The organism is Lysobacter sp. 22409 (assembly GCF_052045105.1).
Taxonomy (GTDB): domain Bacteria; phylum Pseudomonadota; class Gammaproteobacteria; order Xanthomonadales; family Xanthomonadaceae; genus Lysobacter; species Lysobacter antibioticus_B.
Map to the genome: position 1 here is coordinate 70,434 of NZ_JBQEOE010000004.1, position 57,671 is coordinate 128,104.

Annotated in this window: 38 protein-coding genes; 14 read left to right on the plus strand and 24 right to left on the minus strand. The window is 66.7% G+C overall.

Features of this window, described 5'->3' with window-relative positions; translation table 11 throughout:
* Nucleotides 1-330: 330 nt before the first annotated feature.
* The 5 genes from ACTJJK_RS03300 to ACTJJK_RS03320 all read right to left on the minus strand — a co-directional run bounded on the left by ACTJJK_RS03300 (nt 331) and on the right by ACTJJK_RS03320 (nt 12,186).
* Nucleotides 331-861, minus strand: coding sequence for a hypothetical protein (locus tag ACTJJK_RS03300; RefSeq protein ID WP_440729461.1), 531 nt, complete (start codon nt 859-861; stop codon nt 331-333).
* 216 nt (nt 862-1,077) lie between these two features.
* A complete protein-coding gene (locus ACTJJK_RS03305; RefSeq protein ID WP_031371226.1) occupies nt 1,078-1,890 on the minus strand; it encodes a C2 family cysteine protease in 813 nt (270 codons plus the stop codon).
* A 342-nt stretch (nt 1,891-2,232) separates the two neighbouring features.
* Nucleotides 2,233-10,518, minus strand: coding sequence for an RHS repeat domain-containing protein (locus ACTJJK_RS03310; protein WP_440729462.1), 8,286 nt, complete (start codon nt 10,516-10,518; stop codon nt 2,233-2,235).
* A 194-nt stretch (nt 10,519-10,712) separates the two neighbouring features.
* Nucleotides 10,713-11,594: a hypothetical protein gene (locus ACTJJK_RS03315; RefSeq protein ID WP_152566134.1), complete on the minus strand. Its 882-nt coding sequence runs from the start codon at nt 11,592-11,594 to the stop codon at nt 10,713-10,715.
* A gap of 289 nt (nt 11,595-11,883) precedes the next feature.
* A complete protein-coding gene (locus tag ACTJJK_RS03320; protein ID WP_440729463.1) occupies nt 11,884-12,186 on the minus strand; it encodes a hypothetical protein in 303 nt (100 codons plus the stop codon).
* A gap of 320 nt (nt 12,187-12,506) precedes the next feature.
* Between ACTJJK_RS03320 and ACTJJK_RS03325 the strand changes: the two genes are divergently transcribed.
* Nucleotides 12,507-13,961 carry an XVIPCD domain-containing protein gene (locus ACTJJK_RS03325; RefSeq protein ID WP_440729464.1) on the plus strand — a complete coding sequence of 485 codons (1,455 nt, stop codon included), beginning with the start codon at nt 12,507-12,509 and terminating at the stop codon, nt 13,959-13,961.
* Between the two features lie 355 nt (nt 13,962-14,316).
* Nucleotides 14,317-14,811: a nuclear transport factor 2 family protein gene (locus ACTJJK_RS03330; RefSeq protein ID WP_223620830.1), complete on the plus strand. Its 495-nt coding sequence runs from the start codon at nt 14,317-14,319 to the stop codon at nt 14,809-14,811.
* 183 nt (nt 14,812-14,994) lie between these two features.
* On the opposite strand, the gene ACTJJK_RS03335 is transcribed toward ACTJJK_RS03330, so the two are convergent.
* From ACTJJK_RS03335 to ACTJJK_RS03390, 12 genes are all read right to left on the minus strand, one after another.
* Nucleotides 14,995-15,714 carry a TenA family transcriptional regulator gene (locus ACTJJK_RS03335; RefSeq protein ID WP_440729465.1) on the minus strand — a complete coding sequence of 240 codons (720 nt, stop codon included), beginning with the start codon at nt 15,712-15,714 and terminating at the stop codon, nt 14,995-14,997.
* A gap of 9 nt (nt 15,715-15,723) precedes the next feature.
* Nucleotides 15,724-16,632, minus strand: coding sequence for an aminotransferase class IV (locus tag ACTJJK_RS03340; RefSeq protein WP_440729466.1), 909 nt, complete (start codon nt 16,630-16,632; stop codon nt 15,724-15,726).
* The gene (locus ACTJJK_RS03345) at nt 16,629-17,930 is read right to left on the minus strand and encodes a DUF1302 family protein (RefSeq protein ID WP_440729467.1); all 1,302 of its coding nucleotides are present in this window, start codon (nt 17,928-17,930) and stop codon (nt 16,629-16,631) included. The genes ACTJJK_RS03340 and ACTJJK_RS03345 overlap by 4 nt, the downstream gene beginning before the upstream one ends.
* Before the next feature lie 8 nt (nt 17,931-17,938).
* A complete protein-coding gene (locus ACTJJK_RS03350) occupies nt 17,939-18,757 on the minus strand; it encodes an outer membrane lipoprotein-sorting protein (RefSeq protein ID WP_440729468.1) in 819 nt (272 codons plus the stop codon).
* A complete protein-coding gene (locus ACTJJK_RS03355; protein WP_440729469.1) occupies nt 18,754-21,120 on the minus strand; it encodes an efflux RND transporter permease subunit in 2,367 nt (788 codons plus the stop codon). The genes ACTJJK_RS03350 and ACTJJK_RS03355 overlap by 4 nt, the downstream gene beginning before the upstream one ends.
* Before the next feature lie 6 nt (nt 21,121-21,126).
* A complete protein-coding gene (locus tag ACTJJK_RS03360; RefSeq protein WP_440729470.1) occupies nt 21,127-22,497 on the minus strand; it encodes a hypothetical protein in 1,371 nt (456 codons plus the stop codon).
* 4 nt (nt 22,498-22,501) lie between these two features.
* Nucleotides 22,502-23,314 (minus strand): Phenylacetic acid catabolic protein, encoded by an 813-nt coding sequence (locus ACTJJK_RS03365; RefSeq protein ID WP_031371215.1) that lies wholly within the window; start codon nt 23,312-23,314, stop codon nt 22,502-22,504.
* A gap of 33 nt (nt 23,315-23,347) precedes the next feature.
* Nucleotides 23,348-25,024, minus strand: a complete 1,677-nt coding sequence (locus ACTJJK_RS03370; RefSeq protein ID WP_440729471.1) for a class I adenylate-forming enzyme family protein — start codon at nt 25,022-25,024, stop codon at nt 23,348-23,350.
* 10 nt (nt 25,025-25,034) lie between these two features.
* Nucleotides 25,035-27,755 carry an AMP-binding protein gene (locus ACTJJK_RS03375; protein WP_440729472.1) on the minus strand — a complete coding sequence of 907 codons (2,721 nt, stop codon included), beginning with the start codon at nt 27,753-27,755 and terminating at the stop codon, nt 25,035-25,037.
* Nucleotides 27,756-27,757: 2 nt separating this feature from the next.
* Nucleotides 27,758-29,899 carry an aminodeoxychorismate synthase component I gene (gene pabB, locus ACTJJK_RS03380; RefSeq protein ID WP_440729473.1) on the minus strand — a complete coding sequence of 714 codons (2,142 nt, stop codon included), beginning with the start codon at nt 29,897-29,899 and terminating at the stop codon, nt 27,758-27,760.
* Nucleotides 29,900-31,116: 1,217 nt separating this feature from the next.
* Entirely contained in the window at nt 31,117-31,908 is a 792-nt protein-coding gene (locus ACTJJK_RS03385) for an aldolase (protein WP_031371211.1), read from the minus strand.
* Between the two features lie 108 nt (nt 31,909-32,016).
* Complete coding sequence (locus ACTJJK_RS03390) at nt 32,017-32,379, minus strand: gamma-glutamylcyclotransferase family protein (protein ID WP_223620821.1); 363 nt, start codon at nt 32,377-32,379, stop codon at nt 32,017-32,019.
* A gap of 181 nt (nt 32,380-32,560) precedes the next feature.
* Between ACTJJK_RS03390 and ACTJJK_RS03395 the strand changes: the two genes are divergently transcribed.
* Together ACTJJK_RS03395 and ACTJJK_RS03400 are read left to right on the plus strand one after the other, a co-directional pair.
* Complete coding sequence (locus tag ACTJJK_RS03395; RefSeq protein ID WP_440729474.1) at nt 32,561-33,625, plus strand: type 1 glutamine amidotransferase domain-containing protein; 1,065 nt, start codon at nt 32,561-32,563, stop codon at nt 33,623-33,625.
* A gap of 250 nt (nt 33,626-33,875) precedes the next feature.
* The gene (locus ACTJJK_RS03400) at nt 33,876-35,519 is read left to right on the plus strand and encodes a hypothetical protein (RefSeq protein ID WP_440729475.1); all 1,644 of its coding nucleotides are present in this window, start codon (nt 33,876-33,878) and stop codon (nt 35,517-35,519) included.
* A gap of 152 nt (nt 35,520-35,671) precedes the next feature.
* Here the strand turns inward: ACTJJK_RS03400 and ACTJJK_RS03405 are convergent, their stop codons facing one another.
* A complete protein-coding gene (locus tag ACTJJK_RS03405) occupies nt 35,672-36,739 on the minus strand; it encodes a DUF5694 domain-containing protein (protein WP_051884633.1) in 1,068 nt (355 codons plus the stop codon).
* Between the two features lie 223 nt (nt 36,740-36,962).
* Between ACTJJK_RS03405 and ACTJJK_RS03410 the strand changes: the two genes are divergently transcribed.
* The 3 genes from ACTJJK_RS03410 to ACTJJK_RS03420 all read left to right on the plus strand — a co-directional run bounded on the left by ACTJJK_RS03410 (nt 36,963) and on the right by ACTJJK_RS03420 (nt 40,912).
* Nucleotides 36,963-38,174: an OmpA family protein gene (locus ACTJJK_RS03410; RefSeq protein ID WP_440729476.1), complete on the plus strand. Its 1,212-nt coding sequence runs from the start codon at nt 36,963-36,965 to the stop codon at nt 38,172-38,174.
* 86 nt (nt 38,175-38,260) lie between these two features.
* A complete protein-coding gene (locus tag ACTJJK_RS03415) occupies nt 38,261-38,467 on the plus strand; it encodes a hypothetical protein (protein WP_144436486.1) in 207 nt (68 codons plus the stop codon).
* Between the two features lie 318 nt (nt 38,468-38,785).
* Nucleotides 38,786-40,912 carry a hypothetical protein gene (locus tag ACTJJK_RS03420; RefSeq protein WP_440729477.1) on the plus strand — a complete coding sequence of 709 codons (2,127 nt, stop codon included), beginning with the start codon at nt 38,786-38,788 and terminating at the stop codon, nt 40,910-40,912.
* A 76-nt stretch (nt 40,913-40,988) separates the two neighbouring features.
* Here the strand turns inward: ACTJJK_RS03420 and ACTJJK_RS03425 are convergent, their stop codons facing one another.
* Complete coding sequence (locus ACTJJK_RS03425; protein ID WP_440729478.1) at nt 40,989-42,890, minus strand: TonB-dependent siderophore receptor; 1,902 nt, start codon at nt 42,888-42,890, stop codon at nt 40,989-40,991.
* 166 nt (nt 42,891-43,056) lie between these two features.
* Here ACTJJK_RS03425 and ACTJJK_RS03430 point away from each other — a divergent pair, with 166 nt between their 5' ends.
* Nucleotides 43,057-43,953 (plus strand): LysR substrate-binding domain-containing protein, encoded by an 897-nt coding sequence (locus tag ACTJJK_RS03430; RefSeq protein ID WP_081930674.1) that lies wholly within the window; start codon nt 43,057-43,059, stop codon nt 43,951-43,953.
* A 14-nt stretch (nt 43,954-43,967) separates the two neighbouring features.
* Here ACTJJK_RS03430 and ACTJJK_RS03435 read toward each other — a convergent pair whose 3' ends face one another.
* On the minus strand, nt 43,968-44,501 hold the full coding sequence (locus tag ACTJJK_RS03435) for a hypothetical protein (RefSeq protein WP_223620814.1): 534 nt from the start codon (nt 44,499-44,501) through the stop codon (nt 43,968-43,970).
* Between the two features lie 307 nt (nt 44,502-44,808).
* Here ACTJJK_RS03435 and ACTJJK_RS03440 point away from each other — a divergent pair, with 307 nt between their 5' ends.
* Nucleotides 44,809-44,967: a DUF1328 domain-containing protein gene (locus tag ACTJJK_RS03440; RefSeq protein ID WP_031371200.1), complete on the plus strand. Its 159-nt coding sequence runs from the start codon at nt 44,809-44,811 to the stop codon at nt 44,965-44,967.
* Nucleotides 44,968-44,995: 28 nt separating this feature from the next.
* On the opposite strand, the gene ACTJJK_RS03445 is transcribed toward ACTJJK_RS03440, so the two are convergent.
* On the minus strand, nt 44,996-45,715 hold the full coding sequence (locus ACTJJK_RS03445; protein ID WP_440729479.1) for a 3-keto-disaccharide hydrolase: 720 nt from the start codon (nt 45,713-45,715) through the stop codon (nt 44,996-44,998).
* 111 nt (nt 45,716-45,826) lie between these two features.
* Nucleotides 45,827-46,663 (minus strand): AraC family transcriptional regulator, encoded by an 837-nt coding sequence (locus ACTJJK_RS03450; protein WP_031371198.1) that lies wholly within the window; start codon nt 46,661-46,663, stop codon nt 45,827-45,829.
* A gap of 110 nt (nt 46,664-46,773) precedes the next feature.
* On the opposite strand from ACTJJK_RS03450, the gene ACTJJK_RS03455 reads away from it, so the two are divergent.
* Complete coding sequence (locus tag ACTJJK_RS03455; protein ID WP_440729480.1) at nt 46,774-47,736, plus strand: alpha/beta fold hydrolase; 963 nt, start codon at nt 46,774-46,776, stop codon at nt 47,734-47,736.
* 292 nt (nt 47,737-48,028) lie between these two features.
* On the opposite strand, the gene ACTJJK_RS03460 is transcribed toward ACTJJK_RS03455, so the two are convergent.
* Nucleotides 48,029-48,247 (minus strand): hypothetical protein, encoded by a 219-nt coding sequence (locus ACTJJK_RS03460; protein WP_031371196.1) that lies wholly within the window; start codon nt 48,245-48,247, stop codon nt 48,029-48,031.
* Nucleotides 48,248-48,467: 220 nt separating this feature from the next.
* Between ACTJJK_RS03460 and ACTJJK_RS03465 the strand changes: the two genes are divergently transcribed.
* The 3 genes from ACTJJK_RS03465 (at nt 48,468) to ACTJJK_RS03475 (ending at nt 52,224) form a co-directional block, all read left to right on the plus strand.
* Nucleotides 48,468-50,069: a hypothetical protein gene (locus ACTJJK_RS03465; RefSeq protein WP_223620811.1), complete on the plus strand. Its 1,602-nt coding sequence runs from the start codon at nt 48,468-48,470 to the stop codon at nt 50,067-50,069.
* 208 nt (nt 50,070-50,277) lie between these two features.
* Entirely contained in the window at nt 50,278-50,751 is a 474-nt protein-coding gene (locus ACTJJK_RS03470; protein WP_152566129.1) for a hypothetical protein, read from the plus strand.
* A 270-nt stretch (nt 50,752-51,021) separates the two neighbouring features.
* A complete protein-coding gene (locus ACTJJK_RS03475) occupies nt 51,022-52,224 on the plus strand; it encodes a hypothetical protein (RefSeq protein ID WP_440729481.1) in 1,203 nt (400 codons plus the stop codon).
* 107 nt (nt 52,225-52,331) lie between these two features.
* Here the strand turns inward: ACTJJK_RS03475 and ACTJJK_RS03480 are convergent, their stop codons facing one another.
* The gene (locus ACTJJK_RS03480) at nt 52,332-53,093 is read right to left on the minus strand and encodes a DUF3472 domain-containing protein (protein WP_081930673.1); all 762 of its coding nucleotides are present in this window, start codon (nt 53,091-53,093) and stop codon (nt 52,332-52,334) included.
* Between the two features lie 608 nt (nt 53,094-53,701).
* Here ACTJJK_RS03480 and ACTJJK_RS03485 point away from each other — a divergent pair.
* Nucleotides 53,702-56,332: an excinuclease ABC subunit UvrA gene (locus tag ACTJJK_RS03485; RefSeq protein ID WP_031371191.1), complete on the plus strand. Its 2,631-nt coding sequence runs from the start codon at nt 53,702-53,704 to the stop codon at nt 56,330-56,332.
* Nucleotides 56,333-57,671: the final 1,339 nt, after the last annotated feature.

Here is a 57,671-nt window from a genome sequence, read left to right on the forward strand (position 1 = left end):
GGCGGGTTACTTTCTTTTGTCATAAGCAACAAAAGAAAGCTAACCAAAGAAAAATGCTTTTCTTTGAATCAAGGGCCCGCACGAGCGATGCATACGCAGGGCTCTACATACGGGACATCCATGTCCCGATGAAAAACGGCCCGTATCCTTGCGGGCCGCCCTCCGGGTCTTCGTCTACCTTCGCGAGTCTTAAGCTACGCACAGCAACAGCAACAGCAACAGCAACAGCAACAGCGACAGCGACAGCCAAAGAAAAGGCCCGGGCCGAAGGCTCGGGCCTTTGCAGGCAGCTCACTGGCGACCGCAAGCGCGGTCGCCTACGGCTTCGAATCAGGGCTGGACGAGTTCGACGAAGCCCAGCATCTCGCCGGCGCGCGGTTGCAGGCGCACGACGCGCAGCGAACCGGTGTCGAGCTTCAGCTCGCCATCGCGGGCGATGTCGTGGCGGTGGACCTTGACGGCATCGACCACGTCGCGCGGATGCAGCTTTGGCCAGGTCTCGACGCTGACGCTGTCGCGATCGAGGGCGACGATGCGCAGGGCCTGCTCGCCGATGACCAGTTCGCCGCCTTCGACGAGCACCAGGGACTTGTCCGCGGGTGCGTCGATGCCCGGCGCGCTGAATTCGACCAGCGACACGTTGTCGCGCTGGCCGTCGTTGCCCACGTCCTGCACGCGCAGGAAACCGCCGGCCACCGGGAATACGTCCGAACGATTGAGCTTGAGTTTGCCGAGCCAGCGCTTGTCCTCGCTCCATACGTCCAGGCGCACGTCATGGCGGTCGAAGACGTTGACCAGGCCGAGTCGCGTAGTGCTGTGCGAGGCGGTGCGGCCCTGGATGATCTGGATGCTGTCGCTCATGCTGGCTCCTGCCTTCTTGGCGGCGTGTGGATACTCGTGCGCGTCGACGCGGGATAACAGCGCAAGACCCAGTATCGCGGCCGTGACGGCCAGGAAAAGTCTGTTGTTCATCTGCGTGATCGCCTGGATGGGAACGGCAACGGCATGTAAGCACTTGGCCCAGGAACGCGCAAGCCGCACGGGTGTGCGGCTTGCGCGCGGATTCAGCAGGGGTGCTTACTTGGTCGGCGTCGAATTCACTTCGTGGTACAGCTTCTGGTAATCGCTGTACGGCATGTCGACGTCGCTGTGTCCCCAGGGATTGTCGAGCTTGATGCGGGTGTTGCCGTCGGCGTCGGTGTAGACGTCCTCGACCCGGTAAGCGTGACCGCCGACCGCGCCGTAGTCGGCGGCCAGCTTCTTCTGTTCGTCGTTCCAGCCGTCCGAGCCGGCGGTCCAGGCGACCACGGCATCGCCGTTCTTCAGCTTGTCGCTGAGCTCGCTGGAGTCGTACTCGGACGGGCTTTCGGTGCTCGAGTCGCGGCCCAGGATGGCTTCCTGCACGTCGGCCGGGCTCTCGCCGTCGTCGTAGGTCTTGTAGCCGCCATCGGCATACTGCGCGTAGGCCTTCTCGATGATCGCCGGCCACACTTCGCCCTGACCGTCCTTGCCCATGTCGCCGATGTCGGCGGCCTTGCCGTCGAACGGGCCGGCGACGGTCACTTCCTTCTTATCCCAACCGGAGCCGATGCCGAAGAAGCCGTTGTCGTATTCCTTGAAGGTGACGGTATAGGTGCCGTCGCCGTTGTCGCGGATCATGTTCTTGAGCACGTCCGGGTTCTGCGCCGCGATCGACTTGATCGTCGACAACACCGCGCAGCTGCCGTAGCCGTCCTGATTGACGTCGTTGGGATCGATGGCGTTGCTGTCGCCCTCGCCTTGCACGAACGGCGTTTCGGTGGCGTTGGCCTTGGCGGCCTTCTCGTGATCGATTTCGGCCGGCAGGTTGACCGGCTGGTAGGCGTAGAAATTGGCGTTGCTCAGTTCCATGAGTCTGCTCCGGGGGAAGCTGTCGAGGATTCCGGCGCAGGTTACGTAATGATGAAGGCTCGCAAAACTAGGGCCTACCCCAGTAGGGATTGCCCCAGGATGCGTTGCCGACGCGCGCCGGATCGACGATGAGTCGGTGCGCCGTGCAGCGCTCGTTTCTGCCGCGAATCGCCCGCGGTGCTTGCGATTCGGCGACGCGGGCCAGAGGCCGCGCGACTGCGAAAAACATCGATGCGATGGATAGGGAGCGCCGCATCGGCGAACGCCCGCGGCGCCGATGCCCGCGATGGAGACTGTCGCCGAACAGGGAGTATCGCCGGTCCCTGTTCGGCGCGGCCGAGATCAGCCGCCGCCCGATTGGCCGCGGCCCTTGGTGGCGGTGGCGACACCCCACACGGCGTAGCCCGATGCCAACAGCCAGCCGCCGGCGATGTAGCCGACCACGGCTTCTTGCGTCGTGGCGAGTTTCTGCGCGCTCTGCAGCAGGTTGTTCCAGGAGTTGCTGGCCTTGACCAGACGGCTGGACTCGCTGGTGATCGCGCTGTTGGCGGGGCTGAGGCTGGTGAAGCCGTTGTACATGCTCACCGCGGCGCCTTCGACCATGCCCTCGGCCGCGCTCAGCAGCACGTCGCTGGCGGTGATCTTCTTGCCGGTGACGGCATCGGTGATGACCTCCGAAACCGCCGAGCCGACGAAGCCGGTCGCGGCGCGGGTCAGGGTGCGGAAGGCGATCGTCTTGGCCGTGCCCCAGGCGGCGGCATCGCCCATCGCCGCCGGCATCGACGCCAGGCCGTTGAACCCGCCGGTGACCGCGCCGCTGAGCGCGCCGACGCCCATCGCCGAGAAAAAGCCTTTGGCGGTGAAGTCGCGCCCGTGCATGGCGTCGTACTCCAGCCCCTGCATGCCGGCGCCGGAGATGGCGCTGGACGCGGAATTGACGACCACGCTGAGCGCGTTGCGGGCCACCGCGGTGGCGGTCTTGAGCGGGACCGAGGCATCGACGGCATCGGCGCCGGCGCCCGCGGCGACATCGGTGGCGCCGCCGGCGCCGGCCAGGTCGATCTCGGCATCGATCGCCTCCGGCGCGGCGGCGCCGTCGGTCACCACGCTGAGCGCCAGTCCGCCCACGGCGACGGCGACCATGGCCACGCCGATGCCGACCTGGGCCCACAGCGAGATGTTGCCGGTCGGGTCGACGTAGTTGAGCGGGTTGTCGCTGGCGAACAGGTAGGGGCTGGCGAACTGGCGCGCCGCATCCGGGGCGAGGAAACGCATCAGCGACGGGTCGTACAGGCGTGCGCCGAAGTCGTAGAGACCGCTGTCGGAGTCGTATTGCTTGCCGGCGAACAACAGGTTCCACTCACTCGCAGCGGAGCTCGCACTGGACAACACCGCGCCGAACGGCGCGTAGTCGAATGCGTGCTGTGCGTTGCCGGCGGCGTCGAATACTGCCCAGACGCTTTGCTGATAATCGTTGACCGGATAGCGCAGGGCGCCGTCGTGCACCGCGACCAGTCCGCCCGGACCCCAGACGCAGACCTGCAGCGCGTCGCCGTTCCAGACCATCAGCGGGGCCGAGCCGGCGCCGTAGAAGCAGATCTGGCGCGTGGCGCCTTGTTGCCGCAGCGCGCAATGGTTGTTCATGCCGCGTGCGTAGCGGATGGTGTCGAAACCCGGCGAGGCGACGGTTGCGGTCGAGAACAAGCAGGGGTCGTAGCCGATGTCCAGGCCGCGCCATTGCGAGGGCGCGCCGTCGGCGTGGTACTGGAAGGCCGCGGCGGGGCCGCTGCCGAAAGTCGCCGCGGCCAGCCGGTTGTTGCCGGGGGTGCACGGTGTCGACAGCGTTACCCCATCGGCGGTGGAGGCCCAGATGTTGCCGTTCGCGTCGATGCTGTCGATGCTCAGGTTGCCGGTGTCGCCCGACACCACCGTGGCCGTCGCCAGGCGTTGCTGGCCGTCGTAGACGTAGTTGGTCTGGCGCGTGCCCGTAGCGATCGCGGTGGCCAACTGGGTGGTGCGCTGTTGCACCAGGCGGTCGGGGGTGTAGCTGAAGGATTGCGCGAATGCGACCGCGCCGCCGACGCTGGCCTGGTGCAGGGTCACGCAGCCGGGCGAATCGTAGTTCCACAGTTCCGACAGCGCGCCGCGGACCGCCGTCTGCAACTGGCCGTTGGCGGTCCAGGTGTAGCGGGCGATGGCATCGGGCGCGTCGGGGGTGCCGATCGAGACGATGCAGCCGAGGTCGTCGTAGACGTAGACGATGGCCGGCAGCGGCGCGCCGTCGGGCAGGTCGATGCGCACCACTTCGTTGAGGTTGTTGTAGGCGAAGCCCACCGTCGCATCCTGGCTCGCGGCGCCGTCGATCTGCAGGCGCGCGGTGATCGCGCGACCGAGCCCGTCGTAGCTCCAGGACTCGACCACGGTGCAGGCGCCCAGGCCATCGCCGGGATCCGGGTTATAGGTGGTCGTTTCCACCAACTGCCCGAGTGCATTGGGGTCGCTGCCATCGCCGTCATAACGATAGACGCGTCCGGGCACGGCACCGTCGGCCGCGGCGGGCCAGGCGGGGTCATCGAGGTAGGGGCTCAACGCGGCCGGATCCCAGGCCGCTTCGAGCACGCCTTCTTCGAGCACGCGGCCGAGCGAGTCGTAGCGGCGATACAGCAAATACTGTTGACCGGAATCGAGCGCAGGCTGGACGAACCGCAGTTGGCCCTTGCCGTTGTAGAGCACCTGGGTCTGGCCAGTGTCGGAGTCCTGATAGCTCGCCACTTGTCCGAGCGGATCGACCACGGTGGTGCGCACATACGCGCTCGGGTCCGATTGCGGCGCCGTGGTGAATGCGTTCGGCAGTTGCAGCGAGATCGTCGTCGCCGCGGCGCCGGCATCGGCATAGCCGGGCAAGGCGAGGCTCTGTCCGGCCTGCTGGCCCGACTGCCCCGATTGCACCATCGCGGTCGCGCGCTGGCTGGTGTCGACCAATTGCCGCGCGCTGTATCCGCCGGGCGAGAGGCTGGTGGTCGCGTAGAAACTTCCCGGCGGAACCGGATCGGTCACAGTGCTGGCGCCGTAGGCGGTGCGTATGGTCTGGCGCTGCGATTCCGGAATGCTGAGGAGGTCGTGGATGGCCAGTTGCAATCCCGGTTGGCCGCCCTCCACCGCGCGCGAGGTCGCCGCCGTTTCGTAGCGCGAGCCGTAGTACGGATAGCCTTGATCGTTCGAGCGCGTGCCGCCGTTGTCGCTTTGCCCGGCGTAATAATCGGCCACGTCGCCTTGCATGAGCCAGCTGTCCGAGGTTGCCGCAAGGAAGGCCGCGACATCCAGGAAGGCGGGCCGGTAGGTCAGCATCGGCGCCTGCGCGCCGCTGCCGAAGCTGCCCGGTGCCGCCTTGGTGCCGGCGAGCAGACGGTCCAGCCCGTCGTACACGGAGGCGGCGACGAGGCTGTCGCCGCCGTTGCGCTGCTGGGTCTGGCGCAGCCGCGCGGCGCCGTCGTTGTAGGTCAGCAGCGTGCGTGGATCGGCGCCGAATCCGAGTTGGCTGATGCGCAGTGCGTTGGGGCCGGTGTCGAACGCGAACCCTTGCGCGGGCGTGGTGGCGGCGGCCGCGCTGAACACCACTTGGCCGTCGACGAAGAACAGGGATTGGCCGCCGCCGAGCAGCAGCAACCATTGCCGGCCCAGGCCCGGCGCCGATGCCAGCGGCGCGGGCCCCGCGCTGCCGTCGGCCAGCGTCCAGGTCCAGCCCGCGGCGGCGCTCCAGGCGATGCGTTCGCCGCCGCCGAATTGCAGCGCCAGGGTGCCGGCGGGCGCGGCCAGGGGCTTGAGTTCGATGAAGAAGGCCACCGAGTCGGGCTGGTTTCCGCCCTGCCAGGTCAGGGTCGCGGGCGCGGTGTTTTGTTTCAGCAGGGTGCCGCTGCTGCATTGCCAGTCGGCGGCATCGCTGGGCGCCCAACGGGTCTGCCAATCGTTGCCGTTGCGGAAGGTTTCGGTGTTGCCGCCCTGGGCGAACTGCAAGGTGAGTTCGCAATTGGGGCTGGCGTCGTCGAAAACGTCCTCGGCATTGCCCAGGCGCGACAGGAAACGCAGGTCCAATTCCTGCCATTGGCCGTCGGCACCGACCGCGCCGAGGGTCTGGGCGAAGCGGTCGTAACGGATGAAATCGCAGGCGCCGGCGAGGTTCATGCTCGCGAGCAACAGCCGCGTGGAGGCCTGCCAGGATTGCACGGTGATATCGCAGCCCACCGGAATCAGCAGCACGCCGTCGAGCAGTACCGCGCCGTTGCCTGGATTGGCGATCGCCAAGCCGACGCTGTCGCAGCCCTGGGGCAAAGCGACGATGTCGCTGAGGTAGCTCCATTCGCCCTGGGTGTCGAGCAAATCGAAGGAAGACGAAGTCGCGCCCGCGGTGACGGTGATCGCGCCGCTGCCGCCGTCGTAACCGGGTGCGGTCAGATAGCGCAGCGCGAACCGGTAAGCGGTTCGGCCAGCGCTCGGCGTCACCGTGGTGGAGACGCTGCCGGCGACCGCCAGCGACAGGCTTTGTTCGCCGAGCCAGGCTTGTTGCGGATCGGCCTGCGTGCCGCTCAACTGCCAGCCATCGGTGCTTTCGTACGTCTGGAAGCCGCACCAGGCGCACTCGCCGGCGACGGCGCCACGGAACACGGCGATCGGCAGGCCGCCGCCATCGGCGGAATAGGTGGTGGCACTGGTGACGCCTGCACCGTCGGCGTTCTGCAACACCGTGCCGTCGGCCGCGCGCGTCTGGATCAGGCTCAGCGACTGCCAACCCGCCGGTATCTGTCCCGGCGTCCAATCGGCGAACGGAAACGCATCGCTGCCGGCGGTCCAGCCGAAATCGGCGGCTTCGGCGAGCGTGCTCACGCCATCCCACAGCGTCGGCCAGGTCGACAACGCCATCGCCGAGACCGAGGTGGTGACGCCTGCCTGGGTGGTGCGTTGTTCGATCTTGGAGGTCAGATCGTTGAGCGTGCAGCTGACCGCATAGGCGTCGCAGGCATAACGGTAGTCGATGGTGTCGACCTCGCTGTTGCCGGAGCCGTCGACGACGCTGGACTGGACGCTGACCGGTTGGCCGGAATAGGGCGCGGACAGGCCCGCGGGGACATAGGAGGTGGTCCGGCTGGAGGCCACGCCGTCGGCCAGTTTCTGCTGCGCGGTCTGCACCACGTAGGCGCCGTACAGCGTTCGCACCGGCACCCCCGGATCGGTCGGGTCGCCGGCGCGTTGCACATAGGCGGTCCATTGATTGGTGATCGAGCCGACCTCGCTGCCGCTCGCGTCGAGCGCGGTCACGCTGTAGAGCAGGCCGTCGAGCATGCCGTACCAGTCGTCGCCGGTGACGATCTGGTTGCCGTTCAAGTAACGGCTGACAACGCAGCCGTTGGCGCTGTCGGCCGCGTCGCCATCGGGATAGACCGTGGATTGGTAGTACTTGACGATGCTGCCGGTGGCGTCGCAGGCGGCGCTGCTCGCATCGAACACGTAGGCCGTGGTCGAAGACTCCGACAGGCCGTCGTCGAGGGCGATGCTGCCGACCGGCCAATCCTGGATCGGGCCGAGAATGCCGTTGCCGGCATAGCGATTGAGGTTGACGCTGGTGGCGGCGTCGAGGCTGCCGGCGCTGCCCGGATAAGTGAAGAACGCCATCGGCCCGCCGGGCCAGGTGCCGGCGCCCTCGCCCTGCTGTTGCGCGGTCCACATCGCCTGTTCGCCGAGCACCTGGGCACCGCCGAAGACGGCGCCGTTGCGCAACACGAAGGCCGAGGTGGCGCTTGCGGTGCCGCCCGGAACGCCCTGGTCGTAGAGCGAGCAGGCGATGAAGGTCGGTCCCTGGTTGAGCAGCGAGGCCGAATTGAGCACATACGGGCCCTGCCCCGGCGCCGCGGTGTCGATCAGGGTTTGCAGGTCGGCGATGCTGGTGGCGACGGCGTCGCCCCAATCGGTGGCGACGCCGCGGAAGAACAGCTGGGTGCCGATCGCCAGATAGTCCGGACTGCCGGCGCCGACCCAGTTGGCGGTCGCGGCATGGCTGTTCGGAATGCTGAGTCCGCCGACGCTGGCGGGTGCGCCGAAGGCGTCGGCGGTGGGGTCGTAGCCGAGCACCTGCGCCGAGGGCATGCCATTGCTCTGCACCAGCACCTGCACGACGTAGTCGGGGCCGTAGCCGTAGCGCTGTTCGGCGTTGGTGGTGCCCACCGGCACCATCGCGCTGTTGATCGACCAACTGGCGCCGTCGAAGCGGGCCACGTTCGCGGCCACGCAGACCATCGAATTGGCGACGGTGGTCGGTGCCCACGAGGTCGGGTGCTGGGCGGAAAAATTATCCGTGCACGAGAACTTCGTCGCCGGCTGGGCGAACTGGTATTGATCGTTCCACTGCACCAGCCACAGGTCGTAGTTGTTGCGGTTGGTGCCGGCGACCAACAGATGCGAGATCGCCAGCAGGGAGGCGTCGCCGGCCAGCGCGATCGAATCGATGCTGGAGATGGAGAAGCCGAGTGCCAGCGGCGTTGCCGAGTGCCACTGGCCGCTGGCGTCGAGCCAATCCAGATTGACGTTGGCGCCGATGTCCACGCTGGCGACGTAGTCGTGGCCGCTGGCGAACCAGCGGTAGCTCAAGCCGGACTGCTGCTGGTAGTTCCAGTTCTGCCCCGGCCAGTACCAGCTGAACCTCACCGTATCGCAGGTCTGTTTGGCGGAGTTGGACTGCACCGCGAAGGCGAAGGAATCGCCGGCCAGGATCTGCACGCTGCCGTTGCTGTTGTTCCAGCTCCAGGTCGGCGAGTTGAGGCCGCCCGAGCCCTGGCCGCCCGAAGCGGCGATCCATCGGCCGGGGCTCGCCATGTCCTGGCGGAACAAATGCAGATTGGTGGTGGTGCTGGTCAGATACGAAACGGCGATGAAGTCCTGGCTCGCCTGCACCGACAATCGGTTCGAGGTGGTCTGCCCCTGGCTACCGTCGAGCAGCAGCGGCGAGTTGCCCTCCGGCGGCCACACCGTCCATTGGCCGTTCCAGGTGTAGACCTGCATCGACAGACTGCCTTGGCCGTCGTTGCACCACAGCACCACGGCGTAGTCGGGGCCGAACCACACCCGCGCGTTGGAACCGTTCGGCATCTGCGGCGGCGGGCCGGCGGGCAGGGTGCGGTCGCAGATCGCCAGCGCTTGCTGGGTGTACTCGTAGCTCGCGCTGCCGCCGCTGGGCCAGACGATGCGGTTGAGCGCGCCGAGATTGCCGTCCGACCCGCCGTCGAGCACGTAGCCGTAGCGATAGCCCGGCAAGGAGTCGCCGTCGGCGTTGCTGAGCGTCATCGAAGTGAGCAGGCGCTTGCAGGTATCTCCGGAGGTGCCTGCGACATTGGCCACCGGCGAGCCGGGCAAGGGCTGGTACTCGAACTCGACCGCGAACAACGGCGCGCCGCTCGGCTGCAACACGTCGATGGATGCCAGATACAAGGTCTCGTAGCAGTCCTGGAAACCGTTAGGGTCGGTATTGGGGACGGCCTTGTGCGGGTCGTCGTACTCGCGGGGGCTGGAAGGCGTGGCATCGCTCCACAGTTTTTGCCCGTAGTTGAACACCACGCTGCGGCCGAACACGTCGTTGATCAGGCCGAGGTAGCAGGCCTTGGTGTAGGGCTTGCCGCCCTCGGCCACCAGTTGTTCGACCTGGTCGAGCAAGCCCGCGGCGTTGCGCTCGAAACAGTTGTACGCGTAGGTCACCGACTCGCCGAAGATGCTGTAGACGCGCTGCAGGTGCCAGGCGCGGGCGAACTGACGCTGGCCTTGGGCGAGGCTGCTGTTGCCCTGCCACAGCGCGCGACCGTTGGCGTCGGTCCACTGCACGCCCCATTCGATGCTGTTGCCGGCGCTGGTCGCGTAGCCGGCGTCGGTCGCGGCGACGCCGCCGCCGAACGACATGCGCTGGCCCGAATCGTTGGTGACGCACCAGCGCTCGTAGCGAGGGTAATACAGCACCTTCCAGAATCGGTAGCTGGCCAGTTGGTAGGCCTCGCCGCCGTCGGCGGCGACCAGGGCATCGCCCAGGCTGAGCGCGAACTCCTGCTCCAGCGCATCGTCCTGCAAGGTCCACGCATCGTTGCCGTCGACGACGACCACGGCCGTGGCGGACAAGGGCAATCCGCGCGAGACGAACTCGTTGCGGATCGCCGCCGGCACGGCCTGGCCGCCCTGGAGCTGGGAGGCCAGGGTCGGGTCCATGGAGAACAACGGCGGTGCGGTCGGGTCGAACACGATCGCGCTGGCGTTGCCGCTCACCGACAAGGTGTAATTGCGCTGGCCCGGGGTGGGGCAGTTGCCGTCGTCCATGCGGATCTGCGCCAACGGCAGCGTCCAACCCATGCCGAGCACGCCGGTGGGCTGGTCGCGGTTCCAGGTCATCGCCTGTTGATTGACGTTGCTCTGGTACTGCATCGTCAGCTGGATCTGCAGGCCGTCGTTGTTGCTGCGCCCCGGCAGCGAGAACAGGTCCTGGGTGTAGTTCACGTCGCCGCGAAACAGGTTGACGCTGTTCTTGAGCACGCCGACGCTGCTGGCGTCCATCTGGAAGGTGCGAATGCTCGGTGCGCTGGTGCCGGACGGACTGGCCATGGTGTTCTCCCTGAAGGTGCGCGCGGCCAGCGTTCGCGGCGTGGCGCGAGACGGTTTCGGTTAGTGCGTGGCGGGCGAGGCGACGGCCGGTGTGCTGTCCGCAGACGCCCTGCAGTGAGTAGGGCGTCTGCGGCGGGCCGTACGAGCTGTCGTCGCGAACGGCCGCTCGGCGCGCGCGTGGCGCGCCGCGGATCTTACGAGATGGTGCTGGTGTAACCGATGATGATGCCGCTGGCGTAGCTGTTGCCGTCGCTCTGGTGATTGCCGCTGTTGTCCTGCATCCAGGCCGAACCGTTGACCTCGGCATAGCCCTGGCCGGAGTTGCCCAGGATCAAGCCGGCGCCGAACGAGCGGACGTTGTGATCGGTGCTGCCATTGAACTGCACCTGGAAGCCGGTGAGCAGCAACAGGAAGCTGTTGTAGTTATTGTTGAATGAAATCCGCGTATCGCTGGAATCGTTCTGCAGGTTCGGCAGGGTGACCGCTTGGATGTTCAGCGAGGAATCGCAATTGACGATCAGGCCGCCGTCGACGGTCGCGGTGGATACGTTGTTGCCGTGACCGTCGTACATCGAGGCGGCGGAGGTCACCGCTACGCCGTTGGAGGATGTCGATACGCCGGCGCGCGCGGCGATGTGCAGGATCTGGTGATTCGAGTTGCCGTACGACAGATCGAAGCCGGCCAGCGCCGCGGTGTCGATCAGTGTGGTCGTGCCCGGGATCGGATAGGACTGGCTGCTGCTGCCGTTGGACACGCCGTCGACGTTGGTGAACAACAGTTGCGAATCGGCCGCGCCGGTCCAGGCCAGCGCCACCAGTTCGATATAGGAATCGTCGACGTCCATGCTGTTGCCGCTGGAGTCGACCAAGGTCGCGTCGACGTTGACCGACAGCTGTTGCCCGCTGGCGCTCGGCGACAGGCTGATGCTGGCGGTGCGGATCCAGTGATCGCTGCTGGTGCCGTAGCTGAGGTTGAACGAGCGGATGCCCACCACGTAGGCGGCGATGTTGTTGGCGAACTGGTGGGCGAAGGTCTTGCCGGGGCGCACGGTTCCGGAAGCGATCTCTAAAGCCATGGGACTCTCCTTGGCAGGGGCGGCCCTCGGCGAGGGCCGCGTTCACGCTGTGTGAAAAACAAGCGATTACCGCACCGGGATCGGACGCTGCTCGGGCGGTAGGAGACAGGCGCAATCTCCATGCATCGGGGATCGGCGCCGGACGACGGTTGCAACGGCGGTTGGCTGTCGGGTCCTCCGCGGGCCGGCGATTGTCAAGGTGAAACGCCGCCGCAACGGCGAGGCGGCCATGGTCGCGCCAGCGGGATTCGAAACTGCAGGCGATTCACCGGAACGAACTTGCGTTCGGTCAAATATCGGGCGAATCGGTGGGCCGCGAAGCGACGTAATCCGCGTTTGCGGCAGGCGACGAGCGGTCGAGTAATCGCAAACGCTCGCATCGATTCTGGTCGATGCGCTCGACGACAGCGACGAAAAATCCGATGGCGGTGAGCCGGGAAAGCGATTCGCTATCGTTGTCTCGTGCGCTCGTTTCCGCGGTGCCGGCGTGTGCTCGAAACGATGGCCATTCGACCGGGTGAAGGTCGACGCCGCGAAATGACGGCCGTGATTGAGGCACTGATGGATGCCGATGGTCTACGTTGTCGCGCAAGCAAATCCCTCGCGCTGACGAAGCGGTCGACCTCGTGCTTGCGTCGGGCGCTTGCCCCTTCTTCAAAGGGGGCAATGGATTGCGCGCTCGTTGTTGAATACGCTTTTGCAGGCGTAGCCGCACGCGGCGGCCGCTGCCCATTCAGAAACGCCGGACCGCGAGTGCCGAGACCTGCGGCCAGCAAGCGCTTACCGCGTCGATGGCGGACGTTGGCCGGCCTGCGCTCGGTTTTGCGTAATTGAGGTCGTTCAGCTGTGGCCGGGGCCTGCGCCCGGTTCGCGGCGCGGGCGCTGGGGCGCCCCCCGACCAGGAGAGGCGAGATGGGCTTTCGATTAGAAGAAAAGACCTTGAGCAGCGGCGAAAAGGTCACGCTCGTGCATTGGGAAAACGAGTCGCCGACCAAACACGGGGACACCTTGCAGAACCGGACCTGGAAGGACAGCGATACGCGCTCCGGCCTCGGTTTCTACGACTCGACCTCGGAGTACATGCACAACGACTGGGCGCAGAAAAACATGTCGCCGCAGGGCGTGACCGTGCCCGACGCCGGTTCGTTGCTGCTGTACCACCATGCCGAGACCGACACCTGGCACAGCGCGGATGCCTTGGATATCGACCATGTCGATCAATGGAAGGACCACTTCGATACCTTGAAAGTGGCCAGCCACGCCGACGCGCACATGGCCTACAACGACACCAGCAACCTGCGCCTGCTGCCGGCGCCGGTCAACCGTGCGCGCGAGGCCGCGTTCCGGATCCTCGAAGAACACGGCGCCGATTCGCCGCAGTGGCAGGGCTGGGTCGAGAAGCGCTTCGGTTTCGATGCCGACGCCGACCGCCCCGGTTTCGATCCCGACAACGACGGCGCCAAGCGCAAGCGCACGACCCTGGAGCAGCCGTGGTCGGCCGACGACGGCCGCAAGGGCCTGAGTTTCGACGCTGCGGTGTTGGGCAAGTGGTATGAGTCGAAACTGGAGGAGTCGCATGTCGACACGGTGACCTTGAAGAGCCCGACCAGCGGCAAGATGGTCCCGGTGCCGCTGTTCTACTGCGCCGCCTCCGGACAGTTGTGCACCCGCGACGCGCTGGATATCGACCACGAGATTCCGTTCGAGCTGCTTGCCAGGAAGATGGAAGAGCACGGCGGACCCGACGGGCTCAGCAAGGCCGACGCGCTGGACGGCTACAACGAGACCAGCAACCTGCGTCTGGTCGGCCGCAGCGTCAACAGCTCGCACGAATACGAGATGGGCGAGGATGGCGGCTACCGCGACGACGAAGAGCCCGAGCAGCCGGGAGAGTTCGACGGTCTGATCGCCAGCGACGACGAAGACGAGGAGCTGTCGGCCGAGACGATCGGCGAGTTGCAGTCGCTGGGTCGGAACTATCGGGTGCCGGAGACGCGGGTGGACCAACCGGGCCATCGCGACAACGATCTGTACCAGCAAGCCTTGGGCTGCCTGGAGAACTCGAACGTGGGCCAGGGCATGAGCGAATCCGAACGCAAGAACGCCGCCGGCACGCTGACCTTGGCGGCGAAGAATTTCAATCTTGCCTGCATCGACGCGGTAGCGACCGACAACCAGGACAGGTCCAAGCTGTTCGCGATCGAAGGCGATCCCCGAAACGCCAACTACGTCTGGGTGCCGGTCGAAGGCGCGAAACAGCAGAGCCTGGAGCAGAGCACCGTGGGCTTGAACCAGTTGGCCTACGAGCGCGAGCAGCAGGGCCAGCAGCAGACCCAGCAGCGGACTCAGAACGCGATGACGATGTGATAGTGCGAGGATAAGGCGGCCCGGCAAGCCTCGGTGCGGTCGCATCGAGGCCGCGATGCCCCGGCATGCCCTGGCAGGCCGCCCGGCGATGTCCTGTGATCCTGGGTTCGTCCCTTCCCACCCCGCTTTCGTCGCCAAGGGCCCGGTTTCGTCGCATCGGCCGATCCGGACCCGGCGATAGCTCCTATGCTCCACCGCATCGACGATGACGGGTCCGGCAAACGCCCGCGACCGCGTGCGGGTCCGGCCGGGGAGGCCGGGTCATCGAGGCGAATGCCAGCGATCTTCCTGGACGGAGCGGCTACGGCCCAGCCCGCTCGAATGCCCAGGCCGTCAACCTACTGCAAGGACTTGCGTGAGAATTATCGGAAAACTGATCGGCGCCTTCATGGTCGCCGCGACGATGACGCTGTCGGCGCCTGCGGCTTCGAGCGACGCGCAGCCTGCGGACAGTCGCTTGCTCGGCACGATCATGGCTTTGGACTGGGCCGTATTCGACGCCTTCAATCACTGCAGTGCGCCCGATAAGCTGCAGAAGCACGCCGACTATTTCTCGCAGGACGTCGAGTTCTATCACGACACCGGAGGCGTGACTTGGTCCCGGCAGGAGATGCTGGCAAATACCGAGAAGTACGTCTGCGGAAAATTCCGGCGCGAACTCATTCCCGGTTCGGTGACGGTCTATCCGATCAAGGATTTCGGCGCCATCGAAATGGGCTCGCACCGGTTCTGCCAGTTTTCCAGCGGCAACTGCGACGGCCTGGCCGATTTCACCATCGTCTGGAGCAAGCAGGGCGGCGACTGGAAGATCACCCGCGTCCTCAGCTACGGCCATCGGTCCAGCAAGTAAGTCGCTTCCGCTCCGGCGTGTATCGGGGCGGAACGACAGCGTGTTGTGCCCGCGGCGATCGGGTTCGCGGCTCCCCTATTTTGTAGGCGGCGGCCACCGCGTTGTTGGGAGCCGACGCGGACGGGTTCGTCGTCGAGTCGGCGCCGAGCAGGGGAGACCTGCGGGCATCTCCCCGTTCGCCCCTCAACCATGCACCGCCGGATGCCTTGCCAGCACGGCATCGAGCAGGCTCATGCGCAGGCGGATCATGTCTTCGCCGACGGCGACGACCTTGGCGCGGCGGTGCGGGTGGTCCTGCAGCAGGCGGTTGATGATGTCGCGCATGACCAGGGCGTGGTCTTCGTCCTCGCTGACGTGCAGGACGAAGAAGTGCAGTTGCTCGTTGCTGTAGCCGGCCGCGCGCAGGCCGTCGAGGATGCCGCCGTATAAGGTCGGCACGATCGCTTCGGCGCCCAGGCACAGGGCCGCCAGGCCGTCGAGCGGGTCGGGCGAGCGGCAATAGTGGAACATGCTTTCGATCAGCGCCGTGGTTTCGGCCAGGATCGGCGCACTGCGCGGCTGCACGCCGATCTCGCCCAGGCAGCGGCGGTACAACTCGGCGTGGGTGACCGCATGGGGCCGGTCGAGGCCGGTTTCCTCGACCAGGTTCATCGCCAGCGCGCGCACGTCCTCGTTGCTCGGCATGCGCGACATCAGCGCGCACAGATAGCGGGTGAAGTTTTCCGAGTAATAGCTGTGCTGGACCAGGAACGCGCGCAGCATTTCCAGTGCGCGTTCGCCTTCGCGGCAACGGCGCAGAAAGGGATGGCGCTCCAGTTCGAGCAGCAGGCCCGGCGGGAACAGGTCGTCCCACAGCGCGGGCGGCGCGTCCGGGCGGGCATGGATGTCTTCGATGACGTGCATGGCGTTCCTTTAGGATCGTTGCGTTGTGTGGGAAGGACCGTGGACGGGCGGCCAGGCCGCACCGGTGCGTTTGCGGACGAGTTCGGCATAGGCCATGCCGAGGCGGCGCGTGATCGGGCCGGGGGCCCATTCGGCCACCGTGCCGCGCGCGTCGACGACGCGGCGGATCGGCGCCAGGCCGATCAGGGAATTGGTCATGAAGGCTTCTTCGGCTTCGCCGAGCCGCGCGTAGGCCAGCGGATGTTCGGCATGGCGCAGGCCCAGCGCCGCGGCGAGCGACAGCACGCAGGCGCGGGCGATGCCGGCGAGCGGGCCCTCGCTCAAGGGCGGGGTGATCAGTTCGCCGTCGAGCACGAAGAACAGGTTGCTGTAGGCGCCTTCGCAGACCTGACCGCGCGCGTTGCACAGCAGGGCTTCGTCGGCGGCGTGGGTCTGCGCCTCGTCGAAGGCCAGGATCGAGCCGAGGTAGTTCGCGTGCTTGCAGGCGGTCGGCGCCTGATCCGGCAGGAGGTGAATGCGCTCGCTCGCGAACAGGGTCGTGCCCTGCTCGTGGATGTGCGGCTCGTAGTAACGCGCCGGCAGGCAGGCGGCGACCCAGGTCGGCCGATGCGCGCCGCTGCAGGACAGGCCGGCGCTGCGGCCGCGGCTCATCCACAGACGCAGGGTCGAGGACGGCTCCTTGCAGGCGCCGATCACCGCGGCCGCGGCCGCGCGCCAGTGCTGTTCGGGCGGAGGATCGACGTAGCGCAAGCTGCGCGCGCCGTCCTGCAGCCGCCGCAGATGTTCGTCGAGCAGGAACGGCATGCCGTCGTAGACCGGCAAGGTTTCGAACAAGCCGTCGCCATAGAGAAAGCCGCGGTCGAACACCGAGACCTTGGCGTGCTCGGCATCCACCAGATGGCCGTCGAGCCAGATCATCGTTGCCAACCCCAGGTGCGGCGCAGTTCCAGCAGCACCAGGCGGTCCTTGCGCAGCGCGCCGAGATCGGAGTCGGCCGGGCCGGTGAAGTGTTGCCAGCGCGCGAGCAGGCTCCAGCGATCGTCGAGTCGGTATTCGAGATTGGCGAACCAGGCGCGGCCGCGACCGTGGGTGGTCTGCAGCAAGCCGATGTCGCCGCTGAGGTCGCCTTCCAGCGGCGCGCGGGTCAGGCCGAGGTAGAGCGCATCGCTGTCGGCGTGGTTCTGGAACCAGACTGCGCGATTGGCGCGCAGTACGAAGTCCGGCTGCGCGACGGGCGAACGGGTTCGCTCGGCGCGCCGGTGTACGTACTGGGCCAGGCCGAGCCAGCCGCCGTCGAAATGGCGCTCGAGGCCGAGCACGGCATAGAAATGATCGCCGAGGCCCGGCGGCGGTGGCCCCTCGAAGCGGGTGTCGGCCAGTTCGCCGCGCAGCCCCCAATGCTCGCCGAGCGAAGCGCTGAAGTCGGCGCCGAGCACGCGCACTTCCGCCTGCGCTAACTGCGGGCCGGCGGCATAGGCGAAGGCGGGCAGGATGGAGTAACCGCGCACGACGCTGAGCGAGGCATCGAGGCCGTTGCCGGCGTAGTCCAGGCGCAGCGCATCGGTCGACCCCGGCGCGCGGATGCGGTCGCCATGCAACGAAGGGACCGGCTTCCACAGTGAGGCCGGCAGGATGCTGGCGCGCAACTTCGGTATGTGCAGCGCCGCCAGCGACCAGCGTTCGTGCAACTGCAGACGTGCCGAGAGCAGATCGATGCCGATACGGTCTTCGTCGATGTCGCTGACCAGCGCGCGCATATTGCGTGGGGAAATATTGTCGGTCGGGTTGAGGCGGTCGGCGCGGCCCCAGACCACAATTTGCCGCCCTGCGCGTAGTTGCAGCGGGCCGTGGGTGTATTCGACGAAGCCCTGGCGCAGCACCGGCGCGTCGTCATAAGCGAGCTGACGGGTGCCGCCCACGGCTTCGATCAAGCCGCGCCAGGCCTCGCCGCGCAGTTCGCTGCGCAGCCGCGCCGCCAGGCCGAGGCGCGAGCCGACATCGTCGAGGTCGCGGCTGCCGCTGGCGGCCAGCGCGGCGCCGGAGGCGGTGCCGGTCCAGCGCACGCCGTCGACAGCATTCTCGGGAACGTCTTCGGTGGCGGCTTGCTCTGGCGCGGACTCTGCGGCCTCGGCCGGCGCGACGACGTCCACGCCGGCCTGCGCCATCGCCGGCAGCGAAGCGCAGTACGCAGCGGCGACGGCGGCGGCGAGGGTCATACGGCGCATCACTGGCCCAGGCGCGATTCGATGAAGAGGTCTTCGCGCAGGGCGCGGTTGCTGTTGACGTTCTTGAGGGTCAACACCGAGCTGCGGCCGCCCTTGGCCGCGACCATCTCGCGGCGGGTGGCGATGAGCTTGCCGGGCTGGTTGGCGACGGCGACATGGCCGGAGATGGTCTGGCGCTTGAACTCCTGCCCGGACTTGTCGAAGTAACGTACCGATACCGCGGCGAAATCGTTTTTGCGCACGGCCGCGACGAGCTTGGAATAGCCGAGCGAGGCCGCGGTCTTGGCATCGCGCGGCACCGACTGCACCACGTAGCAGGTCGCGTTGGCGCAGGGCTCGTCGGCGAGCAGGGTATGGGTGAAATCGGCGCTATCCTGGGCCATCAGGTCGGCGTAGGCGAAGTCCGAGCCCATGAAGCTGTCTTTCTTGTTCGAGGCCAGGATGCGCCGGGTCTTGCCCATGCTGGGGAAATAGATCCACAGGTCGTCCTGGCTGGCGGCGTTCTCGTGCACCAGCACCGCGGTGCCGGCGACGTCGGCCGGCGTGGCGAAGCGGAACAGGCGATGGCTGTCGACCGCGTCGGTTTGCAGCTTGTTGTAGACCACGCCGCCGCGGTTGCGCACGCGTTCGCCCTGGCGGATGCCGAGCTGGCTGTCGGCCTGCCAGTCGGCGACTTTCTCGGTCGCGCTGCTGCGTTCGAAGATCTGTTGCGCGCTCGGTTTGGCGCCGTCCTGGGCCGGCGCGGCCAAGGAAATAATTGCAGCAGCGACGCCCGCGAGCGCCGCGCCGGCAAGGCGCAGGGTAAGGGGACGGATCATGGGGTCTCCTGGATCGTGTGGGTCGACGAGGCGCCGTCGGCTTCGCGCGGCAACAGGTGGCGCAACAGGCCGACGCGCTCCAGGCCCATCAGCACCGCGGGCGTGAACAGGAACTCGCACAGCGCGCCGACGCCGATCGCCAGCGCGGTGACGCCGCCGAACTTGGCCAGGCTTTGCACTTCCGACAGCATGTAGATGACGAAGCCGAGCACCAGCACGCTCGACAGCAGCAGCATCGCCAGGCCGGTGCTGGCGAAGGTATCGCGCAAGGCCGCGGCCATGTCGTGCTTGCGCCGGTAGTGGTCGACGACGGTTTTGACGAAATGCAGGGTGTCGTCGTCGAGGATGCCGATCGCGATCGCCGACACCAGCAGGGTGAACGGGTCCAGGAACACGCCGCCGAAGCCCATCACCGCCAGGGCGATGGCCACCGGCACCAGGTTGCACAAGGCCATGGTCAGGCCGAGCGTGGCCGAGCGGAACACCAGCACCATCACCGTCAGCACCACGAAGAACGACAGGCCGATGCTGCGTATCTCGTTGCTGGCCAGGTAGTTGGTCAGGCGCGACCACAGCGGCACCACGCCGGTGGTTTCGATCGATCTGATCTGCGGCGTCTCGCGCAGGATCCGTTCGGCTTCGGCCTGGATGTCGCGGAACAGCGGCTGGTACTGCGAATCGGGCCGGTACTTCATGCGCAGGTTGATGCGCGCCTTGGCGTAGTCGCCGGTGACCAGACGGGTCAGCTCGTCGGTGCCGGAGGACTCGAACAGGATCAGCGACTCGGCCACCTCGGCGCGCGAGTCCGGGATGCGGTAGGCGGCCTTGTCGCCTTCGTGCAGGGCCTGGCTGATCTCCATCACCACGTCGGCGATGCTGTAAGTCTTCAGGCCGAGGGCGCCGTAGCGCGCTTCCAGCCGGTCCTGCAGCTCGCGCATGCGCTTGAGCACCGCCGGGTCCTTGATCGACTCGCCGCCGACGCCGACGCCGGCGCTGTCGACGATCAGCTCCATCGAGGCGGCGCCGCGCAGGGTCTGGTCGACGTAAGTGTAGGAGCGGTAGATGTCGGTGTGGGGCTTGAACAGGCCGACGTAGTAGTAGTCGGTGGTGACGCGGGCGACGCCGAAGCCGGCGACCGCGATCAGCCCGGCCAGCACCAGCAACAGCAGGCGCCAGTGCCGGGTGACGAAGTCGGCGAGCCAGTGCATGCCGCGCACGCGGCCGTCGAGCAAACGCGCCGCGCGCTGCGCATCCGGCAATAAACGAAAACGGCTCAGCGCCAGCGGGATCAGCAGCCAGCCGATCAGCAAGGACGCGACCAACCCCGCCGCCATCGAGATGCCGATGCCCTGCACCGGCCGGATCTCCGACCACGAGAACGACAGCAGTGCGCCGGCAGTGGTCAGCACCGACAAGGCGCTGGCGCCTGCCGAGTGGCTGAAGCCTTCGACGATGGCCGCGCGCAGGTCGCCGCCGGCGGCGTACTGGCGATAGACCTCGGCGAGCAGGAAGATGCTGGAACCGACTCCGACCGAGATCAGGAACGAGGGAATGATCGCGGTGAGCATGCCGATCGGCGCGCCGATCACGGCGCTGACTGCCATCGCCACCACGATCGACAAGGACGCGACCACCAGCGGCAGCAAGGCGACCGCCCAGGAGCGGAAGATCAGCCAGAACCCGACCGAGACCAGGATGAAGGACAGCGTGCCGAAGATCGCGCTTTCGCGGTTGATGATGGTGAACACGTCGGCGTCGATGATCGGCGCGCCGACCACGCGCATGTTCAAGCGCTTGAACTCCGGCGCCTGGGCCAGGGCGCGGATCTTCTTGGCCAGCTCGATCTTGTAGACGATTTCGCCCGGTCGGACCCCGGTCTCGGCCAGGATGCCGAGGTGACGGCCGTCGCCGCTGATTAGGAAGTTGCGGTAGTAGGGATGGGCCAGGGCCTCGCTGCGCTTGGCCGCCAGAGCCGCCGCGTCGAGGTCTTCGCCGAGGAAGGGGCCGACGTCGAGGCCGCCGCCGTCGACGCTGGCGATGTGGCGCACGTTGGCGAGGGTGGTGACCTTGTTGACGTTGTCCATCGCCTCGATGCGCGCGCCGAGGTCGCGCACGTTGGCGATGAAGGCCGGCGTCCACTGCACCGGCGCATCGAGCACCAGGAAGCTGTATTCGTCGCTGCCGAAGTCCGCCTTGTACTGGGTGTACTTGATCAGCGCCGGGTCGTCTTGCATGAAGAACGAGTCGGGCGTGTTGTCGAAGCGCAGCTGGGTCAGGGCCAGGCCGGACAACGCCAGCAACGCCAGCAACAGGATCAGGCAGGTGCGCGGGTAGGCGAGGATGCGGAGGATCAGGGGGCGCATGGGGGCTCAGCCGTGGGCGGCGATGTGTTCGGGAAGGGAGCTCGCACCGGTGATCCGGCTCAGCTCGGCGATCAGCGGATAGACGAAGCGCTCGCGCATCTGCGCCTCGTTCATCTGGCCCTTGTCGTAGAGGTAGACCAGGCGCAGATGGCCGCGGAAGGCGCTGACCTGCACCATCACCTCGCCCGGCGGGAACAACTGCGGGAACGAGTAATAGGTGCGCACCGGGATCGGGCCGAAGTGCTCCAGGCGGGTGTCGATCGGGCCGACGTTGGTGCAGATCAGGTTGGCCCGGGTCAGCACGTTGGCGGCGAAGCGGATCGTCGCCGCCTTCGGCAGCAGCAGCGAGCTTTGGAACAGCAGGCGGAAGCGGTACAGCTCGGACAGGATCTCGCCGTTCTTGAGTGCGTCCAGGCGTGCGTTGGCGCGCTGGATCACCGCCTCGTCGTCTTCGTTGGGGTCCAGTTCCAGCGTATACGGCACGGCCACGCAGTCGTACAGCTTGTGCACGCGCGGGTCGTCGACGAAGCGGCGCAGGCTGAAGTTGTCGACGATGCGCAGGCCGTGCTTGAGGCGTTTGCCCTGGCGGCCGGCATCGGCCTGCGCGGTGCGCAGCAGGGCGAGCAGCAGCAGCGGATGGATGGTGCTGCCGCGGCGCGCGCCAGCGGCCTTGAGCGCTTCCAGCATCGGCGCCGGCAACTCGATCATCAGCACGTCGGTCTCGCCGCTGCGCTTGCCGGAGATGAGCAGACGCCCTGCCGGCATGACCAGGTCGTGGAAGAAACCGGCCACACCCTTCCAGGCCAGGCGCAGCGCCTCGGCGCCGCGCAGCTTGGCCAGGAACAGGCGGTCGTGGTTGTGCTCGGGCAGGTCGATCACTTCCGGGTCGAGCGGCAGCCCCGCCGAGAGGCGGCCATAGGCCTCGGCGATGTCGCCGGAGAACAACTGCGCGGCCTTGCCATCGGTGAAGGTGTGGCTGGTGAGGAACTGCAGGATGTGTTTCTCGGGCGTGCGGGTGTAGATGAAGCGGAACGGGTGGCCGCCGCGGGTCGGCACGCGTTCGTTCCAGGCATTGCCGAGCAACTCGGCGCGCAAACGCGCCGGGTCGACGTTGATGCTGCTGCGCTGTTCGATTTCGATCGGCAACCGCTGGGCCAGATGACGCCAGCCCAGGATCACGCCGCGCTGGTACTGGACCGAGCGCGCGCGCGGATGACGGTCGATGGTGTGCTCGATCGCCCGCTTCAGCAGGGCAAGGTCGGGCGCCGAGTCCAGCTCGATCCAGTCGCAGGAATTGGCGTTGCAGATCAGGTTGAGGTGGGCGTAGATCTGATTGAAACGTCCAAGGCGAAAGTCGCGAGAGGTCGTCGGCGCCATGAGCTCAGCCCTCGTTGCCGGAGCGGTAGGGAAAGTCGTTCTTCTCCAGCTCGATCAGGTCCTGGCGGCCGAGTTCGTTGAACACGTCCTCGACTTCGGCGCGGAACTCGTTGCGCAGGGTCTCGTTGTCCTTACGCTTGAGGCCGTAGGCGCTGAGCCGCGCGCCGCGCGAGGTCGACGGCGGGCCGAAGAAGTTCAGGCCCTTGGCGTACCAGTTGGAGATCTTGATCCGCGCTTCGTTGGTCTCGCCCTTTTCGGCCAGGTAGGTGCGCAGCTCGGCGAAGCCGAAGCCGATGTGGCCGCGCTCCTCGCGCAGGATGGTCTGGTTGGCTTCGGCCCAGGGCTTGAAGCTGGCTTCGCAGAAGTTGCCGACCATGAACTTGCCGGCGCGGTCGAGGAACATGTGGTTCAACATGATGTCGATCCACTCGTTGCTCTCGTCGCCGACGCTGAGCGGGCCCTCCAGCGAGGCGTCGTGCATCGGCCGGTGGGCGCGGCCTTCGGCGATGGCGATGGCCTGCTTTTCCGGAACGCCCATGCGCTCGAGCAGGTTATAGATCAGATAACTATGGCGCGCTTCCTCGGCGATGATCTTGGCGAACACGCGGCGACGCTTGTAGTCGGGCGCGTTGGCGATCCACTCGATGCCTTCGGTGGCGGCCTTTTCTTCGGAATAGGCCTGGATCGCCATCAGCCGGATCAGCTCGTGGCGATACTCTTCCGGCACGTTGGGCAGGTCGGGGAAGTCGATCGAGCCGGGGGCGTAGTCGAACGGCGCGGCGTGGGCGTCGGCGATGGCGGTAACGGTGCTGCTCATGCGGAAGTCCTTGTCGGTGAAGTGATGGGAAGGTCAGATCGAGGCGGGGGCTGTGGCGGGCGTTACGGCGGGCGCCGTGGCAGGCAGGGACGCGTAGCGTTCGCGGACGTGGCGCTTGAGCACCTTGCCGGTGAGCCCGCGCGGCAGTTGCTCGCCGGGCGGCAGCACTTCGATACGCAGGCCGTCGTAGCCGGGCACCTGTTGGCGCAGCCAGGCCTCGAAGGCGCCGGCGTCGGTCGGCTGGCCGGGGCGGCATTCGATGACCGCGCCGGCGCCGGTGCTGCGGTCGGCACGGCTCAGCTCGACCACCGCCACGTCGGCCACCGCCGGGTGCTTGAGGATGCGTTCCTCCCACTGCAGCGAATAGACGCGGCCGTCGCCGACGCGGATCGAATCCACTTCGCGGTCGAGGTGGTAGTAACCGCCGCCGCGGGTCTTGACCGCGACGTCGCCGGTCCACCACCAGCCGTCGAAATGCACGCCGTGCAAACGGTCGTGGGCGTTCCAATAGCCCTTGAACAGGGTCGGGCCCTTGACCATCAGGCGGCCCGGTTGGCCGACCGGCAGCGCGCGGCCGTCTTCGTCGGCGATCTTGACCTTGGGGCTGACCATGGTCGGCTTGCCGACATAACGGTCGAAGCGCTTGGTGAAGGAAAAGCTGACCTTCATCAAGGCGGCGAAGCCGACCTCGGAGGTGCCGAAGAACTCCAGGTACATCGAGCTCAGCAGGCGCTTGCCGAACACCCGCGCCATCGCGCCGTGCGCGGTGAGCTGGCGGATGTGCACTTCGTGGCTGGAGTCGCCGCCGGCCATCCAGGCCTTGACGTGGGACAGGTCGAAGCGCGACAGGCCGGCGTCGCACATGCCCTGGTAGACGTCGGGGAAGGACAGGATCAGCGAGCAGCGCTCGCGTTCGATGATCGACAGCAGTTGCTCGGGGGTTTCCTTCGCCGGCACGTAACCGGGCACGCCGGCGGCGAGGCAGCTGACGATGCTGGCCTGGGTGATGTGGTGGTTGGTCGGCGAGGCCAGCAGGATGCGGTTGTTGCGGGTGATCGGCTGGATCATCAGCTGGCCCTTGGTGGCGCGGACCAGGCTGTAGGAACCGTGCAGCACGCCCTTGGGGAAGCCGGTGGTGCCGGAGGTGTGGACGATCATCACATCGTCGTGCTGATGCATTCGCACCGGCGCGAAGCCGTCGGCGCGCGGCGCCAGGCATTCGCTGAGGGCCACGCTGCCGGCGTCACCGGCTTGCACCGCGTCGGTGACGATGGCGACGCGGCGGCCCTGCGCCAGTGCGCCCGCGTCCAGTCGCGGCAGCCGCTCGCGGTCGATGAAGACCAGGCGCGCGCCGGTGTAGTCGAGGTAGGCGTTGAGGTCTTCGGCGCGCATGCCGCCGTTGATCGGCACGGTGATCGCGCCGGCGCGCATGATCGCCAGCGAATAGATCAGGTACTCGACGCCGTTGTCGAGATAGATCGCGACCCGGTCGTAGCGTTTCAGGCCCAGGTCGAGCAGGGTCTGCGACAGCCGGTCCGACAGCCGGCGCAGCTGTCCGGCGGTGATGGCCCGTCCGCCGACGCCGAAACGCTCCAGCGAGCCGGAGAAACGCAGCACTTCGAAATCTTCGCCATACACGGCGATCGACTTCTCCAGCGCATTGGCGACGGTCAGGCCGCCATCGAAGATGAACTTCAATCGGGACAGCATGGGGTCTACCTCAGGCGGGGATGGTTTCGGCGGCGTGCGCGGCGGCCGACTGTTCCTCGGCGCGTCTGCGCAGCGGAGCGCGCTGCAGCTTTCCGGTGCTGGTGCGCGGCAGCGCATCGACGAACTCGACCAGGTGCGGATAGCGCCGCGCATCCAGGCGGGTCTTGCACAGGGTGCGCAATTCTTCGGCGAGGTCCGGCGAGGCCTGGTCGGACACCACCCAGGCCTTGGTGCGCAGGGTGCTGGAGTCCTCGGTGGCGACGCCGTCGGCGCTGGAGGTGATCGCCGCCTCGCGCACCAGCGGATGGCTCAGCAGCACTTCCTCCAGGTCGAGCGGCGACACCCATTGCCCGGCGACCTTGAACATCTCGTCGTGGCGGCCGCAGAAGTGGAAGTAGCCGTCGCCGTCGCGCCAGAACACGTCGTTGGTGCAGTACCAACCGCCGTGGAATCGGCTGCCGGCGTTGCGGTCCTGGCGCGATACCGACAGCGACGGCCCGCGCAGCCACATCACCCCGCGTTCGCCCTTGCGGCAGGGACGGCCGTCGTGGTGGCGCAGCACCGCATCGAAGCCGGGCACGAGCTTGCCGGTCGAACCCTGGTAGTCGCCGTCGGCGACATTGCTGAGGTAGGTCGAGAAGGCTTCGGTGGAGCCGAGACTGTCGAGCAGGCGGATGCCGTGGCGCTGCAACCAGCGCGTCGCCACCGCCTGCGGCAGGCGTTCGCCGGCGGCGATGCACAGACGCAGGCTGTTGCGGCCCTCGATCCGGTTCGACAGCGCCTCGTCGTCGAGCAGGTATTGATAGACGGTAGGCACCGCGAACATGACGGTCGGGCGCGCGGCGACGATCAGCTCGGCGACCACCGCGGCCGAGATCTTCTGTGGTGCGATCACCGCGGTCGCGCCCTTGAGCAGGGCGATCAACAGGTTCTGCAGGCCGAAGGCGAAGCTGGTGCGCGAGGCCGAGAACAGCACGTCGCTGACGCGCAGATCGAGCAGGTGGGCGGCATAGCGCTCGGTGGCGACGATCGGATCCAGGTGCCGGTGCTCGATCAGCTTGGGCTGGCCGACCGAGCCGGAAGTGAATACCGCGAAGGCATGGTCCAGCGGCCCGGTCGGCGAGGCCAACAGCGGCTCGCGTTCGGGGCCGCTCGGTGCGGCGCAGACCGCTTCCAGCGGCAGCAGCGGCGCGCCGGCATCGATCTCGTTCAGGCGCTGGCGGGCCGTGACGTCGGCGACCACCAGGCTCACCTCGGCCTGTTCGAGCAAGGCGGCGATGTCGCGCGCCGGCAGCAGCGGGTTGATCAGCGTGCAGACCGCGCCGAGATGCATCACCGCGAGCAAGGCAGCGACATGCTCGATGCCGTCGTGCGAGATCAGCGCGACCCGCTGTTGGTAATGCACGCCGGCCGCCGACAAACGCCGTGCGCAGGCGGCGATGCGTTCGGCGAGCTCGGCGTAGCGGATCTCGCCGCCTTCGTGGCGGATGGCGATCTTGTCCGGGTAGGCGCGCGCCGCACCCTGCAGCAGATGCTCGGTGACGTTGAAGTGCGCCGGTAACGCACGCTGCTGGGTGAACAGCCGCGCTTCCGGCGAAGCGTCGCTATGCACCCGGCTGCGCTTGAGGAAGGCCTGCAGCCACGACAGCACCGCTTGGCGATCGATACGACGCGCGGTTTGCAGGTCGCTGCCGCACGCACGCACGCTGGCGGCGCGCTCGAAGCGCTTGTCGCCATACAGATAGGGGCGGTAATGGGCGACACGGCGCGCGAACTCGACTTCGCGCCGCGACAGCGGTTGTTCGGCCAGCTCCTGCGCGCTTGCCATCGTCAGCGGGATGCCGGTGGCCGCGGCGACGCTGGACAGGAAGTCGGCGGTCGGCACCGTGCTGGCCGAGACCAGGTGATAGATGCCCTTGCGGCTGTGCGTATTGGCGTCGATGGCGAGCATTTCGGCCACGCACACGTCGACCGGCACCAAGTTAAGGTGCGCGTTCTCCGGTGCGGCGAAGCGCAGGCTGCGCGGCGCCGCCGCGCCGCGCTGCGACGACCAGAACTCTTCCAGCAGTTCGCAGAACTTGTAGAGGCCGCTGTCGCTGGCGCTGAGCCAGGTGCGCGAATGGCCGACGATGATGCTCGGGCGCAGGATCCGCCAGGCCAGGCCGGCGGCCTCGGCGCGCGCGACGATGCGGCGCTCGGCTTCGAACTTGCTGCGCTCATAGGGGTTGGAGAAGTTGGCCGGCGCCTGCGGCTCGAGCTGTTCTGCGATCTCGCCGCTGCGGTCGCCGCAGACGTAGGCGGTGCTGACGTAGTTGTAGTCCGAGCAGCCTGCGGCGATCGCCAGTTCCAGCGCGTGGGTCGCGCCCTGGGTGTTGATGCGTTCGAGCTCGCCGGCTTCGGATTCGGTGAAGCGCACGGTCGCGGCGACGTGCCAGAAGGTGGCGTCGCCGCGGCCGGCGACGGCCTGGGCGATGCGTTCGGCGAGACCGGCCTCGGGCCGCAAGGGATTGCCGCTCACCACCTGCAGGCGCGCCAGTGCTTCGGCCTGCAAGGCCTGGCCGCAGGTCTGCGCGGCCAGGCGCACGGCGGTGACGACCCGCTGCCGCGCGTCGCCGCCATCGCTGCGGGCGATGCAGACGACCTGCGCTTCGGGCTGGCCGAGCAACAGTTCGAGCACGAGGTGGGAGCCCAGGTAGCCATTGGCCCCGGTGACGATATGGCTGCGTTGCATGCTTAAGTCCCTAGCTGCGCGACGGGAACGGCGGGTGCGTCGGTGTGCGGCGAGAGTTCGCCGGGAATTCGCCAGGCCTCGGCGTCGCCGCTGGCGCAGCGCGCTACCGCACGCATCGGCGCGCGTGCCTTGACCAGGAGTTCCTCGAATTCGCCGTCGGCATCCGACAGCGCGATCACCGCGCCGCCGACGCCGAGCTCCAGACTGCCGTCCTGGTGGACCAGGGTGCGGATCACCATGCTCAGGTCGGCGGCGCCGTTGAGCGACAGATAGCCGATCGCGCCGGAATAGATGCCGCGCGCCGAGGCTTCGAGGGTGTCGATGATTTCCAGGGTGCGGCGCTTCGGCGCGCCGGTCATCGAACCGCCGGGGAAGGTGGCCTGGAGCAGGTCGATCACGTCCAACCCGGCGCGCAGCTGCGCGCGCACCGTCGACACCAGTTGATGCACCGAGGCATAGCTCTCGACCTGCATCAGCTTGGGCACCCAGACCGAGCCGACCTCGCACACGCGGGCCAGGTCGTTGCGGGTCAGGTCGACGATCATCAGGTTCTCGGCGCGGTCCTTCTCGCAGTGCTTGAGTTCGGCCAGGACCGCGCGGTCGTCCTCGTCGCGGGCCGAGCGCGGGCGAGTGCCCTTGATCGGCTTGATCTCGACCACGCCGTTCGGGCTCAGGCGCAGGAAGCGCTCCGGCGAAGAACTCAGCACGTCGAAACCGTCGTGGCGCAGCAAGGCGGAATAGGGCGCGGGGTTGATCTGGCGCAGGTGGCGATACAGCTCGACCGGGTCCAGGTCGACCTGTGCGCGCAGGCGATTGGTCAGGCAGACCTCGTAGGTTTCGCCGTCGCCGATCTGCTCGAAACAGCGGCCGATGCGCTCGCTGTAAGTGGCGCGGTCGAGTTCGAGGTGGAACTCCACCGGCGTTGCGCGCTCGCCGTGGCGCAACGGCGGCGCGGCCGGCACTGTGTCCAGGCGCACGGCCATGCGTTCGAGCCAGGCCGCGTCTTCGCTTGCGCGCTCGGCCGGACCGGTGGCGACCGCATGCCAGCAGCGTTCCAGATGATCGTAGGCGAGGAAACGATTGATGAAGCGCAGGAACAGGTCCGGCTGGCGCGAGCGATGCGGGCCGCCGACTTCGGTCAAGGCCTTGAGCTCGTAGCCGAAGTAGCCGACCCAGCCGCCGACGAAATCGAACGGCAGGGTTTCGCCGCCGTGCAGCGCGACCGCCAGGCCGTCGCGGATCCGGCCGAACAAGCGCTCGCCTTCGCCGGCGTCGCCGCTGCCCTGGCCGACCCGATGCACCAGGCTGTGCGCGCCCGGCTCGTTGCCGTCGCCCATGAAGCTGAAACGCGAATAGCCCGGACGCACCGCGCTGGAGTCGAGCCAGAACGCGGCATCGCTGGCGGCGAAGCACTCCAGGAACACCGACTGCGGATCGGCTTCGGCGCCGATGCGGCGCGACTGGATGCGCCAGGCTTGCGTCGGTGCCGGCCGTGCCGTCTCCGGCTCGCTGCCGGCGGCGCTGTCGCCACTGCGGCGTCTGCGCTTGCGCAAGGTGTGGCTGCGCGCCAATTCGATGAAGTTGTCGATGATCTGGTGGCCGAATTCGGTGTGGATCGACTCGGGATGGAACTGAACGCCCCACAGGGGGCGGCTGACGTGCTCGAGCGCCATCACCAGGCCGTCGGCGGTGCGCGCGGTCACGCGCAACCCTTCCGGCAGAGGCTCGGCCGCCATCAACGAGTGATAGCGCACGACGTCGAACGGCGAGGGAATGTGGGCGAACAGCGCGCTGCCGTCGTGCTCGACCGCGCTCAGGCGCCCGTGCATCGGCTCCGGCGCGTGCACGATGCTGCCGCCGAAGGCATGCACCAGCGCCTGGTGGCCCAGGCAGATGCCGAGCACCGGCACGGCGGCCATGGCGAGCACGTCGTTGCTCACACCCATGTCGCCGGCGCGTTCCGGGCGGCCCGGGCCCGGGGAAATCACGATCGCGTCGTAATCGGCGGCGTCGATCTGCGCCCATTCGATGCGATCGTTGGCGACCACCGTGGGCGGCGTGCCGTTGGCCTCGCCCAGGTAGTGCGCGATGTTGTGGGTGAAGCTGTCGTAGTTATCGACCAGAAGCACTCTCAACTTTTCCACTGCGCTTGGCTCCTTGCTGATCGGCTGGGGCGGATGTTCGTAGAGAGTCGGTCGATGCGCGCTTGCGCACGGCGGCGCGACGCGCTGTCGAGTCGATGAAAACGGTCGGTTCGATGAAAGCTTGGGCAAAAACTCACCCGGACCGCATTCACATGCGGCGACAGGTCTGCTGCGTTTGTCCCCTGAAGCCAGCGGCTGCGCAGAGGCGAAGCCTTCGGTGGCCGCTATCGGCGGCATGCCGTCGGCTTCGCGCATTGATGCGCGAGATCGTGGAGAAGGGTGGCGTTACAGAAGCACTTTCGATCTATCCCTGTGCGTTGCACTCCATGTCGATTCACTATCGATTATCCAAAGCAACAACGTCAACATGCGTTGTTCGATGCAGTTGACTAAATTTTGTGATCCGAACTGAGGAAACGAATCTACGCAAAAAAATGACTATTCGCGTGTTTCATAACTGATCGATCGCTTGTGCGAAAGCCGTGAAAAATACGGATTTTCATTAGTCGAAGGTCGATATAAGACTTTCGGCGTAAGGCCCGCGTGTGACTGTCGTCTTGCGCGTTCGGAGATCGCCGAGCACGAAGAAACGTGAGGGCGGCGTGTTCAAAAGTGATCGATTGCAGGCTTCTCGGCAAGCGTTCGAAAGATAGAAGCGTCGATGTTTCAACTTGATGTGGGTTGCCTTTTGCATCGCGAATCTGTGATTGCATTCATCGACGATGGATAACGCCGATCATGTTTACGATGCGCGCGCCGAGTGCGCCCGGCGGCTTCGAGAGCCGGATGCAGGGTGCGTTCGAAGCGACGTGCCCGTTCCATGCGCGCAGATATACGAAAGCCCCGTCGCAGCGGACGACATCGCGTCTTGTTATCGGTGTCGATGTGATGGGGTCGGCATCGCATCGCCGGTGCAGTGCGGAAACCACAGGCTCGGCACAGGTTTCCGTACGCCAAAGTTCGGAATCGGCACCGATGGCGATACGCGATCGAAGCGTCCGCTATGCGCGGCGCCAGCGATTTCGACCGAGCCGTAAGGCAGCCACGTCACTCGCGTCTCGCGAAGCGGCGAACCGCCGGTCTATGCCGTCAGCGTGCACGCCCTTGTGGCGAGTGTTGGATACGCGATCGAATGGACGGAGCAATGGACGAAGCGACGCCATGCGTCCTCCGGCCGACGCGTGCGGCATCGGCCGGAGCCGGATCGGTAGGCTGGATCAGCCGGCGGCGTCGAGACAGTCGCCGTGCTGCTTGAGCGCGCGACGGGCGTAGTAGGCGAAGGCGACCTGGCTGCGCTTCGGGGTGGAGATCCAGTCGTGGGCTTCGCGTGCCAGCGCCGGCGGCAGCGGCTTGATCTCGCCGGCCGCCATCGCCAGCAACTGCATCTTGGCGGCGCGCTCGAACAGCGCGGCTAGCACGCAGGCTTCTTCCACGCTGGCGCAGGCGACGAGTTGGCCGTGGTGGGCGAGCAGGATCGAGCGCTTGTCGCCGAGGGCTTGGGAGATGATCTCGCCTTCTTCGTTGCCGACCGGGATGCCCGGCCAGTCCTTGAGGAAGGCGCAGTCGTCGAACAACGGACAGATGTCCATGTGCGAGACCATCAGCGGCACCTCCAGCATCGACAGGGCCGCGATGTGCAGCGGATGGGTATGGATGATGCAGTTGACGTCCGGACGCGCGCGGTAGATCCAACTGTGGAAACGGTTGGCCGGGTTGGCCATGCCGTCGCCTTCGAGCACGTTCAAGTCCTCGTCGACCAGCAGCAGGTTGCGCTCGCTGATCTCGTCGAAGCCCAGACCGAGCCGCTGGGTGTAGTAGGTGCCCGGGACTTCGGCGCGGGCGGTGATCTGGCCGGCCAGGCCGGAGTCGTGACCGGCGTCGAACAGGATCCGGCAGGTCAGGGCGAGCTTCTGGCGGGTGGTCCAGCTGTTGTCCGGCAGCAGGTGTTGCATGCTGCGCAGCGCTTTCGCGACCAGTTCGTCCTTGCCTAACTGCAGGGTGGTGGCCATGGGCTTCCTTTGCGTGCTGCCGTTCGCGTCGCTTCGTGCGACAGATGAGCTGGCGTGTTCGAACAAGCGCCGTCGAATGCCAGGGCGCAGAACATACCGAGTGCGGCCTCAGCTGTCACCCGACGGGCCGGGCGGCGTGCCCTGTGCGCTGAGTTTGTATATATAGGCGTCGACCGAACGGCCGTCCTTGCGCTTTGCCGCGGTCAGCACGCGCTCGTAGCCTTCGCCCTCGAAGGCATCCAGGCGCGCCCAATGTTCGGGCAGGCGCTCCGATTCGAACAGCAGGCCATCGACCTCGGCGCCGTCCGAGTCGAGGACGATGCCGGGATAGCCGACTGCCGCGCCCCAGCCTTCCTGCAACAAGGTGCCGGTGACGCTGGCCGGCTCCCACGTACCGGGGATGCCGGCAAGGACGTGCTCGTTCGGCCGTCCCGGCGCGAGCGTTCCATAAACGAAAAGTCGGTGGGTCATGGTTCGGTCGGGTCTTGGGGAGCGCCAAGCTTCGCACGCCTGCGCCGGCCGGTCGCGTCGGCCTCGATGCCTCAGGCGTTCGCACGCGTCGCGACCGACGTCGTCGAGGCGGCCGGGGTTTGAAGTTCGTTTCACATCGGCCGCCTAAGGTGCCTGCGACGGCAATCATGAGATGGCGGCGATGCGCACCGGCTATTGGAAGAAACTGAAGACCGCACTGTTGGCGACGTTGTGCACGCTGTCGCTGCTGGCCCTCGCCGGCTATTGGTATGCCGACGGCTTCCGCCTGGACGAGCAACCGCTGGCCGATCCCGCCAGCCGGTCGACCGATCTGGCTTTCATGCGGGCCGGCGTCGGCGAATCGCGTGGCCGCATCCTGGCCGTGCTGACCAGCACCGCCGCCATCGGCGCCTCGGGCAAGAAGGCCGGGTTCGAACTGACCGAGTTGTCGCGCGCCTATTACGTGTTCGTCGCGAACGGATTCGAGGTCGACATCGCCAGTCCGCTAGGCGGCAAGCCGCCGATGCGGCTCGACGACGAACTGGTCGCCGCCGACTACGCCTTTCTCAACGATGCGCAGGCCATCGCCAAGCTGGATCGCTCCGTGCCGTTGGCGCAGGTCGACCCGTCCCGTTACGCCGCGGTGTACTTCGTCGGCGGCAAGGGCGCGATGTTCGACTTCCCCGGCCATCGCGAGATACAGCGCATCGTCGGCGCGGTGTACGGCCGTGGCGGCATCGTCGGCGCGGTCTGTCACGGCCCTGCCGCGCTGTTGGAGGTGCGCCTCGGCAACGGCCGACGCCTGATCGAGGGCAAGCGCATGACCGGGTTCAGCAACGACGAAGAACTGTTCCTGCTGAAGGATGCGCGCCGTCTGTTTCCGTTCCTGCTGCAGGAGCGCATCGCCGGCTACGGCGCCCGCTACGTCGAAGGCCCGATCTATCTCGACAACACCGTCGTCGATGGTCGTCTCGTCACCGGGCAGAACCCGTGGTCGACCTGGTCGGTGGCCGAGTCGATGGTCGCCGCGCTGGGCCGCGCGCCGGTACCGCGCGAGCGCACCAGCGAAGAAGTCGGCGTACGACTGTTGAGCGTCTATTACCGGGACGGCCGAGATGCGGCCGATCGCGCCAAGGCCCAGGGCGCGCAGGCGGATCGCAGGATCCTGTTGATGCATGCGCTGGTCGCCGCCATGCAGCACCGATGGCGCGATGCCGTCCATATCCAGCGCCTGGCCCGGCCGTGATGCTTGCCTGACGCGATGCAGGCGGTCGCGAATGATCGATGCGCCGGGCTCGCCATGCAGTTTGTGATGCGGTTTGCAATGAAGTTTGCGGATTCCCGCCGTTCGGCGCCATCGTCCACATGCGATGGCCGTTGCGCTTACGCTCTTGCGTTGTTATAGGACTGCTGTCGAAGCCCGCCGCCGAAGCCCAACCGCATGGCGCCGGAACCGATGACGGTGCAAATCGAACAGCGCAAAGGAGATCGAACACGTGAGCACGGGCGCGCAACTGAAAGTTCTGTTGGACGGGTCGAGTGGGTTTTACTTCAGCGATAAGAAAGTCGTCAGCGACATCAATAATTACTTGAAGAAGAACGACCCCGATCTGCTCAAGCAACTGCTGCCGGACAGGGACAAGGATCTGAAGATAGGCAGGAACTATCCTGCGGCCCTGCTCGACGGCGCCAGTGAAGCCGACCGCGATGCCAGACAGGTGAAGCTGGCGAAGCTGTCCGAGCGGCTGTCCGGCATGGTCGAGGCCAAGGCGCATGGAGGGGAAGCGCTGGCCAAGAACCTCTTCGCGGCCGCTCGTTTCCCGGATGGCGACTCCGATGGCAAGCTGACGCGCGGCCAGGTCGAGTCCAAGCTGTACGCGGCCTACGCGCCCGCGCACAACCCGGATACGGATGCGGCCACCCTGGTCGCCAGCCCGATGCTGAAAGGCCATCCGGCAACGCGTGAGCCGGGGTTCAAGAAGTTGGGGGCGCAGGAGCAACTCACTGCGATTTCCGCGAAGAACCTGGAAGGGCTCGCCTCCGAACTCGACAAGTATCAGAAGCTGTTCGCCGCCGATCCCAAGTTGGCCACCTACGACAAATTGGTCGGTGCCGCGTCGGAGGATGTCTGGAAGCGTTACGGCGGCGGTCTGGCCACGCATGCGACCAACGGCGATATCGCCAGCCATATCCTGCCCACCGCCGACCGTCATGCGATCCAGGGTTTCGCCAAGGGCCTGACCGGCGATACGAGTCGCGCGGCGAAGGTCACCCACACCTCGGACACCAATACCCAGCATCTGGCGACGCACGATTACGCATTCTTCAATGTCTATCCGCAGACCAACGATGCCTTGAAGCGCGAGATGCTCGGGGCCACCCGCTATCTGCGCGAGACGCCGGAAGTGGCGTCCTCGGCGATGGCGGCCAAGGCGCAGTCCTTCACCTTCGGGCTGGGCGATTTCACCGCGCCGGAACGGCTAAGCGTGATGACGCTGCGCGACCCGGTATATCCCGCCGGCGGCACGACCGCAGCGGATGCGAGAAAGCGCATGGAGGGCGCCGACGGATTCGCCACCTACGGCGGCGCCGAACCGTCGGCGGGCAAGGCGAAACGTCATTTCGGCACGGAGGTCGACGAGTACGAAACCTCCAGCCGATTGTTCGCCGGCCAAGACGCGAAGAAGGCGTTGACCATGAATGTCCATGTCGGCTTGTACAAGACCTACTATGGTTTGTATCAAGACGTCTTGGCGAACTCGAGCAAAGACCCGACTTCGTCGGGAACGAGCCAGGAGGGCGAGGCGGCGAGAGAAAAAAGGCTGGAGCAAGCGAAGGACAAGCTGGAACGATTCAGTCATCTGGTCAACGACATCACCGCAGGGCCGCGCCCGAAGACGGACGGGCAGATGGAAACCGCGGAAGATTGCTCGCACCGCCAGGACAAGGCGGCATTGGCGGCGATCAAGTTGTACCAGTACCCGCAGTTGATGGTGTCCGGCCCGGTCGATATCAGCCGGGCGGAGAAGTTCACTCCGACCCAAGGCCTGGAGCGGGCGCCGACCGTCGCGCAGGTGGCGCCGGCGGAAACGCAGGTCCAGGCCGGCAACGAGCAGACCCGGCGGGCGATCACGCAGTGAGGCGTGGACGGCCGCGACCCGATTGGGTCGCGGCCATTGCGCAGCTATCGCTATGCGGCGTCGTCGACGGGCCGGGCTCGCGCCCGGCTCGTCGTCCGCGCCGTTCGCCGCGCTCAGGTCGGCGGCTTACTCAAGGCGCTTACTTCAGGCCCTTACTTCAGTACCTGGCCCGCATCGACGATCTCCACGCCCTGCATCTGTCCCAGCAGGTCGTCGAACCAGGGCTTGTGGGTGCGGCCGACGATCGACAGCACGCGCGCGCCGGGGCGTTCGCGGAACGCGGCGCGGATGTTGGCGACCATGCGCAGGTTGCGGGTTTCCCAGCCGGCCACATACAACTGGCCGTAGTGCTCGGGTGAAGTGTCGCGCAAGGCGGAGCCGAAATCGCCGTCGACGACGGTGCGCAAGACGTCCGGGCGGTTGGCGTAGCGGTACAGCGCCAACATGTCGCCGCTCTTGATCAAGGCTTCTTCGCGTTCGAGAATCTGGCCCATCGGTGCGGCAGCCGCTTCCCAGGCGGTCTGGACCGCCTTTCCGTACGCGGCCTCATCGGCGATAGCGACGTTGTCGCCGGTATGGTCGTCGGCCGCATACAGGCGCTGCAGGCCCAGGCGCGCGGCCAGGCGTGCGCCGATCAGCAGGCTTTCGTCGTTGTGCAGCATCGCCTTTTCGAGCGACGCGACCAGGACATCGTCGAGGCCTTCGCCGCTGTGGCGCTCGGCCTGCGGCAGTTGCAGCCATTGCACCAAGGCCGAGGCCTTGTCGTTGGCGGCCATGAACACCGCGGCGAGACGGCGGCGCTGTGCGGGCGAGGGCGCCGCCGGCCAGTCCTTCAGTATCTTGTGCGCTTCGGCGATCGCCGCCGGCGCGTCCAGCCCGGTCGCGGCCTTTGCCGCGTCGGTCTTGCGGCAGTACGGCGCCAGCCCTTCCGCACCGTAGATTGCCGGATGGCGCGCGGCCAGATCGCATTGCTCGCCCGAAATCGCCTCGATGGTGATGACGTCGGGCTTGAACGCGGCCAGACGATCGATCACCGGCGCCAGAGAGTCGTGTTTGAAGTCCTTCGGCAGGCCGCTGAGATGCACCGAGCCCAATACCAGCACCTGCGTGGACGGTCCAGCCATGCGCCGGTCGAGCGTGGACAGGTCGACTTGCGCGAAGGCATCGCCGCAACCGAACAGGCCGATCAACAAACCACAGACAGCAAATGACTTTTGCAAGGTCTTACTCCTGGTGACGACAGTCGGGACGACGAGCCGGCATGGTACTCAGGCGCCGTGGGAGGTACCAGGGAGCGGATCGGCGTGAGCTTGCGTGCGAGACGCGGTGGGCCGAAGGCGATGGCTGCAGCCCCTCCCGGCCCGCGTCGGTGGCCGCCTTCGCTTGCCACTGTCACGGACGCTCGTGTATCTATGCGCCTCGGTTACATCAAGGAAGGATGCGATGCGTATTTCAGGATGGGCATTGGCGCTCGCATGCGCGCTGGTCGCCGCCGCCTGCGGCCAGGATCGGGCCGCGGACGTCGCGGCCGCGACAACGCCGGATCGAGCAGCGACGACCGTCGCCCTGGCAACCGACAGCGAAACCGATGACGAGGCCCGCGCCGATCGTGCGGCCGCCGATGCGTTCCCGGCGATTCCGGTGATCGTGGTGCCGGAGATCGTCGGCGTGACGCCGGCACAGCGGGCATTGGAATCGTCGATGCAGGAGATTCTCGACCCGATCGCCGGGATCAGCGTGAGCCCGGCCCGCTGCGACGCCGGCGGCAGCCTGGTGCGCGACGCCGGCATCACCAGCGTCGACGCGCAGGGCAATCTGAGCCGCAACGGCGATGCCGGCATCTTCCGCATCGCCGCCGACGGCAGCGGCAGCGCCAACTTCGAAGGCGGGCTGGTCGTGGTCAACCGCGACGGCAGCGGCAGCATCAACGGCAGCGAAGACGGCGAAGACGATGCCATCGTCCGGGTCGAGGCCGACGGTTCCGGCAGCTACAACGGGCCGGCGGGCATGATCACCCTGGATGCCAAGGGCGCCGGCACCTGGAACGGCGAGGGCAGCCTGATCCGCAACAACGGCGACGGCAGCGGTACCTGGAACGGGCCCCTGGGCCTGGTCACGATCGACAAGGACGGTTCGGGCACGTGGAACGGTCCGCAGGGATTGATCCGCAACAACGGCGACGGCACCGGCCAGGTCGGCACGCCGGCGCGCACCATCAAGATGGAAGCGCTGGCTAAGGTGCCGCCGGCCGGGCGCTTCCCGCCGATCAAGAAGTTCGCCCCGCCGGGCGCACCTTGCGGTTATCTGGTCACCCTCAATGACCGGGTTTTGTTCGACTTCGACAAATCCGATATCCGCGCCGACGCGGCCAAGGTGCTCGATGCGCTTGCGGGCGCGCTCAAGGACATCGAGTCCGACGGCATGGAGATCGGCGGCCATACCGATGCCAAGGGCAGCGACGATTACAACCAGTCCCTGTCGGCGCGTCGCGCCGATGCCGTGGTCCAGGCCTTGCGGCAGCGCGGCGCCGCCGCCGACGCCTCGGCCAGGGGCTATGGCGAATCCTTGCCGGTGGCGCCCAACGAAATCGGCGGCCAGGACAATCCAGGCGGCCGTCAGCTCAACCGCCGGGTCGAGATCTTCGTGCGCAGCTGAGGCTGCCGGTGAGCATGGTCGGGCGCGTTCTTATCAGTGCTGCCGACCTGTCGTATCCTTCGCGCTTCTTCCAGCGGAGCTAGACAGTGGACTTTGAGACGATCGGAGAAGTGGTGCAGACCGACGAGTTGTCGGACGTCAACCAGCGTCTGCAGGACGGCTGGGTGATTCTCGCGATCGCCACCGGACATCGCGCGGACGGCGAGCCGCGCTTCGCGTATTCGATGGGGCTGCCCTACGAAGACGACGAGGAAGAAGAGGACGAAGACGAGGAAGAAGAAGGCGACGAGTAAACCCTCGCACCTGCTTCGCGTTGCGCTGCGGAGGGCCTCGGCCCTCCGCAGTCGTTTTGGGCCAGGTCGATCGCAGATGCGTCCGGGCAATGGCGCCGCGCATCGGTCCGCCGGGATTGAGCCGTGGACATCCGAATACACGCTTTCGGGGCGGCGTGGTTATGCGTGCAGAACCGCAATGATGGCTTTGTCTTGCGCTTCGGTTTGGCACCATCGAAATACGTGCTGAAAAGGAACCTCTTTCAGGGTGTTCCCTAGGTGCCGGAAGTATCGGGAAAGACTGGAATCGAGCCACACCCACTCGACGAGGCCTCCCCCATGTATCCCGACGGCATACGCCCCAACCGCCTGGCGATTCCGCCGCAGAGCGAACCCGAGACCGTGCCGAATCGAGTGCCTTCGGTTCCGGGAGACGCGCCCGCGCCCGCGCAGGCATCGTCGCCGACCGCAGTCGACCTCGCCGGTCGCGGCTATCATCAGGCGCAAGACAATCTCGATGTATTCAATCGTACTTTCAGCAGCCAGGAGGTCAGGAACGATCCCGTCCTGCTGGAGATGCGCGCCGGCTACGAGCAATCGGTAAAGCAGGCCCGGACCGGGCTCAAACAGGCGGTCGAGGCAGAGATCAAGGCCGGTTATCAGCGCGAATTCGAGGCGCGGCCGACCGGCGCGGTCTACGACGAGAGCACCATCGACAGTCACGGCAAGGCGATGGCTGCGCGTTACGGCGACGATCCGCAGATGAAGCGGGACGTCGAGACGATACTCGCCGAGGTCCGGCTCGACTTCGAGGTGAACTCGACCCTGGATACGGCGCGTGCGATGGGCGACCCGCGCAAGGCGCTGGACTACCTGCGCAGCGAGACGCCCAAGTTGTCGCCGGAGGCGCAGAAGAGCCTGGCCGGCAACGACGAAGTGCTCGGCTGGAAGCGGGAACTGGGCAAGCGCGACGGCGAAGCGGTCGCGCGTGCCTGGCGCGAGTTCGAGGCGGCCGAGCCGGGGACTTCCGATTACGATTTGAAGCGCCGAGTTCTACAGGGAGCGCTGGACGATTTGCGTGCCAACGCCGCCGACCCGGCTTACGCCGAGGCGGCGCTGAAGGGTGTGGGCGCCGCCGACTTGAAGAGTCTCGTCGACGGTTTCTACCGGATCGACAGCGCCAACCCGAACATCACGCCCGGTAACTTCGACTTCCTCAAGGACTACTTCGGCCCGCTCGCGCAAGTAGTGGCGACGGCCGACCGCGCCGGTGCGTTGCCGGCCGATACCAAGAAGGCCTTGTTCGAGTGCGGTCCGGCCGAACTGGCGCTATTCCTGCGCTCCGCGCCGCAGACCGAAGGGATGATGCGCGATGCGATGCAGATGCTCCTCGACGGCCCGGGCTATACCCCGGCCGGAAACTTCGCGATTCAGCAACTCATGGTCGGCATGGATCAGCATCCCCGACTGATGCAGGAACTGCTGGCCGATCCGAAATCGAAAGACCTGCTGTTCGGCGCCGGCCTGTTCGCGCCGGACCGCGGCACCCCCTACGAGCAGGACCTCGCGCGCGCCCTGAACGTGGCGCTGACCCCGGGCCAGGGCGATGCCGCCACCCAACAGAAAGCCTGGACGGCCTTGATCAAGGATTGCGACGACAAGGATTGGCGCGCGCATCCCAAGGGGAGAAAAGACGACGAAAAAGACGCCGGTTTCCGCGACCAGATCAACAGCCACCCGCTGCTGGCGCGGGCCATGGCCGAGCAGTTCAAGCACTACTTGCCGTGGGCTGCGAACCAGCAGGCGCAGAGGTATGCCGGCACCCATCCGATCCCATCGCTGCCCGCCGATGCTCTCAGACTGGACGGCTCTGTGTCGCCCGGCCAGATGACCAACTTCGTGGCTGCGCTGAGTTCCGACCCGCTGGCTCTCGACAGCCTGCTCAAGGAGACGACGCGTCTGTTCCAACAAGGCGGCTTGGCGGCCATGACGCCGGACATGTTGAAGTCCCGCGATCAACTGGCCCTACAGGGGCGCTTACAGGTCGATTTCGCATTGTTCTCCCTGCTACTGGGCGGAATTGCCCGTGCCGATATCGATGAGCAGGGGCGGCGAGACGCGATGGCCGATGCATTGAAGACCATCGTCATGGGCTACTTGCTGATGGCTCTTCCGCCGCTGATCGCGCCGTTCGTCGACGCCGCTGTATCTCCGGTGACTACCCCGTTGTCCAAGGACTTGGCGGATTTCGTGCAGAGCATGGCCAACGGCGAGCAGATCGACGCCAAGAAAGTGCTTGATTTGGCGGTCAAGGTGGTGCATGAGTACGTCGAGCGAAAGATCGCCGAGATCGTGCCGGACTGGACATACGGCGAGCGACAAACTCTGCTCAACTACATCATGGGTCAGTTCAAATCGACGGCGGGCGAAGGAGTCAACGATGAGTTCTCGAAGGGAATGAACTGATCGGTGTTCCCGACCCGCCGATGGTCGGCTTTGCCGACCGTCGGCCGATGCGAAACGCGTCCGCGACCGGATGCAGCTATTCGCCCAATGTCAGGCTCAGCATGATCCGGCGCTCGGGCTCGTAAGTCTGGATGCCGCTGGTGCCCGCCGCCCAGGCGTAGCGGTTGCCGGCGTTGTAGACGCGCACGCGCAGCGCCGCCGGGGTGCCGTGCCAATCGAAACGGTAGCGCGCACCGAGGTTGAGCAAGGTGTAGCCGGGCGTGCGGAAACGGTTCAGCGCATCGGCGGGGCGCGCGCCGTAGTAGTTGGCATCGGCGTCGAGCGACAAGCCCGGCAGGCCGGCGACACGATAGTTGAGACTCAGCAGCGCCTGCGCCGCGCTGCGTCCCAGCGGGCGTTTGCCGATCTTCGCATCGTCGACGAGTTCGCCGCGCAGCCGCAATCGCATCCGGGTGAGGCCGGCGACCAGGCTCAAGCGCTCGCTGAGGTGGCCAGCCAGCGACAGCTCGATGCCGCGATGCGAGACCTCGGTGAGGTAGCGATAAGCGGAAGCGCCGTCGAAACCGGGAGACGGCTTCTCGATCTCGAACGCCATCGCCAACAAGGCCAGGTCCGGGCGAGCCTGCCAGCGCAGTCCCAGTTCGTTCTGCCGCGCCAGGATCGGCGCCAGCACTTCGAAGCGGTTGCTGGCGTTCTCCGGCGCGGTCACGCCCTCTTCGATGCCGCGAGTGGTCGCGACGAAACCCGTCCATCGCTCGCCGAGCGGCGCGACCGCGGACGCGTTGTACAGCCAGGCCTGCGATGAACGCGATTGGCCGGGACCCAAGGCCGGCCGCGCGATCTGGTCGATGGCGGCGCGGCGGGTGCCGAGGTTCAAGGCGAAACCGCGTTGGTCGAGGTACTGCCAGCCCAGGCCGAGTTCGTACTGATCGATCGCCGCACGCGACTGCGCGGTCGATGTCGCTGCGTCGGCCAGGACCACCGGCATGCGGCCGTCGAGGATCGAGACCGGCCCGATAGCGAGATAGTCGACGCGCGGGTTGCGATAGCTCGATCGACGCAGGCGCGCGAGCAAGGTCAGTTCGTGGCGGCGCCGCTCGCCGGTCCAGTCGTAGCTGGCCATGGCTTCATGGCCCCAGGCGTCGATCCTGCGTCCGCGCGCGACGACGATGGCGGCATCGGCGTGGCCTTGCGGGGTAACGGCGTCGAACAGATTCAAGTCGGAGCGAGGCCGGTTCACTCCGGAGAACAGGCTCGACACTCGATAGTCCCAGGCGTTGTCGCGTGCGGCGGTGGCGGCGATGAGGCCGTAGGCGCTGTTGCGGGTGTCGTAGCGCGACCACGGCTGGCCGAGATACTTGAGGCGATCGGGCTCAGGCAACGGTTGCGTACCGGCGGGCGTGAAACCGACGTCGCCCTGATACTGATGCTCGTAACGCGTGAGCAGGCCGGTGAGTTGCCAGCGATCGCCCATCTGCAGCCGCGGCACCAGGCCGAGGCCGTAGTACTCGGCCTCGTTGCCGAAGATGTAGCGCGCGCTGTGCGTGCCGATGAAGCCGACGGCAAGCGAAGCGTCGCGGTCTTTCGATTGCCGCGCCGCATGGAAGCGCAGATACGGGCGCGGATTGCTGTCGCTGAGGTGCTGGAAGCCGAGTTCGAGCTTGGTCCGCTCGCGCTCGCCCGGGATCAGGCGATACTCGACCAGGCCCGAGGGCGCGGGGAAGTCGAGGTCGAGGGCGTTCGGCCCGACCTTGACCTGCACGCCTTCGACGACCGCGTCGGAAGGATTGGCGGCACGCACGAAATAGGCGCCGTCGAGGCGGTAGTTGCCGGCTTCCTGCAGATTGAAGCCGCGCACCAGCGATTCGGAATACAGCCCGATGCTTTCCTGGCCGATGCGCTGGCCGAAGGCGTCGGCGGCTTTCTGCGCCGTTGCCTGCTGCGCCTCGGCGGCGGCGCTGCAAAACAGGCCGGCCATGACGAGCAAGCGGCGGGGCGAGCGCCGACCGGGCCGGGCCTGCAGCAGCCGGGGTTGCAGCAAGGGCAGTGAGCGCATGGCGGGAGGCTGGAGCGGGAAGGCCTCCATTGAAGCGATACGGTGCTCGTTGACATAGCGCGGCGATCGGTGATGAGCTGTGCGCCGTATGCACAGCTCGAAGTCGCTGCCGCCCCTGGACGGCCTGAACGCAGTGATCGCCGCCCGCGATACCGGCTCGTTCACCGCGGCCGCGGAACGGCTCGGCCTGACCCATGGCGCGGTCAGCCGGCGCGTGCATGCGGTCGAGCACTGGCTGGGCACCGCGGTGTTCGAGCGGCACGGCCGCGGCGTTCGGGCGACCCCGGCCGGGCAGCGCTTCATCGCCCAGGTCGAGCAGGCCTTGAGCGCGATCAGCGACTCCGCCGATCGCTGGCGCCCGCGGCGCGAGCTGCCGGTGATCCGCCTGAGCGTGGTGCCGTCGTTCGCACGCCTGTGGTTGCTGCCGCGCATGCGCCTGCTGCAGGACGTGCCGGCGCAGCGCCGGGTCGAATTGACGATCGAACATCGTCTGGCCGATTTGTCCGGCGGCGAGGTCGACTTGGCCGTGCGCTATGGCAAGGGCCCGTGGCGTGACGCCTGCGCACAGTTGCTGTTCAAGGAACGCCTGCTGCCGGTGGCATCGCCCGACCTGGTCGCCGAACTCGGCGGCCACCCGGGCGCGAGCCGTCTGGCCGATGCGCCGCTGTTGCACGACTCCGATACCAGCCAGTGGCGTGCATGGCTGAAGGCGCAAGGCGTGGCTTATCGCAGTAAGGCCGCGGACCGGCGCTTCGAGGACTACGACCTGGTACTGGCCGCGGCCAAGTCCGGTCTCGGCGTCGCGTTATTGCGCTCGCCCTTGGCCGACGAAGCGCTCGCCTCCGGGCAGTTGGTGCGCCTATCGAAGGCGTGGCTGGCCAATCCGGCCTCGCACTACCTGGTCATGCGTTCGGGCGAAAGCCGCGGCATGGTGTTGGAAGCGGCGGCGAAACTGCTGGCCTTGTCGGCGCCGTTGCGGCGTTGAGCCGGGACGGCGTTTCAAAGCAGCTTGGTCACCGACAGCACCACCGGCCCGCCGACCGATTCGACGCCGGTGGTGGAGCAGGCATCCAACTGCGTCTGCAGCAAGGTCACCGTGCGTACCGTGGCGGCGCCGAGAAAGCGGCCGCTGACGATCTGGCCGGATTCGATCCGCACCACTTCGCCGACCGGCCGTTGCGTAACCACGGTGGTGGGTTGGATCAGGCTGGTCGTGCCGTCGCTCCATAGCACGGTCAGCGGCGGCGTCGGCGCCACACCGGAGAGGATTTCGCAGGAGAGGTTGGCGGTGCCAGAGGTGCCGTAGCTCGCGCTGGTCACGCCGAGCGGAATGCCGGCGCACGGAGCCAACAGTCCGCTCACCGAGAACGCGACCGGCTGCGGCGTGAAGGTCATGCCCGGATCGTACTCGGCGGTTTCGGTGCCGAGGCAAGTCAGGCTGACGGTTTGCGCGGTCGCCGTCGACGGCAGCCCGAGGGCCGACAGAACGAGTAGGGAAATCACGGCATCGGCGAGTGTCTTGCGGAAATTCATGACGGCTCCTCGGCGGATAGGTAGGTCTACGGCTTGCTTCATGGCGGTGCGGTTTCGACTTGCGATCGGTCGATCGGCGAGGCGATGACTGTCCGCCATGCCGCTGCGCAAGGCCACTCACCCTCATTCACACTGCGACCGTCATCGGGCCCGCGGCCATGCCGCATGCGCGGATTCACGCACACCTCATCCTGCTGAAGGATCGCTGCACGCCGTGCGCGCCATCACCCGTCTGTAACCGGTCGCGACCGAGGATCGATGCACATCGGCGTTGCTGCCGATCCGGTCCGAACCTGTGGAGGTCACGATGCTTCGTTACACGGTCATCTTCTTCATCATCGCCATCATCGCCGCGGTGCTCGGCTTCTCCGGCATCGCCGGCGCGGCGAGCAACATCGCATGGATCCTGTTCATCGCCTTCCTGATCCTAGCGGTCGTCTCGTTCTTCCGCGGGCGCCGAGTCTAGAGTCCGCGTTCGCCCGAAGTGTGCGAGGTCAGAGCGGGCGAATGAGGATGTTGCGGTAGGCGACTTCGTCGCCATGATCCTGCAGGCCGATGACGCCGCTGCGCGCAGCGGCGAACTCGGGCCAGTCCTTGAACTTGCTTTGCCTCAGTCGCGCCTTCCAGTCGGGCGAGTCGAGCCGATAGGCGACCACCTTGACCCCGTTCAACCAGTGCTCGACCTCCGCGCCGCGCACGCGGATGCGGGCCTGGTTCCATTCGCCGGCCGGTCGTGCGACGACCGTGCTCGGCGGATACAGGTCGTAGGCGGCCGCGGCCCAGCGCGTGCGGCCGTTGCCGGCGTCGGGATGGCGCTGGTCGTCGAGCACTTGGTATTCGATGGCGCTGCGATAGATCGGGGCCTGGGTTTCCGCGGCGCGGTAGAAAATGCCGCTGTTGCCGCCGGGCGCGATCTTCCACTCGATGCGCAGCTCGAAGTCGCGGTAAGCGCGGTCGCTGACCAGATCGCCGCCGGGCCCGCTGCGCACGATCGCGCCGTCGACCACGCGCCAGCCGGCAATCGGTTGGCCGCGCTGAGCGTACAGATGCCAGCCTTCGAGGCTGCGGCCGTCGAACAAACGCACGAAGCCCTTCTCGCGTTCGGTCTTCCTCGGAGCGTCTGTGCCGGGCCGGGCCTCGGCGGGAGGCACGGCCGGCGACGGCAGGGCCGATAACAGGATGAGCGCGGCGACGATGACAGACAGTCTCGGCATGATGGGCAACTCCGGTGATACAGAAGTGTCGGTGGCGCAGTGTCGGCGGCGCGCAGCGGTGTCGTGCCCGTCGGCGCCAGCGCGGCAGCGCCGATAGGCGACGGCGCCGGGTCAGGCCTCGGCTTTGAGCATGCCGGTCTTCCACGCGCGCGGCGACAGCCCGGTGGAGGCCTTGAACGCGCGCGACAGCGCGGCCTCGCTGCCGTAGCCCACGTCCATCGCGATCGTCTTCAACGGCCGGCCGCCTAGCAAGGCTTGCTGGGCCAGTCCGACGCGCCATTGCTGCAGATAAGTGCCGGGCGTGCAGCCGACGCTGTCGCGGAAGGCATTGGCGAACACGCTGCGCGACATGCCGGCGCGTGCGGCCAGCGTGTCCAGGGTCCAGTCGTGCTCGGGCGTTTCGTGGATGGCGACCACGGCATGCCGCAGTTGCGGATGCGACAGCCCGGCCAGCATGCCGACGCGGGTGCCGCCGCTCTCCATCAGGTGGCGCAGCACCTGGATCAGCACCACCTCGAACAGACGGTTGATCAGGGCCTGTCGGCCGCAGCGCCGTTCGAAGGCTTCCTCGAACAACAGCGCCAGCACCGGCTGGCTGCCGTCGATCTGGTCCAGCCCGATGCAGACGAAGGCCGGCAAGGCGGTGGCGATCGGGTTGGCGGCGCCGCCTTCGAACTGCAGGTTGGCGCAGGCCAGGTCGGCGCCGCGCTCGGCGTCGGTGATGAAGCGATGCGCGAGCGGACGAGGGTAGAGCAGCAGGCTCGGCACCTCGACGCGCAGCCCGGGCTCGCCTTCGTGCACCACCTCGACGGTGCCCTCGCGCACCAGATGCAGCTGGCCGGCGCCGTGCTCCGGCGTGAGGTCGTTGATGCCGCACAGGGCGCCGGCCTGGAACAGCCGGGCGCTGGCGGAGAAGCGTTCGAGCAGGGCTTCGAGGCGGTCGGTCATGGAAATACGATAGGTAAAGTTTTACGGACTATACGTCACGTGGAGTCCTGGCTGAGCCGGCAAAGTATCTCCCACGGGCCCAACGCCCACCCAACAAACCGGAGACCGCCATGACCACCCTGCAACGCTCGCTCGCCCTGTCCCTGCTGACCTTCGGCATCGCCACCTCGGCCCAGGCCGCCGGCCCCGTCGCTACCGCCACTGCCGCCTCGACCGAGCAGGCCGCTGCGCTGCGGCAGTCGTCCAACATCATCGTCACCCAGGACGGGGTCCAGCTCTACTACAAGGATTGGGGCCCGAAGGACGGCCCGGTCGTCGCCTTCAGCCACGGCTGGCCGTTGAGCTCGGACAGCTGGGAATCGCAGATGCTGTTCCTGGCCGAGCACGGCTACCGGGTGATCGCCCACGACCGCCGCGGCCACGGCCGTTCCAGCCAGCCCTGGGACGGCAACGACATGGATCACTACGCCGCCGACCTCAAGGCGGTGCTGGACACCCTCGACGTCCGCGATGCGGTGTTGGTCGGCTTCTCCACCGGCGGCGGCGAAGTCGCACGCTATCTCGGCCGCTACGGCAGCGAACGGGTGCGCAAGGCGGTGTTGGTCAGCGCGGTGCCGCCGCTGATGCTGAAGACCGCGGCCAACCCCGGAGGCCTGCCGCTCGAAGTGTTCGACGGACTGCGCAAGGCCTCGCGCGAAAACCGCGCGCAGTTGTACCTCGACATCGCCTCGGGCCCGTTCTACGGCTACAACCGTCCCGGCGCCAAGCCCTCGCCCGGCCTGATCGAATCGTTCCGCTCGCAGGGCATGCAGGCCGGCCACAAGAACACCTACGACTCGATCGCCGCGTTCTCGGCGACCGACTTCACCGAAGACCTCAAGCGCATCGACGTGCCGGTGCTGGTGATCCACGGCGACGACGACCAGATCGTGCCGATCGATGCTTCCGCACACGCCGCGGCCAAGCTGATCAAGAACGCGAAGCTGATCGTGTACCCGGGCGCGCCGCACGGTCTGCCGGATTCGCACAAAGACCGGCTCGACCGCGATCTGCTGGAGTTCGCCGGCAAATGATCGACGGCGGTGGCCCACGGCCACCGACGAGCGCAAGGCCCCGGTCGATCCGGGGCCTTGCGCGTTTTGTAGAAGCGAAACCGCAGCAGGGAGGGCTGCCCGCAAGCGGTCTGCGGCCGAGCGTGGAACCCGTGCCGCGACCATGGCCGAATTGTATTTTTTGTCGGTTCTGCCCGTCGGCGAATCGCAGAAAAAATCCTGGGAACTTAGCGCGGGGAGCGGATGCGGACAGGCGGCGACCGGAGCATTGGCCGTCTGCGCACGCGACGGCCGGGGCCGCCATCGAGCGGCATCAGCGCTGCTTGCGCACGGCTTTCGCTTTGGGCGCGCGCGAGCTCCGGCCGAGTTCGGTCAGTCGTTGCGGCGAGCCCTCGCCGTTGAGTTCGTCGAGCACGGCCGCCGGATAGTCGGCATACACGTTGCCCCACCAGCGCTTCGATTTGCTGTCCCAGACGCGCCAGCCGTCGGCGGGGACGGGTTTGCCGACGTAGCGTCGCTTGCGGGCTCCCATGCGTCACCTCCAAGCAGTTGCGGAGCGGCAGCGTAGGTCCGCCGCCCAGGCAAAGACAGATTCTGTTCTCGAAACCGTGATCCGATTCGCCAAGTCGAAAACCGGCGCTGGGGAATTTCTCGAAACTGGATGTCGCACGACGCGGTTCCGGATTTTTCCATTGGGCGCGCGCCGTAGACAACGGCAACCTGATGCCGCGATTACCGCACCAGGAGAGATCATGAAAGAAGCATGCTTATTGCCGCGCACGGGCAAACCGAGCCTGCGGCTGCTGTTGACGCGCGCCGCATTGTTGGCCGGCGGCTCGCTCGCATTGGCGGGCTGCCCCCAGCAGGAGGCCGCACCGCCCGCTACGGCAGCGCCGCTCGAAAACGCCACGCCCGCCGCGGCGCTGACGGTCGGTTCGGCGCCGCCCGCGTCGGTATCGCCGCAGGCCGCCGCGACCGCCCGTCCGGATTCGTCGGTAGCGGCCCCGACCCGCAGCGCGCTCGTCGCGTCGTGCACGCAGGTGAAGCAATACGAAGTCACCTTCGTCCTCGACCGGGCCTATCCCTGCGGCCAGTTCGCCAACGGCGACTACTGGGTCGCGCCGACCGCCGACAGCCTGGGCAAGGTCAAGGTGGTGTCGATCTCGCCGGCCTTCTCCAGCGGCCGCAACGGCTTCGAGGTGAACCCGACCCAGGTCGACCGCCAAGGCTTCGACTCGCGCGCAAGCAACTACCTCCGCTCGCTGGTGCCGGCGTTGCCCTATTCGGCCTCGCCGAACCAATCCATCGTCAAGGCGAAATCGCTTTCCACCTTCAACAAGACCGCGCTCGATACCGCGGTGGTGCTGACGGTGTTGGCCGCGCCTCCGGCCGATGGCGGCAGCACCTCGTTCCGTCCGCCGTACTTCGGCCGCAGCAAGCCGTTGTACTCGACCAACCGGCTGCGCCTGGATCGCTTGCCCTCGCTCGCGCCGCTGGCGTCGGCGCCGACCCTGAGTGCACTGTCGGCGAGGTACCAGCGTCTGCAACTGGATCACCAGTTGCATTGGAGCGCCGACGAGATCCATCCGCTCAAGAACATGCCGGACTACGGCGCCTGGATCGCGATGAACTTCGCCGAGGCATCACTGCGCCTGATGGTCGACGGCGATGCGGCCGAGCGCCGCAAGCTGGCGATCAACATGGTGCAGTACGGCATCGACCTCGATGCCGGGATGCAGGGCGGCTTGCATTTCAATGCCGACGGCGGTCACCGCCACGGCCGCAAGTTGGTGTTGGCCTTGTCGGCGCTGTTGCTCGACGACCCGGCGATGGCCGCGCGCGTGCGCGACTTCCAGCAGGGGACCTTCCAGGAGGACGGCCAGCTGTACGTCGGCGCCGGCGCCGGGCAGGTGTTGTTCGGCGGCCTGTGTTCGGCCGAGGACTACTGGGACAACCAGAACACCGGCGGCAACTCGCGCGATTGCCGCGATCCTTATGGCTACATCGACGGCGGCCAGGAACCCGGCGCCTACTATCAGATGTGCTGCACGGCCAAGGGCTACAAGGCCATCGCGCTGGCGCTGCGCTTGATGCCGTCGCTGCGCTGCATCTGGACCGACGACAAGATCCTGCGTTACGCCGACCGTTGGGTGAACCACGGTGCCTGGACCCAGCCCGACCCCTACCAGCCCAACGGCAACGGTGCGCTCGACAACAACCCCTCCGACGGCACCGGGCGCTGGCCGGCGCTGCACGGCGCCGCTCGCGACGGGGGCTACTACGGCAGCGAGTTCGCCGATGCGATGTGGACCGCCTACCGCGCGCAGGCCAGCGATACCTATAGCTGTCCCTGATCGAGGTATCTCGGCATAGCGCCCGACGATAGCGGTCGGGTGCGAAACCATCGAAGGGCCGCTCCATTCGTGGAGCGGCCCTTCTTGTTTCGGGCGGGCCGCTCGATACCGCGGTGCGATGTTTGCGCCGGCCGGGACCGCGGGCGGCGCGGCGAGCACAAGGCTAAGCTGGTGGCAGCCGACCGACCGGCGGCCTCGCCGCGATCACATGAAAATTCCGACTCTCATCGTCTGCGCTTTACTCGCCGTGACCGGTTGCGCCAGCTTCTCGGGCAGCGGTCGCGACGATGCCTTCTGCGGTGAAATGGTCAAGTTCGCGAATGCGACTCCCCTGAGCAGCCAGCATTCGGTCGAGTTGCTGACGAACTGGCCGGAGTGGAGCAAAAGCTGCCAGCATGAGGGCTACCAGCCCGGCAAAGATTTCTGCAAATGGCTGGTGCATAACACCTCGACCGAATTCGCTTACGGCAATATCCGCAGAGCGCTGTCCTGCCTCGATCCAGGCGCGAATTATGCCGGCGGTGGGCATGCTGTCCCGAGCTACCTGACCGGAAAGATCGAGTCCTACCGCGTGAAAGGCGCCGACGAGAACGTGCGCATCGAAGTGGAATACGCGGACCGCATCGAGGGGCAACCCTCCAAGCTCAAGATCACCGCCGAGCGTTGGGTGTTGGACGAGTGATTCCGGCTTGTTTCCGTTTCGTCCTGCAGTGCCCCCATCGATGGAACTGCGGCCCGGTGGATTGAGGGGGAGCCGGACCTTGCCGATGCGTGGGCCGTCTCGACTGCGAAATCGCCGGGATTCTTGCTATGTTGCCGGCACCGAGGGCCGCGCCGCAGCGAAGCCGAAAGCCACATTCGCGGGCAGGCCACCGGTCTTTCAGGGGGGGAGGGCGCAGGAGCGCCTTGCCGATATGGAACATCCAGGGGGCAGTATCCAATGAAGCAGTCGATGCAATCGGCCCGTCGCGGGCCGGTAGGTTTCTTTCGTGCGCGGATCGCAGTGGCGGTCGCGCTGGCCGCCCACGGCGCGGTCGCCGCGGCCAAGCCGCCGGAGCCTTTGCCGTATCCCTTGGCGCCTGAGCTCGCGGTCGAGTTGCACCTGACCCAGACCGAGCTGACGCCGGTCAGCGGTGTTTCCAGCCCCGTCGTCGACCCGGTGATGATGAACAGCCTGGTCACGAATCACGGCACGGCCGGATTGGTCGGCGGCCTGATCGGCGGCCTGATCGTCGGTGCCATCATCCAGAAAGGCGCGAACGACGGCGCCAAGTGGGGCAATGAAGTCATCGGTCCCTACGATTACCGGACCTCGATGGAGGCCAGCCTGCGCGCGGCGCTGGTGTCCGGCGGCATCACCCCGTCGCCGATCGTCAAGGTGGTGTTGCCCGAGCCCAAGCCCGAATCCAATACCGAACCCGGAGCGGCCGCCGCCAAGCCGGCGCCGGTCAGCAAGGGCCCGGTGGCGTGCACGAACCCGGTGCTGCGGCTGCGCCCACTGCGCTGGGCGCCGGTGAACAGCACGCTGGTGACCGGGCTCAATGCCAGCTTCTACGATTGCGTTCCCGGCAAGAAGGGCGGGCTCGAAGAGAAGCTGGCCTGGTCGCGGGGCTACCAGGTGTCGATGGTCGCGGACGCCGAGGCGATGCCGCGCAAGCAGCAGAAGGGCTATATCGAGGGGCTGGATGCGGCGCGTGTGCATCAACTGCTCGACCATGCCGCGGTCGAAGTGGCGGCGATGTTCGCTTACGAGTTTTCGCAGGAAGGCCGGGTCGAGCGCGAGCAGAAGGTCAGCGTATGGAACGGTCTGCGGCAGATACGCGCCGGAGAGTACTGGGTCTGGAACCGCCATCGTCACGCGATGTTGCCGGACATCCTGGGTACCTACCGCCTCAACGACGCTTCGATCGTCGCCTTCAGCGCCGCCACCGCAGCGCCGGCGACCGCCGTTGCGGCGCCCGCGACGCCTGTCGTCGGCGACGCCGTGGCTGGGCCGGCTGCGGCGGTCGCTCCTGCGGCACCCGCAAGTGCTGCGCCTTCCGCTCCTGCGGGTGCCGCAGCTCCCGCGGCCCCGCTCGTGCCTGCGGCACCCGCGCCGGCCACGCCCGAAGCCTCGGGCCCGGCCACCGGCGGCGATGCCGTGCAGGGAGGCTGACCGAGGGCATGGCGGTGCCCGGCCGTCGGCCGGTCTCGCTTGCCGCGATAACAGCAAAGGCCCGCAATGCGGGCCTTTGCTGTTTGCGGATGCCGCATTGAAACTCGTTACTCGCTCGGCGATGCGTATCCGTCGAGGTTGCTGACGATGTTCATGCACTTGCCGGTGCTGTCGCAGGCGGCGTGGGCGATGTTCTTGTTGTTGCAGTTGCCGTAGGTCTTGGTGGTCTGGCTGGTCGCCGGCAGGTTGCCGTTGGCCACCGGCAGGTAGAACACCGAGGATTGCGCGCCGATAACGTTGCACGAGGGCAGTTGGTTCGCGCCCTGGCTGTATTCCTCGACGAAGCTGACGGTCTGGCTCTTGAAGCCGCTCCAGGTGGCCGGGATGTTGATCGTGGCGACGGTGATGCTTTCGCCGGTCATCAGGTCGGTGACGACGCCGGTCACCTTGGTCGAGGCGCGGATCACGTCGACCTTGTACTTGTGGCCGGGCTTCCAGTTCCACTTGATTTGGCACTGCACGCCGCTGCCTTCGTGGGAAAAGTGGCCGCAGCTGGCGCGGCTCGATGCGTCCCAGCCGCTGGCGAGCCAGATCGAGAAGTTGAGCCAGCGCTGACCGCTGCGGTTTTGCAGGCCGATGTAGCCGCCGTCGCCGCCGTGGAACCAGAACTGGTTGGCCCAGTAATAGTTCGAACGCGAGCCGCCGTCGTGGTTGACCTGATCGTAGAAGGTGAGCTGGTTATAGCCGGCGGTGGTTGCCGGCCAATGCGCATCGGTGCTGACGATCCCGCCCACGACCACGGCCTGCGCGGTCGGCCCGATCAACATGCATGCTGCTGCGATCAGCCCGGTCAGAGCTAGCTTTTTCATTGCGGTTCCTCTTGCGGATGGGGCCGCCCGCGAATGCGGGTCGGTGCACGGCCTGGGTGCAGCGCGAACCTAGCGGTCCGCACGGCACAGTGGAACGGCCGATATCGTTGTCATCCGGGAGTGCGGCGGTAGCCGATCACGGTATCGATCATTGCCTCGCGATCCGCGCTTGGCCGGGTCATGAAGCTGCCGCGAGATATCCGCGGTGACCACGGAGATCGACGCCGTCGTCCTGTTTGCGCGGCGATGCATCAACCAAAGGCGCCTTCGTTGAAAGACAACGGTGTCTTCCGCGCCGATGCCCCATCGAGGCGATCGCAGCGCGTTGCGACTGGGCGGCTGTCGCCGTGATGCATCGGGCGCGAGCTCGCGCGGTGGGTTTCGGCCGCGATGCTTTAAGACTTCTTAGTCCGTTTCGCAGCGCCGTCTCGCCTGGACAGTCGCAGCGGGATCGTGCGAGGCCGGCGCGAACGCGGCCGGCACGCGCGCCCGGAGGCAAGCACTGCCTTCGCATCGGCCGATTCGGTGCAGCGCCTTGCTCCCCAAGCACGCCGCGAGCGGGTATCTTCACCGCCCTCCCGCGTCCCCAATGCTCCAATCGAGCCCCTATGGCCAAGAAACAGCTCCGTCGCGACCCCGGTTTCGACGCCTTCGTCCGTGTCCGCGGCGCGCGCGAGCACAACCTCAAGGACATCGACGTCGACATCCCGCGCGATGCGCTGGTGGTGTTTTCCGGCGTGTCGGGTTCGGGCAAGTCCTCGCTCGCTTTCGGCACCCTCTATGCCGAGGCGCAGCGGCGTTACCTGGAATCGCTGTCGCCGTACGCGCGGCGCCTGATCGATCAGGTCGGCGTGCCCGACGTCGATGCGATCGAAGGCCTGCCGCCGGCGGTGGCCTTGCAGCAGCAACGCGGCAGCCCGAACGTGCGTTCGACGGTGGGCAGCGTGACCACCTTGTCGAGTCTGCTGCGCATGCTGTATTCGCGCGCCGGCAGCTATCCGGCCCAGCAGCCGATGCTGTACGCCGAGGACTTCTCGCCGAACACGCCGCAGGGCGCGTGCCCGAATTGCCACGGCCTGGGCTATGTCTATGAAGTGACCGAGCAGTCGATGGTGCCGGACCCGTCGCTGAGCATCCGCGAGCGCGCCATCGCATCGTGGCCGCCGGCCTGGCACGGACAGAACCTGCGCGACATCCTGGTCACCCTGGGCTACGACATCGACAAGCCCTGGCGCGATCTGCCGAAGAAGGATCGCGAGTGGATCCTGTTCACCGAGGAACAGCCCTCGGTGCCGGTGTATGCCGGCTTCAGCGTCGCCGAGACCCGCGCCGCGCTGCGCCGCAAGGCCGAGCCCAGCTACATGGGCACCTACATGGGCGCGCGCAAGTACGTGCTGCATACCTTCGCCAGCACGCAGAGCGCGCTGATGAAGAAGCGCGTGTCGCGCTACATGATCGGCGCGCAGTGTCCGCTCTGCGACGGCCGGCGCCTGAAACGAGAGGCTTTGTCGGTGAGCTTCGCCGGGCTCGACATCGGCAGCCTGTCGCAGCTGTCGCTGGACCGGATCGCCGAGGTGCTGACGCCCGCGGCGGAAGGTCGCTTCGATGCCCCGGCCAGCGCCGCCACCCGCAGCCGCGCGGCCGGCCGCAGCGCCGAAGCCAAGCGCATCGCCGCCGGCGGGTTGGCGCATGCCGGCAGTTCCGACGTGCGGCGCACGCCCAACCTGTCCGAGGAAAAACGCATCGCCGCGCAGCGCATCGCCCATGACCTGGTCGAACGCATCGGCACTTTGCAGGCCTTGGGGCTCGGCTACCTGGCGATGGACCGGGCCACGCCGAGCCTGTCGCCGGGCGAATTGCAACGGCTGCGCCTGGCCACCCAGATCCGTTCCAATCTGTTCGGCGTGGTCTACGTGCTCGACGAGCCTTCGGCCGGCCTGCATCCGGCCGACAGCGAGGCCTTGCACCGCGCGCTCGACCAGCTCAAGGCCACCGGCAACACCGTGTTCGTGGTCGAGCACGACCTGGAGACCTTGCGCCGCGCCGACTGGTTGGTCGATGTCGGCCCCGACGCCGGACAACACGGCGGACGCATCCTCTACAGCGGCCCGCCCGAAGGGCTGCGCGAGATCGAAGCTTCGCGCACCCGGCCGTATCTGTTCGATCTCGTTGCCGCCGAGCCGCGGCCGCCGCGCAAACCGTCGGCCTGGCTGGAACTGCGCGGCCTGCATCGAAACAACCTGCACGGCCTCGACGCGCGCTTTCCCTTGGGCGCCTTCACCGCGGTCACCGGCGTGTCGGGTTCGGGCAAATCGAGTCTGGTCAGCCAGGCCTTGGTCGAACTGGTCGGCGAGCACCTGGGGCACGAGCCGGTGCCCGAAGAGAGCGACAACGACATGCCGCAGCCCGGCCCGCTCGCGCGCGTGTCCGGGCGGTTGCACGCCGGCGCCGACGCGATCAAACGCCTGGTCAACGTCGACCAGAAACCGATCGGCCGCACGCCCCGCTCGAACCTGGCCACCTACACCGGCTTGTTCGATCACGTACGCAAGCTGTTCGCCGCCACTGCGATGGCGAAGACGCGCCGCTACAACGCCGGGCGTTTTTCCTTCAACGTCGCTCAGGGCCGTTGCGACACCTGCGAGGGCGAGGGCTTCGTGCAGGTCGAACTGTTGTTCATGCCGACCGTATACGCGCCGTGCCCGACCTGCCACGGCAGCCGCTACAACGCCAAGACCCTCGAAGTCGTCTGGAACGGACGCAACATCGCCGAGGTGCTGGCGATGACGGTCGACGAAGCGCTGGCGTTCTTCGACGGCGAAGCGGCGATCCGCCGCTCGTTGAGCCTGCTGCACGACATCGGCCTGGGGTATCTGCGCCTGGGACAGCCGGCGACCGAGCTGTCCGGCGGCGAAGCGCAGCGCATCAAGTTGGCGACCGAGCTGCAGCGCAGCCAACACGGCGACACCTTGTACGTACTCGACGAGCCGACCACGGGCCTGCATGCGGCCGACGTCGACAAGCTGATGGCGCAGTTGCACGGCCTGGTCGAGGCAGGCAACACCGTGGTCGTGGTCGAACACGAGATGCGCGTGGTTGCCGACGCCGATTGGGTCATCGACATCGGCCCCGGCGCGGGCGAGCAGGGTGGACAGATCGTCGCCAGCGGCACGCCGCAGCAGGTCGCGCGATCGAAGGCGAGCCGCACTGCGCCGTATCTGCGCGAGGTGTTGGCTTGATTATCGGCTAGTAAGCTTGATCGGCACGCGTTCGGTACGTGTAGGAGCGACGTGAGTCGCGACCACGTACCTGGCCGGCGCGCCGTCACTTCCACGCAGCTCCAGGGTAGGAGCGGCGCGAGCCGCGACCGCGTTATGTCCGATGCGGTGTCTATGGCCGCCAGGCGATGAGGCAAGTGCAAGAGTTAAGAGCAAAGCTTCCGTCCGCTGACGCGGCCGGGTTTTACTTTCTTTTGCTGGCCCAAAAGTCCGTCTGGATTCCCTTCGATCAAAGCTAACCAAAGAAAAGGCCTTCCTTGACGAAGCTCCCCTGCGAGTTCGAAGCGCGCGCGGGGATTATCCGATAAGACATCCTTGTCTTATCGGAAAACGGCGCACGTCCTGTGCGCCGCCCTCCGGGTCTACGCTTGCATCGCAAGTTCGTCACTGCGCCAAGCTCATCACGGCAACGGCAACGGCAACGGCAACGTCGTTGCTGCTCTTGGGTAGGAGCGGCGCGAGCCGCGACCGCGGATCTACGGCTGCCGACGCGGGTAATCGTTGCGGCGTGGTCGCGGCTTGTGACCGAAGGGAATCCAGACGGACTCTTGTTGCTTATGACAAAAGAAAGTAACCCGCCGTTTTAGCGGCGGAAGCTTCTAGCGTTTGATCTGACCTTGCTTCTCAAGAAGCCATAAGCAAGTGCAAAGCTTCCGTCCGCTAACGCGGCCGGGTTACTTTCTTTTGCTAAGCCCAAAAGAAAGATAACCAAAGAAAAGGGCTCTCCTTGCAAGGGCACAGGCTACGAGTGCGATGCCCGCGCCGGGATTTTCCGATAAGACGTCCCTGTCTTATCGGAAAACGCCGCACGTCCTGTGCGGCGCCCTTCGGGTCTCCACTTGACCGGTAAAGCGGCAAAGCAGTTCAACATCTCGGCAACGGCAACGGCAACGGCAACGGCAACGGCAACGGCAACGGCAACGGCAACGGCAACGGCAACGGCAAAGCAGGAGTTACCGTTGCCTTAAAGGTTTTGCTGTTGTCGTTGTTGTGCGTCGCCTCGCATTCGCGAAGGTAATCGAAGACCCGAGGGGCGGCGCGCAGGGATGCGCGCCGTTTTTCATCGGGACAGGGATGTCCCGTATGAAAAATCCCCGCGTCGGCATCGCTCGTGCGGGCTGGTGATTCAAAGAAAAGCAACTTCTTTGGTTACCTTTGACCGAAGGGAATCCAGACGGACTTTTGTTGCTTATGACAAAAGAAAGTAACCCGCCGCTTTAGTGGCGGAAGCTCTTAGCGTTTGACCTTGCTTGAGAGAAGCGCCGCGAGACCTTCCCAGCGCGGTCGCGGCTTGCGCCGC

Bases quoted from the DNA above. Each gene is read 5' to 3' on its own strand.
- ACTJJK_RS03300 (WP_440729461.1), bottom strand. From the start codon at position 861: ATGAGCGACAGCATCCAGATCATCCAGGGCCGCACCGCCTCGCACAGC.
- ACTJJK_RS03305 (WP_031371226.1), bottom strand. From the start codon at position 1,890: ATGGAACTGAGCAACGCCAATTTCTACGCCTACCAGCCGGTCAACCTG.
- ACTJJK_RS03310 (WP_440729462.1), bottom strand. From the start codon at position 10,518: ATGGCCAGTCCGTCCGGCACCAGCGCACCGAGCATTCGCACCTTCCAG.
- ACTJJK_RS03315 (WP_152566134.1), bottom strand. From the start codon at position 11,594: ATGGCTTTAGAGATCGCTTCCGGAACCGTGCGCCCCGGCAAGACCTTC.
- ACTJJK_RS03325 (WP_440729464.1), top strand. From the start codon at position 12,507: ATGGGCTTTCGATTAGAAGAAAAGACCTTGAGCAGCGGCGAAAAGGTC.
- ACTJJK_RS03335 (WP_440729465.1), bottom strand. From the start codon at position 15,714: ATGCACGTCATCGAAGACATCCATGCCCGCCCGGACGCGCCGCCCGCG.
- ACTJJK_RS03340 (WP_440729466.1), bottom strand. From the start codon at position 16,632: ATGATCTGGCTCGACGGCCATCTGGTGGATGCCGAGCACGCCAAGGTC.
- ACTJJK_RS03345 (WP_440729467.1), bottom strand. From the start codon at position 17,930: ATGACCCTCGCCGCCGCCGTCGCCGCTGCGTACTGCGCTTCGCTGCCG.
- ACTJJK_RS03350 (WP_440729468.1), bottom strand. From the start codon at position 18,757: ATGATCCGTCCCCTTACCCTGCGCCTTGCCGGCGCGGCGCTCGCGGGC.
- ACTJJK_RS03355 (WP_440729469.1), bottom strand. From the start codon at position 21,120: ATGCGCCCCCTGATCCTCCGCATCCTCGCCTACCCGCGCACCTGCCTG.
- ACTJJK_RS03360 (WP_440729470.1), bottom strand. From the start codon at position 22,497: ATGGCGCCGACGACCTCTCGCGACTTTCGCCTTGGACGTTTCAATCAG.
- ACTJJK_RS03365 (WP_031371215.1), bottom strand. From the start codon at position 23,314: ATGAGCAGCACCGTTACCGCCATCGCCGACGCCCACGCCGCGCCGTTC.
- ACTJJK_RS03370 (WP_440729471.1), bottom strand. From the start codon at position 25,024: ATGCTGTCCCGATTGAAGTTCATCTTCGATGGCGGCCTGACCGTCGCC.
- ACTJJK_RS03375 (WP_440729472.1), bottom strand. From the start codon at position 27,755: ATGCAACGCAGCCATATCGTCACCGGGGCCAATGGCTACCTGGGCTCC.
- ACTJJK_RS03385 (WP_031371211.1), bottom strand. From the start codon at position 31,908: ATGGCCACCACCCTGCAGTTAGGCAAGGACGAACTGGTCGCGAAAGCG.
- ACTJJK_RS03390 (WP_223620821.1), bottom strand. From the start codon at position 32,379: ATGACCCACCGACTTTTCGTTTATGGAACGCTCGCGCCGGGACGGCCG.
- ACTJJK_RS03395 (WP_440729474.1), top strand. From the start codon at position 32,561: ATGCGCACCGGCTATTGGAAGAAACTGAAGACCGCACTGTTGGCGACG.
- ACTJJK_RS03410 (WP_440729476.1), top strand. From the start codon at position 36,963: ATGCGTATTTCAGGATGGGCATTGGCGCTCGCATGCGCGCTGGTCGCC.
- ACTJJK_RS03420 (WP_440729477.1), top strand. From the start codon at position 38,786: ATGTATCCCGACGGCATACGCCCCAACCGCCTGGCGATTCCGCCGCAG.
- ACTJJK_RS03425 (WP_440729478.1), bottom strand. From the start codon at position 42,890: ATGGCCGGCCTGTTTTGCAGCGCCGCCGCCGAGGCGCAGCAGGCAACG.
- ACTJJK_RS03430 (WP_081930674.1), top strand. From the start codon at position 43,057: ATGCACAGCTCGAAGTCGCTGCCGCCCCTGGACGGCCTGAACGCAGTG.
- ACTJJK_RS03435 (WP_223620814.1), bottom strand. From the start codon at position 44,501: ATGAATTTCCGCAAGACACTCGCCGATGCCGTGATTTCCCTACTCGTT.
- ACTJJK_RS03440 (WP_031371200.1), top strand. From the start codon at position 44,809: ATGCTTCGTTACACGGTCATCTTCTTCATCATCGCCATCATCGCCGCG.
- ACTJJK_RS03445 (WP_440729479.1), bottom strand. From the start codon at position 45,715: ATGCCGAGACTGTCTGTCATCGTCGCCGCGCTCATCCTGTTATCGGCC.
- ACTJJK_RS03450 (WP_031371198.1), bottom strand. From the start codon at position 46,663: ATGACCGACCGCCTCGAAGCCCTGCTCGAACGCTTCTCCGCCAGCGCC.
- ACTJJK_RS03455 (WP_440729480.1), top strand. From the start codon at position 46,774: ATGACCACCCTGCAACGCTCGCTCGCCCTGTCCCTGCTGACCTTCGGC.
- ACTJJK_RS03460 (WP_031371196.1), bottom strand. From the start codon at position 48,247: ATGGGAGCCCGCAAGCGACGCTACGTCGGCAAACCCGTCCCCGCCGAC.
- ACTJJK_RS03465 (WP_223620811.1), top strand. From the start codon at position 48,468: ATGAAAGAAGCATGCTTATTGCCGCGCACGGGCAAACCGAGCCTGCGG.
- ACTJJK_RS03470 (WP_152566129.1), top strand. From the start codon at position 50,278: ATGAAAATTCCGACTCTCATCGTCTGCGCTTTACTCGCCGTGACCGGT.
- ACTJJK_RS03475 (WP_440729481.1), top strand. From the start codon at position 51,022: ATGCAATCGGCCCGTCGCGGGCCGGTAGGTTTCTTTCGTGCGCGGATC.
- ACTJJK_RS03480 (WP_081930673.1), bottom strand. From the start codon at position 53,093: ATGAAAAAGCTAGCTCTGACCGGGCTGATCGCAGCAGCATGCATGTTG.
- ACTJJK_RS03485 (WP_031371191.1), top strand. From the start codon at position 53,702: ATGGCCAAGAAACAGCTCCGTCGCGACCCCGGTTTCGACGCCTTCGTC.